We start from the raw sequence: 57,671 nt of genomic DNA on the forward strand, positions 1-57,671 counted from the left end.
AAATAGTCTGGTGGCGATAGCGAGAAGGTCACACCCGTTCCCATACCGAACACGGAAGTTAAGCTTCTCAGCGCCGATGGTAGTTGGGGGTTTCCCCCTGTGAGAGTAGGACGCCGCCGGGCACAAAGATGAACAGCTGAAAAATGCTGTTCTTTTTTGTGTCCTCAAAAATGTATTTATTAGACAAAGATTTCAAGGTATGAGGGAAATGATTCGTTTACCAGCATTAAAATACGAGAATTAACACTTGAAATTGCGGTCTTTAAGGGTGTTATCTAAAAGTGAACTACTAATCCATTAATTAAACAGCAAAAAAACATAACAGAAATCGAAATGACTGTTATGTTTTAATTTTAATCGATTATGAGATTTTCGTAGTTCCTGGGATTAATTTTTTAAGCTGCTTTTCTTAAATGACTGAAACTGGACTTCGAAAGAACGGTTCTTTCCAGTCTCGCAGCCATGATCCCGGCAAAAATGGCAAGGATTACATCTTTAGGAAGAGGAACTACCATCCAAAGCCAAGCCATTTGGTACGTGAAGCCTTCTGGAGCTGCAGCCCAAAATTTATAAGCAAAATACATCCAATTAGTCCCGATTACATAATTGATTACTAGACCGATGAGAGAAGCAATGATAAATGCTGGAAGAGTCCGCTTGTTTTCAACAATTTTTCCAACAGCATATGCTGTAAAAACAAAAGATACAATAAAGCCGAATGTAGGTGAGATCAATGTGGAAAATCCTCCACTGAACTGCGCAAAAACAGGAACTCCTACTAAGCCAACCAGAGCATAGACAACCATTGATATCGCTCCCAGACGGCTTCCTAAGACAGCACCTGCTAGGATAGCAAAAAAGGTTTGAAGCGTAATCGGCACCCCGCCAACAACCATGAATGGTACTAAAGAGGTTATGTTTGATCCAAAAGCCATTAGTGCAACAAACATTGCTGCAAGTGTTAAGTCAAGTGTTCTAAATTTCATGATGACAATCTCCTTTTAATATTTTATATAGAATAGATTAAACTTTCTAACGGATTTATGTCAACTTATTTTTATTAAGGTTAACAATATTCTTTAAATAAGTTATCCAAGATTCGATAGTAAAGACATTAAGTAAATGCTTAAAATATAGAAAAGGTGCCCGGGAAACCCGTGCACCTTCATTTATCTGATTCGGTTGTTTATTACACGTTCAGGCAATGGCCGTTCTAAGTCAATGCTTTTATTATCAAGTATTTCTGGATTGTCTGCATGATTATCTTCATAGTCTTTTAACGCAGGTTCCCCGATATCAAGCTCTCCAGGGCTGAAAGCATTTGTAGGGTATTTGTCAGTCTTTGCTGCCTTTTCAACATTATAGCCAGAAATAGAGCTGTTGAGTGGTTTTTCTTTTTCATCCTTAATTCGTTCAACAGCATCAATTGCTTCTTGCTCATTTTTATAAGTTTTAAGGATATGCTTCTTCTCGATTTCCATTTCGATCAGCCTCCTATTACTAATATATTTATATATACCCACGAAAGAGTCAGTTTTAACTTTTACATGTTTCCATGAAATGGTCTATTTTTTCTTCCTTTCTGGTAAAATAATTAAAAAATAGATAGATAACTAGGGCAAAGGGGATTGTTATTTGAAAAAGAAAGTATTTTGGTTTGCCGTTGGAACAATTTTGTTCATTTTCATTGGTCTATTTGGCGCAGGGAATTATTTTTACAATGTTGCTATCAACAGGAGTCACGATGCTGTGGATCTCCATGGAGGCGGAGAAAGTGTGACCGCCGCAAGCCTGCTTAATGAAGAGGAGGAGCAGGCGAAGTTGGATGAGATTATGGACTGGACCGAAAAGCAGAAGTTTGAGTTTTTAGAAATACAATCAGAAGATGGACTAAAATTGAAGGCTCGATTTTTAAAAAATGTTCAGCCTAACGGCAAAGCGGTGATACTTGCCCATGGCTATAAAGGTAATAGCGAACAAATGCCGGGGATTACGAAATTCTATTATGATCAGGGGTACGATATCCTTAAGCCAGATGCAAGAGGGCATGGTCTAAGTGAGGGTGAGTATGTAGGGTATGGCTGGCACGATCGAAAAGATTATGTTCAATGGGCCCATTATATAGCTGAAGAAGAAGGAGCAGAGAGTATCTTTTTGCATGGGTTCTCGATGGGAGCTGCAACTGTACTTATGGCAAGCGGCGAGAATCTTCCGAAGCAGGTGAAGGGGATCATCGCTGATAGTGGTTATACCACTGTTTTTGAAGAGTTGACCCATCAATTAAAATATTTATACCATCTTCCAGCATTTCCAGTCATGCAGGTTACGAGTGTTATAACCGATATCAGGGCAGGGTATACTTTTCGGGAAGCATCAGCAATCGACAGCGTCATAAAAACGGAACTTCCATTATTCATTATTCATGGAGATCAAGATAAGTTGGTTCCAACAGAGATGGGCCAAAGGATTTTTGACGCAGCGAAGAGTGATAAAGACCTTTGGATTGTGCCTGGCGCCGGTCATACAGAGGCATATACAATTGCTGAAAAAGAGTATCAAGAGCGTTTGAAAGCATTTTGGAAAAAATCACTTGGAAATTAGGTGCTTAATTTATGCAATCCATTTATAATATCGGATCGAGATTTTGGTATATGACACCAGTATCTGAAACAGACCGTCCAATTCTTGGCATGGTAGTGGGTGAAGATAGAATTTTAATGATTGATGCCGGCAACTCGGAATCCCATGCACTGATATTTTTGGAAATGCTGACAGAGAAGGGGATTTCGAATCCTGATTTTGTCTTGCTGACCCATTGGCATTGGGATCATATTTTTGGGCTTTCTGCTTTGGGGGATGCTTTTTCAATTTCTTCAGAGCAAACAAAGGATGAAATCAAAAAGTTACTGCCCCTTTCTTGGTCAGATGAAGCATTAAACCAGAGAGTGGCAGAAGGAACGGAAATCGAATTTTGTTCTAGCGCTATAAAAAAAGAATTTCAAGAACATCGTGATATCAAAATTACTTTGCCGCTGCTGACATTTGAAGATAAGATTGAAATGGATCTGGGGGGTGTCACCTGTATTTTACAGCAAGTAGGTGGCGACCATGCTGCAGATTCTGTCGTAGTCTATGTGAAAGAAGAAAAAATCTTGTTCCTGGCCGACTGTATTTATGCGGATATTTTTTCACCAAAATGGAATTTCACAGTTGATGGCACACGGGGCTTATTAGATAAACTCGAGACGTTTGATGCAGAGACCTACATCCTCTCTCATGGGAAGCCAATTTCAAGAGAGGAATTTAGGAATGAAGCGAATATGCTTAGAACAATTGCCGACCTGACAGAGAAATATGAGGGGAATATGGCAAGAATCAGTAGTGAATATGAAAAACAAGCAGGAAGAGTTTTAACTGAGGATGAGATTGAAACAGTAGAGTATTTTGTGAATGGGTATGAAATGAACTATGGTAATAAAGGATAAGATTTTGCAACACACCAAACTTGGTGTGTTTTTTTCTTGTTGAATGATGCATAGTCTCTCGTTTGTGGGGAAAAAGCACTAAAATGCCGATTAATAATTTACATTTTTCATTAATACTTCGAATTTATCTACAATCACTACTAAATCACTACGAATCTAGCTAGAATTGCCAGAAAATATTTTTAATCACTACGAAATGAGCTTGAATCACTACGAAATCAGCAATAATCACTACGATTTTAGCTAAAATCACTACGAAAATGCCATTAATCACTACGAAAACAACTAGAATCACTACTTTTACCACCAGCTGGAAAAACACCGAATTTTCAGTGGACAAAGTATAAATAGGCTGGCCAATCATATATCTCTAAAAGTAAAGAAAAATGAAGGAGTGGTTTAAATGCCTGAAGGGAAACACGAAATTACGATGGAGGTCCCAATAGAAGAAGTATGGAATTTTGTTAAGGATATGGACAACTGGGCTCCGCTTTTGCCTGGATATATCAGCCATAAAAAAATCAATGAACACCAGTCGAATTGGACGTTCAAGGAGACAATTGGTGTCTTGAAAAAGAAAATCAGTCTACAGGTCTCGATCAAGGAATGGATTGAGCCGACGAGAGTTACTTTTGAATTAAAGGGCATTAATGAGAATATAAATGGAAATGGGTACTTTAAAGCGGAGGCCATTGGGCAAAACACAACAAAAATGACAGGGTATCTTGAGATGACAGCTGAAGGTGCACTGGCTCCAGTGATGAATGCCGTCATGAAAACATCTCTGCCTAAGAGCGGCCAAGAGTTAACGACCGCTATTGCACAAAAGCTTGAGGAAAGAAAAGCATACCGTTAAAAGACAGTTTTAAAGGGAGCTTGCATCTGCAAGCTCCCTAATTTTTCTTCTCAACCTTCACAAGTCCATCTACTCTTTCACTTTTATCGAAATAAAGAATTACAGTGTCATCTATATGAACACCAGAGCCTGATTCCAGTTTTTCTTTTTTAAAGTAAATACTTTTGCCGTTACGGCTTACCCCGTGGTAACCTGAATCATCTATTTGAGTAATGGTGAACTCCTCGGTGAAGAATTCTGCTTTAACCTGGCTGGAAGCATTTCTAGCTTCATCCATTTCAAGCTTCAGGTAAATCATCATGCCAAGAATCAGGGTCAATAAAAATAGGACAAATACTCGCATTGCAAATCCTCCATCGCTTATTCCCCAAACATTATATGAACATCTGCCGATAAAATGACTTTAATCATTTAAAAGTTTGCTATAATAATAGGAATTAAAATTGCAGGAGTAACAGAAGGGTTTGAATTATGACTGTTAAAACGAAACTTTATGAAGTCGATCTTTATGAGCCAATTCGCAAGCATTTTATAAAGCAAGGTTACCGTGTCAATGGAGAGGTGCATGATTGTGATTTGACTGCGGTAAAAGAAGATGATTTGGTGATTGTGGAATTGAAGCTTACATTGAACATCGATTTGCTGCTTCAGGCCACGAGAAGGCAGCGATTGACTGATCTTGTTTATGTTGCAATCCCTAAACCAAAACGGATCTCGAGGACACGATGGAATAATGTGATTCATTTAATCAGAAGGCTCGAGCTGGGCTTGATCACGGTGTCATTTGCAAGTAACCGGAAAAAGCTCGAGTTTGTGGCACATCCCGAGCCATTTGATCGCGGGCCTAGCAAGAACCGAAAGAAGAAAGCTGCCTTAATTGCTGAAATTGAAGGCAGAAGTGCGGACTATAATGTGGGTGGGTCCAACAAAACCAAGATCATGACAGCCTACAAGGAGAATTGCATCCAGATTGCCTGTTACCTGGAAAAATTGGGGCAGATGTCTCCGAAAGCATTAGCCGCACTTGGTACAGGAGCCAAGACACAATCAATGCTTCATAAAAATTACTACAAGTGGTTTGAAAAAGTTGAACGAGGGGTCTATGCAATCAGTGCACAAGGCAGAATAGAACTGGCGGATTATCAGGAGCTTGTTGAGTATTATTTAGAAAAGCTGAACGCGATAAGTAAAGTTGAATAGCTAACAACAAAGTCCCCCTTTATGCAAGGGGGATTTTTCATGCTTTTTCTAGGAGCTTGTCGTCAATTAGTTCTTTTAATTCAGCAAGTTTGTTCTCGCCAATGTTGGCCATCGATAAAATCACACTGTCTATTAAAAATTTCCTTGGAGGTTCCGTTTTAATGATTTCTTCTTCGATAAAATCAAGCTTTTGGAGGAATTCATTGTTGTCGCAGTCTAGTTTTTTCAGTCGAGATATTGCTGAATGAATTTTGGTCCTGAAATCAAGATCTTCTGTCCTTGATGCAGGTAGCCACTGATCCAATATTTCCGGTGGAAGCAAACGTTCACCTGAAATTGAAAGCTCTTTTAGCATGTTCAATATCCGATTCACACTATAGCTGACTACCGGATGAATCTCAGCATTCACTCCGTTGGCTTTTAAGTAAAGCCTGATGTTCTGCTGCAGGATGCCCCTAAGCATTATTGCTGCATCCAGCAGGTAAGGGTGACAGCTTTCATCCGTGATATCTGCCAGCCGTTCATAAGCCCATCGCAATGTCTTCAAATTCCCGATTTCCAGATATTGCTTAAGTTCATGGTCACTCGAATAAAATACCTCTTCAAACAGCGGGATAATATTATTCTCTCTGTTCGTCTTCATTTGAAATTCAATCTGTTTGATGAGGATTTCAGGGTCGGAATGGTCTTGGCCAACGAGCATGGCGTTTCGATTGTTCTCCATTTGCTGGAAAGCCGTCTTGAAGATGGCCATCAGCAGTTCGTTTTTTGATGAAAAATAATTATAGAATGTGCCTTTGGATATTCCAGTGAAATCAAGGATATCCTGTATGGAAGTATTCTGGAATCCTTTATCGATGAATAGCTGATGGGCTTTTTTGATTACATGCTGTTTTCTGTCGTTCATTTAATCACCTTGACCTTCATTTGTACCGCTTGTATAAAAGTTATACTACCTGAAATGTTCGGACAATACAAACCCTTTTGCAATAGGGATTTATAAACGTTGCAAAAAATGGACTGATGGTATATGCTAGTGTTTATGCAAATGCAAAATTTACAGATTTGTGAACAATTTAAACAGGGGGATACAGAATGCAGCAGAACATCAAGCCGCCAGACAAGCCGCCGTACGGTATAATAGCGGTTCTAATTGTTGGAGCATTTATTGCATTTTTAAATAATACATTACTTAATATAGCTTTGCCGTCCATCATGATTGACCTCGAAGTCGAGGCAACAACAGTACAGTGGCTGACAACAGGCTTCATGTTAGTCAGCGGAATCATGATTCCGCTTAGTGCCTATTTAATTCAAAAATACTCAGTCCGCCGGTTATTTTTAACGGCGATGGCACTATTCACTGCCGGTACGATTCTGGCAGGCGCAGCACACATTTTTCCGGTTCTGTTAGCAGGGCGCATGATCCAGGCCTCTGGAACAGCAATCATGATGCCTCTCTTGATGAATGTGATGTTAATAAGCTTTCCGATTGAAAAACGCGGGACAGCAATGGGGGTTTTTGGCCTTGTACTGATGTTCGCGCCGGCAATTGGACCTACACTTTCCGGGTGGCTGATCGAGCATTATGACTGGAGAATGCTGTTCCATTTCGTTACTCCAATCGCGGCAATCGTACTTTTGCTTGGCTTTTTCATGCTAAAAGATAAAAAAGAAAAAGTGAAAATGCGTTTGGATGTTATTTCGTTATCGCTCTCAAGCATTGGTTTTGGCGGGTTACTGTATGGATTCAGTTCTGCTGGCTCAAAGGGCTGGGAGAGTCCTCATGTTTATTTGACGCTTACGATTGGATTGATTTCACTTGTTGTATTTATCCTGCGCCAATTAAGTCAGGACAATCCAATGCTGAATTTCAGGATTTATAAATATCCGATGTTTGCCCTTTCATCTGCAATTACGATGATCGTTACGATGGCAATGTTCTCAGGAATGCTGCTTCTGCCAATCTATGTGCAGACTATACGGGGCATTTCTCCGCTGGATGCAGGACTTTTGCTGCTGCCGGGTGCCATTGTCATGGCGATCATGTCACCAATTACAGGCAGATTATTCGATAAGTTCGGCGGCAGGGCGCTTGCCATCGCAGGTTTAGCCATTACTGTTGTAACAAGCTATTATTTCAGTAAATTATCATTCGAAACATCTTATACTCAATTGATTATTCTTTATACAGTTCGGATGTTTGGGATGTCGATGGTTAATATGCCTGTTTCAACGAACGGCTTGAACCAGCTGCCTACACTCTATTATCCGCACGGTACGGCGATGAATAATACAATGCAGCAGGTTTCAGGAGCAATCGGCACTGCTTTGCTGGTTACAGTTATGTCAATGCGTGCTGAAACGCACGGAAAAGAACTGGCAGAGTCTGCGTTAAAAGAGGCAGCGGCTGCAGGGAAGGCTGTGACTCCGGCTGCAATGGCTGAAATGAAACAGCACATTGCCATGCAGGCAATGCTTGAGGGAATTAATGACGCGTTCTTCGTGACGGTATTCATTTCATTAGTTGCCTTGATCCTCGCCTTCTTTATCAAACGTGCCAAGCAGGAAGAGGACACAATCGGCAGGCAGCCTGCAAAACAGAAACAAACAAACCTTGCTAATAATTAATTGAAAAGCCCTGGGATCCAGGGTTTTTTTCTGCTCATTTCGTAAACGGTTCAACTTTTTCCGACTAGATTCATTTGGATTTTATCGAAACGATAAATTTAGCAACATTCTCAGAACCGTAAAGCAAGCTAATAGAGGTAAGTTCATAACGAGATAAAATAAACATATAAAAAGGATGATTTTTAGATGGTAAATAAAGCAGAAGTTCTTGCACAAAAACAACTAGAGGCTTATAACAATCAGGATTTAGAGGAATTCTTGTCAGTGTACAGTGATAAGGTTTTAATTATGGAGTTTCCATCAAATAAAGTGGTGACGAACGGGATCGATGAAATGAGAGTGCGGTATCGAAAGCTTTTCAATGAATATCCGAACAATCACGCAGAATTATTGGCAAGAATGGTACATGGCAACAAAGTGATTGACCATGAATTGGTTACAGGCAGGGTGAATAATGAGGTGAAAATGGCCGTGGCTATTTATGAAATCCACGAAGAAAAAATCTCAAAGGTATGGTTTTTGTAATGGAAAATACAGTATCTAATATGATTTTTGATACTGGGGAACCTAGTCTTAATAAATTCTAGAACAAAGATCTTTTTATTAGTGAAATTAGCGCCATACAAGCAGGATTTACAGAGCCTGAAATGTAGTGAAAGTTTGTTTCCAATACGTTTTTATTAAAAACTTTTTGAGTAAAAGGGAAGGAGGGAACCCAATGACTAAGGATAAAAGGGATAAGAGTTCTGATCACGAAGTGGCGAAGCTGTTTGGTCTGGATGAAGAAACTAGTCTTCAGTCTGTCAATTTTGCTACTACTGAAAATCCATTGCTGAACGAACACTTCCAGGAAGAAAATTCATAAGCTTGCCTTGGGGAGTAAGATTCTGGCGACCTAGCTTAAATTTAAAAAAGCCGGGCATTGAATGCCCAGCTTAATTTTCCCGTTTTGCCAACACGGCCTCAGGTTTGTATTGAGTTTGGAATTGTTCAAGCATCTGCTGTGATATTGCCGTATAACCTAAAGGATTTGGATGTACGCCATCACTTGAAAGATGCTGCAGATTATCGCTGTTAATGACGTTTGTCGTCTGCACTACAACTGAGGCTGGAGTTTCTTTTGCTACTTCATAAATTTTTAAATTCCATTTTGGCAGCAGCTTGTCTGCAAGTGAATAAAATTGGTGGTCAGCAGGCATTGGATTGTAAAGCTCAAGAAATACAATCGTAGCCGATGGGTTCAATTCACCGATTTTGGAGGTGATTCCTGTCAGATTATTCGTAAAACCTGATTGCAGACTATCGAATGATTTTAACGCACTGTATAAATCGCTCTTTTTTACCGCTTTAAGTACGTCGTTCCCTCCAACATTCACTGTGACAATATCTGCTTCTTTTATTGCTTCATCAAAAAGTCCATCCAGGACCAGCTGATTTAATTTTTCGCTGGTGATCCCTATGATTCCTTCGTTGTTAGAAATTACCTGCTTTCCAGTTTCTTGTTCAAGCTGGACGGAGAATTGGTTGACCAGATTTTCTTCTTCGGCTATTTGATAGCCACGGATAATCGAGTCCCCAAGTGCAAGGTGATTTATCGTTTTATCCGGAGATGTCCGATAGTAATCTAAAAAGGTAAGTTTATTTGATTTTTCAACTAGAGGAATACTTTCTTCCTTCAATTTGTTGATTTGGTATTGAGGATAATAAATCCAGGCAGAGATTGACAAAGCGGCCAGCAAAGAAATAAGCAGAAGAAATTTTATGATTTTCATGATGTTCACTCCTCGATATACTTCTATTGTATCAAGGATAGGAGAGGAAATAATTAGGGGGGTATTTCCATTTTTAAAAGTTGTGTTAATATTTTCAGATACATATTTTCGATTTTTGTTATAATTATATAATTATTATATTCAAGGAGTACAACGATGTACCAGACATTTACGACTAAGGAAAAAATAAAGCAGATTTTTGTCATGTTGATCCCGATATTGATTACGCAGCTTGGTATGTTTTCAATGGTATTCTTCAATACCATTATGTCAGGCAAATATAATTCATCGGACCTTGCCGGAGTGGCTATCGGATCCTCCATTTGGAACCCGATTTTTACTGGATTGAGCGGAATCCTGCTCGCAGTGTCGCCAATTGCCGCACAGCGTTTCGGCGAGAAAAAGGGGAAGGAAGTCGCTTCCATCCTGACTCATGGAATTTACCTGGCGTTAATGATCGCGTCGATCGTTATCCTTCTAGGAATATTTCTGCTAGAGCCGATTTTGACAGCGATGAACCTGCCAGAAAGTGTCCATGAGACGGCACGCGGTTACCTTATCGGATTGAGTTTTGGAATTATCCCGCTATTCATTTTTAACGTATTGCGTTCTTTCATCTATGCACTTGGCAAAACAAGAGTCGTCATGTATATCCTGCTGCTTGCTTTGCCAATCAATTTCTTCTTGAATTACGTGTTGATCTTCGGGTACTGGGGGTTCCCTGAATTAGGTGGTGCCGGCGCTGGCTATGCGACTTCCATCACCTATTTCGTGATCGCCACTATGACTGCGCTGCTGATCATAACGCAGCGGCCATTCTCTGAATTTGTCGGCCTGGACCATTTTAAAGAGTTTTCTGGGGAAAAAGCAAAGGAGATCTTGAAAATTGGTGTTCCAATGGGACTGTCGATTTTTTTCGAAACAAGCATGTTTGCTGTCGTGACAATTTTAATAAGCAAATTCAACATCACAACGATTGCGGCATACCAGTCAGCTTTGAATATCGTAGCGTTCCTGTACATGATCCCGATGAGCATCTCGATGGCACAGACGGTTTTAGTTGGGTTTGAAGTAGGCGCCGGCCGGTATAAGGACGCGAAAGCTTATAGCTGGATGGGAATCTACTTGTCTGTAATCATTGCGGTTGTTGCCGGATTGCTCGTTGTCCTGTTCCGTTTTGATGTAGCAGGGTTTTATTCGAACGAACCAGCAGTAATTGAGTTAACAGGTCAGTTTTTGATCTATGCGTTGTTTTTCATGATATCCGACGCGATTCAAGCGACTGCCCTGGCAGCATTGCGCGGCTATAAAGACGTGAATGTGTCATTTATCATAACGCTAATCGCGTATTGGCTGATCTGTCTGCCAGTCGGCTACTTACTTGCGCATTACACCGCGCTTGGAGCACCTGGCTATTGGATCGGACTGACAGCAGGCTTGCTCGCTGCTGGAATATTCCTGTCTTTGCGCTTGATTTATATTCAAAAACGGCGTTTTAGCGCAAAACTTGCTGAAGCAGTCTAAAAAGTAGTGAGGTTCCTTTGAGGAATCTCACTATTTTTATGGGTGTTTTGGACAGTGAAAAAATTTAATTTACCAAAATCTCAATTTATTTAACTGTAATCGCATTTTAATTAACCTAAACTCAGATTTAATTAACCGAAGTCCTTTTTTAATTAACCTTTTTCCGTTGTTAATTAACTTTTAGCCTTATTTTGGAAAAAAATAAGTAGTATTAAATATTTCAATAACCTTATCTCAGCAGGAATGACGTGTGCAGAAATGGAATATACGTTATTGGAGGTGGACAGATGAACTATTTAAAATTGTCGATTGAAAATTTCCAAGCAATTAAAAACCAAGCTGAAAGAGCGATGGAGCAACTGGATCTAAAGGAGCTTCAGTATTTGCCAAATGAGGAGTCAAACAGCATCGCGATCATCGCAAAGCATATGAGCGGAAATCTTAATTCAAGGTTTCGCGAATTCTTAACTACGGATGGAGAAAAGGCTGACCGTAACAGGGATGGTGAATTTGAGGGGACATTCTCCTCGAAGGAGGACCTGCTAGCTTTTTGGAACTCGGGCTGGGAAGTACTTTTTGCTACACTTTCCAAATTAACAGAAGACGATTTAAATAAAACTGTTTATATAAGAAGTGAGCCTCACAAGGTAATGGAAGCCATCCAGCGGCAGATCGTCCATCAATCGAGCCATTCCGGACAGATTGTCTATCTTGCGAAAATGATCAAAAATGAGGAATGGAAAACATTAAGTATCCCAAGAGGGAAGTCTGAGCAATTTAACGAAAAAATGCAATCCCGATGAACATAAAGCAGAAACCCATTGCCCAAGAAGCAATGGGTTTCTGCTTATGGATTTGCTGCATGATTTTTTGCGCGGAATTTGCTCCATTGATATCGGATGAAACAGCCAATGCAGAAGCCAAGAATTGCCACGAACGCAGCGAGGGCTACCATAATAGTGAAGAAGTGGCCTAACCCCGCAAAGCCAAACAAATATGATACAAGTCCACCGGCTAAACAAATGACAGCGATTTTTTGATTGTATTGCTGCTGCACAAAATCTTCTGGAATATATTCTGCAGGATGTTTTTTTAGAAAAAATCTAGCAGCTTTCATAACAGGATTAAAACTGAACAAGAGACCCGATAAACCAGCTAATAACGGTAAAGTTAATATCCATTCAAAGCCTGTAATCCAGGCACTTACCACACTGATCACTATGAACCACTGGTTTATTCTCACCACTGGCTGAGGAATTGACCGTGTTTCAGTCGTCATTTTAAATCCGACCTTTCTTATTGGTTTATAAGTATTTTATCTTTTTTAAAATTAATTGTGAAGCAATAAGAGTATTTTTACAGAAAATAAACCAATATCGTAAATATGGAAAAGTATTCCTGAATATATTAGAATGCTGGTTTTGAATATATAAAGAAATGATGGGGGAAAAATGGAGAAACGAACAAGAGTGACATTGTTATTATTAGTTGCAGCATTCATTGGATTGGCTGGTTGTTCACAACAAAGTGCGAAGGAAGAGGAACTCAAGAAAAAGGTAGCTGAGCTCGAAGAAAAGATTGAAAAGGAAAAAGCGGAAGAAGAAAAGCAACTGGAAGAGAATGAAAAAGAAGAGAAGGAAAAAGAAGAAGCTAAACCAATTGTGGTCGATGTGATTGATCCAACGACCAACTCGGCAATTAAATCATTTACTCCACTGGAAATGGGCTATGGAACGGACGATGCAAAATACAAGGCGGAACTAGAAAAAATGGCCCGTGAATTGGCAAGAGGCACCGAAACGACACCGGGGTTTGACAAGCGGCTGATTCCGGATAAAATCGATGCCAATGGCCAGATCATCAAAGGAACACCTTTAACCATTCTTGAAGAGGCGGAGCTGGTGGAAAAGGTGATTCAAGCTTCTGCCAAAGGAGGTAATGTTGAATTGCCGCTCTATGTCACTGCAAGCGGATATGAAATGGACGATGTTGCCCATCTTGGTGAAGTGGTGGTAGGAAAATATACAACGTATTTTAACGCAGCGGTTGCGGGAAGAACGAAGAATATTGAGCTTTCAGCAGAAGCGATCAATAATGTCATCCTTGGAGTTGGCGATGTCTTTTCCTTTAATACAACCGTGGGCCCCAGTGATGAAGCGCATGGGTATCAGCCAGCCGAGGAAATCGTCAATAAAAAACTTGTCATGGGTATTGGCGGGGGCATCTGCCAGACATCGTCTACCTTATACAATGCGGTCGATGTACTAGGAGTTGGCTATGTTGAAAAGCATCATCATTCGCTGACAGTCGGATATGTTCCTCGGGGAAGGGATGCGACTGTATCTTACGGAGGCAAGGATTTCCGATTTGAGAATACGACGGGTGTCCCTCTTTTATTGAAGGCGATTATGGGAAATGGCTCCTTAACAATTGAGGTGAGGACTTCAAAAGAGTACGAAGCTATAATGAAAAAGGGTGTGTAGGTCTTAAATCAAATCCGCCAAAAGATGTAGAAGGAATCAATCCTATGGTGAATGTTTCCATTTATTATTTCCCTTATTCTTAAGTTAAGAACAAGGGAGGCGATCATAATGGAAATGAACTATCTGTTACTGGAATATATTTGGAATACGAAAAAAGAAGAAATGAAGCGGGAATCAGACTATCGGGAAACTTATAAGCTGTATCCAGAATTCAGTAAGTTAAAATGGAAATTCAAAAAAGATTAAATAAAGCTCCCCTGTCGAAAACGACAGGGGAGTTTTCATGAGGTCCGCTTATTTTCATTGACGTTGACCAGCAACCCACGCTTGATCCAGTAATCAAAATTATCAACAGGAAAAACGCCTCTATTCTCACTGTTATTCATTTTTACGATGACACTTCTGCCTGATACCTCTAATACTTTTAATCGGTTGGAGTTGTACATGTTCGGCAAAAAGCCGCTTTTGATTTCAAACTCCATGTTATTGTGATATTCCATCATCGGGCCTCCTTACAATCATACTGATTATAATATCTGCCAATGATTGAATTTTTATCCATATAATAGAATCGTAATTAAAACAATTATGGCGAGAACCTTCTCGCCTTTGCACGATCTCTTATATTTTCCTGTCTTTTCATCTGATGACTGTTTATATTTATACCTTCATTAAGGATGGTCCTTGTTTTTAGTCAGGTTTAGTTTATTTAGAATCTTATGGAACGGGCATTCACGCAGAGTCGAATCATCATCCCTCAGGAAGTATTGTTTCCACTCGAAATTATCCTCCTTGCCATAGCTGTTTAGGTCTGGATGGATTGGACAAGAATCATAGTTATCAAGTCTGTTGCGGATTTGCGCTTTTATTTTACGTGCAGCTGCAGGCGAGGAATTAAATTGTGTCAGTACCCATCTAGGGGTAATGGCCAGCATGAAGCAAGGGAAGTACCTGCTTTGTCTGTTGTTATGGGCTGGGGTTGCACAGTACATGAAATATTGTTCTCCATGGAAGCAGAATTCCCAGGCAGGATTAGCGGGATCTAATGGAATATATTTAGGCCACTCTTGAACATCTATTTGCAGAAGCCCATTCAATTGTTTCCAAAATAATTGTTCATAATCCTCTACACTATATGTTTTGACCATCTCGGCCGGTGATTCAAAAAAGATGATCAAAGAGGTGAATTTCCCAAGGTGTCTCGATGTTTCTGTATATTCTTTAAGCAAGTCAGCAAGTTCTCCGAAACTTCCCTCTTTCCGAGGATCGCTCACAAACCCATAACAAAAGTGATCAAGAGAATGCCCGATTGTCGCAGGGATACAGGGGAAAGGCGCTTCCTTATTTTCAAGTTTTTCAGTGAATTTACCTAAAATAGCTTTTTCCCAGGAATTCAAGCCATTTTCGTTTTTTTGTAAAATGCGGATACTTCTCACCTCCATACACTCATACGATATTCAGGGTGTGCATTGGTAGGTGAATGTCCAACTTCAATCTGGGCTCCAGGATAGCGATTACGGAGTTTGTACTAATTATTTAGTAGTATTGCAAAATCCTCATAAATTTTACATATACATTCATTGGCATACCATCAGTTATGGCTATATCCAGGCAATAATGAAAACAGGCGAGAGGAATTGTCCTCTTGCCTGTTCTAATTTGTTATAAATTATCACTCTTCAATACATTAAAATACCTTGCATTTGGATGAGAGAAGACAATCGCAGTTACTGAAGCCTCAGGTTCCATCATGCAGCCATCAGTCAAATGGATTCCGATATCTTCCGGCTTTAACAGTTTAAATAGTTTTTTCTGATCCTCTAGATCTGGACATGCAGGATATCCGAATGAGAATCGCTGTCCCTGATACTTAGCCGCGAAACGGTCTTTCATGGTCATTTCAGTTGTGTCCGGGAATCCCCATCGGTCGCGCATCTGACGGTGGATTAATTCGGCAAATCCCTCAGCAGATTCAAGAGCGAGAGCCTGAAGGGCATGGCTTTCGAGGAATCTTCCTTCGTTTTTCAACTGGTCGGCGGCATGGCGGATTCCTGTACCTGCTGTCACCGCGAACATTCCTACGTAATCCATAGCATCCTCAGTGACCGGACGTACATAATCTGAAAGACATAGACCAGGTGAAACCTCCTGGCGAGGGAAGCTGAACGTCTCTAAGATTCTTTCTTGGTTTTCAGGGTCATAAATGAAAAGCCTATTGCCATCAGATTGGGCAGGGTAGAACTGGTATACTGCGGCTGGCTTTATCCATCCGTTAATTTTAGCTTCAGATAAAAGTGATTGAACGACCTCATGGATCTTAACCGCCTTATCATCTTTTTCCATAAGCAATTTTTCTACTTTCCCTTTCAGTCCCAAATGATGACCTAATAGCATTTGCTGGTTGATATAAGGCTCAATATGGGAAAGCGAATACGACTTAAGCAGATGTCTTTTTGTATCCTGGGGCACAAAGACTGGAGCCTTCACAGTTACTTTTGGGCGGTCGAGAACAGCCGTGGCCGATTTTTTATTCCCGGTAAAGTCAGGTTTGAGCAGGGCTGCTTCCTGCTTTTCCTTTCGTTCGGATAAAAACTTTTCATAACCACCTGGCTCCTGCAGCTGGTTTGCGAGGGAAAGGCCGTTCATGGCATCCTTCGCATACAAGACAAGGCCATCGTATTCATTTGCTATCTTCGTATCGGTAAACTTTCTTGATAGAGCGGCACCGCCAACTAAAATGGGTACAGTGATTCCAGCCTGCTTCATGTCATGTGCTGTCAAAACCATTTGCTGTGCTGACTTGACGAGAAGACCAGAGAGACCGACGATATCAGGTTTTTCCTTTTTGATCGCTTCAATAAGAGTAGGTGGAGTAACCTTTATTCCCAGGTCGACCACCTCAAAACCATTGTTGCTAAGGATGATGTCAACAAGATTCTTTCCGATATCGTGGACATCACCTTTTACTGTTGCGAGAAGCACCTTGCCCTTAGTGGAGCTGGAATCATTCTTCTCCATATGCGGCTCCAGGAAGGATACCGCCGCTTTCATGACTTCTGCGCTCTGAAGGACCTCAGCTACAATCAGCTGGTTATCGTTGAACAGTCTGCCGACTTCCTTCATCCCATCCATAAGCGGTCCGTTTATGATCTCAAGAGGGGCAGGGTAAACGGAGAGCGCCTCATCAAGGTCGGGAAGCAGTCCTTCTTTTGTTCCTTCGACTACATAGTAAGCAAGTCTCTCTTCAAGCGTCATATCCGGGAGTGTGCTTTTTGCTTCCTTCTTTTTCCCTCGGTAAAAGTCAGTGAACTTTGCAAGGGTTTCATCGGTTGTGTTGAATAACAGTTCCTCAGCCATCTTGACTTCTTCAGGGCTGATTGAAGCAAAGCGCTCAAGTTTCTCCGTGTTAACGATTGCGTAGTCCAGTCCAGCCTGGGTGCAGTGATAGAGAAAAACAGAGTTCAATACTTCACGGCCAACAGGAGGGAGGCCGAAGGAAACATTGCTCACTCCAAGGATTGTTTGCGTTCCAGGAAAGGTTTCTTTGATCATTCTGATCCCATCAACTGTGGCTTTTGCTGAGCCAATATATTGCTCATCGCCTGTGCCGACAGGGAAGACCAGAGGGTCAAAAATCAAGTCCTGTGCCGGAACTTTATACTTGTTCACGAGTAAATCATAGGCACGGCGCGCGATACCTAGCTTTCTTTCAGCTGTTACACCCATTCCTTCTTCATCAATTGTTCCGACAACTACTGAAGCGCCGTATTGGTGAATGAGCCGTGCAACGGACTCAAAGCGTTCCTCACCATCTTCTAAGTTAATCGAATTGATAATCGCTTTACCCTGTGAGTAGGTCAAGGCTTTTTCGATGACCTTGTCATCGGTTGAATCGATGACAAGCGGAACCTTTACTTTTTTAACGACTTCCTTGACGAATTGCTCCATATCCTGAAGCTCGTCTCTGTCGGGATCTGCCAGACAGATGTCAATGACATGGGCACCGTTCTTTACCTGTGCCCTGGCAATTTCCGCAGCCTCTTCGATTTTTCCTTCCGAAATCAGCCGTTTGAATTTCCTTGATCCGATGACATTGGTCCGCTCGCCGACCATGATTGGCCTTAAGGTTGGGTCATCGTAAATGAACGGCTCAATGCCAGAGACCATATGGATCCCGTTTTCTATTTTCTGGCGAGGCTCAAGCTCCTGCATTTTCCTTGAAATGGCCATTATATGGGCAGGAGTCGTGCCGCAGCAGCCCCCAACAATATTCAGCCACCCTTCCTTGGCAAAATCGGACAGCTTCTGTGCCAGTGTGTCGGGTGTTTCATGGTAATGTCCTTCTTCGTCAGGCAAACCAGCATTCGGATAACAGCTGACTGCAGACGTAGAAAGCGCAGAAAGGGAACGAAGGTGGTCCTGCATGAATTCAGGTCCGGTTGCACAATTCAATCCAATCGCGATTGGGTTCATATGCTGTACTGATATATAAAAAGCCTCGATGGATTGGCCTGCGAGTGTTGTACCCATTGGTTCGATTGTTGCAGAAATCATCAGGGGAAGTTCTTTGCCTCTCTGTTTAAAAGCACGCTGAATCCCGGTATAAGCTGATTTCACATTAAGCAGGTCTTGGCTTGTTTCAAGCAAAAGTAAATCCACACCGCCGTCAATCAGACCAAGCACCTGTTCTTCATATGCTGCAGACATTTCTTCAAAACTCGATCCGCCGGTAACACTCAGTGTTTTCGTCGTCGGCCCCATTGAACCTGCAACAAAACGCGGCCAGGATGGGGATGAGACAGTGTCAGCTGCTTTCCTGGCGAGTATCGCGGCAGCTTTGTTGATTTCATATGCTTTGTCACCTAAATCATAGTCATCAAGCACAAGGCTGGTAGCACCAAATGTATTGGTCTCCACAATATCGGCTCCAGAATCGAAATATTCACGATGGATTCTCTCGATGACTTCAGGGGCGGTAAGGTTAAGGTTTTCGTTACAGCCATCATATTCCTCGCCGCCAAAGTCTTCAGCGGTGAGATTGGCCTGCTGGAGCATTGTGCCCATTGCGCCGTCCATAATCAGGATTTTTTTCTTCATCTGTTCAGTTAACGTAGTTGACATTCTGATTCCTCCTTGATAGAAGGCTGCTGTATTCATTTGCGTATCGTGATAACTCAACACTCATTTCGTAGTTCATAAAAGGGGTGATCAAATAGATTCCGTTAAAAAGTTCTGCTGCAGCCTCAATCAGACCTTTTGTAATCGCAATGCCTTCCTTTTTGGACTGGAGCGGCTCATTATTGAATTTCCCCATAATGTCCAAAATCTCCTGTGAAATCTTAATTCCCGGAACTTCATTGTGCAGGAATTCTGCATTCCTGCTGCTTGTCAGCGGCATAAGCCCGATATAGACAGGAGTATCTAGATGTTTTGTCGCTTCATGAACTTCCAAAAGCAATTTTTCTGAATAAACGGGCTGAGTGATGAAGTAATCTGCGCCACATTTGATTTTTTTTTCCATTCGCAATACAGCCTTCTCCAATGACCTTACATTTGGGTTAAAAGCCGCACCGACCGAAAACGCTCCTTTTTGGCCTAAATCCTTGCCGGAGTACGAGAGCCCGGAATTAAACTGCTTGATCATCTCAATCAGTTCGAATGACGATAAGTCAAAAACTGATGAAGCACCTGGAAAATCACCAACTCGGGCAGGATCGCCTGTAACGGCAAGGACATCATGTAAACCAAGGGTATGCAATCCCATCAAATGTGACTGGAGTCCTATAATGTTCCGGTCACGGCAGGTTAAATGGACAAGAGGTCGCATACCGATTTTTTCCTTCACCAGGTTACCAATCGCAGCATTTGAAATCCTTGGGGATGCAAGAGAATTGTCTGCCAGCGTCAAGGCATCAATTCCTGTTTCTTTTAAAGCCCTGGCACCTTCAAAAAAACGGGTGGTATCAAGTTTTCGTGGCGAATCGAGTTCGACAATGACAGATGGCCGTTCTTTAACTACTTCATGGAGAGGAGCAACTGTTCTTCTTACATCGCCAGGATTTACTAGAATCTTTACTTTTTTCGGAGTAACCGTTTTTTCCTTGACTGGCTGAAGGCCCTTTAATTCATCGGCAATGGCTTGAATATGTTCAGGTGTTGTTCCGCAGCATCCCCCGATGAGACGTACTCCTTGATTGCGGAAACTGTGGGCTGACTTACGAAAGTATTCAGGATTGCCCTCATAATGGAACCGGCCATCCGTATAGGCTGGCAGACCGGCATTCGGATAAGCCGAAAGGTATGCATTTTTTGGAAGTTCAACCTGCTCCAGACTTGCAATCATATGGTGGGGGCCAAGCCGGCAGTTGAGTCCCACGATATCTGCACCTAAATCCTCCAGTGTATTGAAAACTTCCTGAAGAGGGGTCTGATCCTGCATGATGCCGATTTCCTGGAGAGAAACCTGTGCAATGATCGGCAGGCTGGTCTCCTTGCGGGCAATCGTTAACACGGTTTCAATCTCTTCCGTATCATAGAAGGTTTCAAGGAGGATCCCGTCAACACCTTCGAGAAGCAGGCAGTAAAGCTGCTCCCGGAAGCTCCTTTTGATCTCCTCAATTGGAATTGCGGATGGCCTGATCCCACGATTACCGCCAATAGTACCAAGGACATGAGCTTCTTTCCCAGCAGCCTGGCGGGCCAGTCTGACTGCTGCGCTATTAATCTCCTTGACTTGGTCCTCAAGACCATATCTTTCTAGCTTTATATAATTGGCGGCGTAAGTATTTGTCTGTATGAGGTCTGCCCCTGCATTCATATAGGCCTTATGGATCCGGACGATATCATCCGGCTGGGAAACATTCAGTTCTTCAAAGCATGTTCCTGAACCATAAGAATAGAGGAGGGTACCTATCGCTCCATCTGCTATTAAAATTTCATTCTCCAATCGTTTAAGAAAGCTCATCGGACACCCTCCTTGTATTCGGAATTTTTTACAGCAAATAATGCCTGTTCGAAATCGCTAATCAGGTCATCTGCATTTTCAATTCCTGCAGATAATCGCAGCAGGCCTTCGCTGATTCCGCGCTTTTGACGTTCTGCTGCGGGCATTGCAGCGTGTGACATTTTTGCCGGATAGGAGAGAATAGACTCTACTGCACCCAGGCTGACCGCAAAAACGGGCAGCTCAACATTAGCTATGAATCTCGGCAATATCTCTGTACTTTTTAGCTCAAAAGAAAGCACAGCACCAGGTCCTGACGCCTGTCTGTTCTGGAGAGCATGCTGGGGATGCTCCTTCAGGCCGGGGTAGTACACTTCTTTTATAAGAGGCTGATTCTTCAAGAATAGGGCAATCTTAACCGCATTCTCCTGTGACTGCTTCATTCTTACTGACAAGGTTTTGATTCCTCTCATGACTAACCATGCATCCTGAACTCCTAGGACTGCCCCAAAAGAATTTTGCAGGGAATACAGCCGGTCTGCCAGTTCGGAATTCTTTACTACTGCAAGACCAGCTACTGTATCGCTGTGTCCGGACAAAAACTTTGTCGCGCTATGTAGTACAAGGTCTGCACCGAGATTAAGCGGTTTCTGCAAATATGGAGTCATAAAGGTGTTGTCAACGAACGTATAAGCACCATGTTTTTTTGCTAGATTGCTAATGGCTTGAATATCTGTAACCTTCAGCAACGGATTTGAAGGTGTTTCTACATATAATAGAGCGGTGTTAGGCTTGATCGCTTGTTCCACAGCAACAAGATCGGTCATATCAACAAAAGTGTGATCGATCCCGAATCTGCTCAGTACCTGAGTAACCATCCGGAAGGTACCGCCATAAACATCCTCAGTAATGACTACATGGTCACCCTGGGAAAGGAGCAAAAAGGCCGTCGAAATGGCTGCCATTCCGGAGGAGAAGGCAAACCCTCGGGTACCGCCTTCGAGTTCGGCAATGATCTCTTCAAGGGCTTCTCGTGTAGGATTAAGACTGCGGCTGTAATCATATTTCCCGGAAGTGTCTGCAGACGGCTGGTGGAAAGTTGAGGCATGCTGGATGGGCACGCTGACTCCTCCTGTAACCGGGTCTACTTTATGCTTATTATGGAGCAATTTGGTTTCAAAGCTGTAACAGTCACTCATACTTCAGCCTCCTGTAAAGCTTTTTTAAAAGCATTGTCCAAATCTGCAATTAAATCCTCCGCATCTTCAATCCCTACTGAGAATCGCAGCAATCGATCGCAAACACCGGTTTGCTCTCTTATTTCAGCAGGAATGTCTGCGTGCGTCTGGGTAGCAGGGTAGGTAATAAAGCTTTCCACACCGCCAAGGCTTTCAGCAAAAGTGATGGTCGAAAGACTTTGCAAAAAAGGGTTGACCATGGAAGCTGATTTAATCCTGAACGAAATCATTCCACCTCTGCCAGGGTAGAGCACATCTGTTACTGCATCATGCTCCTTCAGGTAATCAACCAGCAAACTGGCATTTCGTTCATGGCGCTCCATCCTTAATGACAGAGTCTTCATACCGCGAATTAAAAGCCAGGAATCAAACGGACTGAGAACAGCCCCGCCTCCATTATGGTGGAGGAAAAGCGACTCGCTCAATTCCTTACCTTTGGCGACGACCAGCCCTGCAAGGACATCATTATGGCCACCAAGGTACTTTGTGGCACTATGAATGACGATATCTGCTCCCAAGGTTAATGGTTTTTGCAGAAGGGGAGTATAAAACGTATTATCGACGATCAGTAAAAGACCGTTTGCTTTAGCGATTTTTGCAATCGCCGCGATGTCTGCCTGTTCCATCAGGGGATTTGTCGGTGTTTCCACGAAAATAGCCTTCGTTTTAGTTGATATGGCAGCAGCAACTTCCTCCAGATCAGCCATATCTGCATATGTACTAATTAACCCCCATTTTTTAAAGCCTTGCTCAAGGAGACGGTAAGTGCCGCCATATAAATCCTTGGAAACAATCCATTCATCTCCTTGCTGAAATAAGGAAAGAATTGTCCAGATGGCAGCCATTCCCGAACTGCAGGCAAATCCACGGTCGCCATCTTCTAGGTCGGCTATAGCCTTTTCGAGAATTTCGCGTGTGGGATTTCCAGTCCGCACATAATCATAACCGCTTGACTGGCCAATACCTTCATGACGATAAGCTGTAGTCAAGTAAATAGGGGGATTCACTGCACCGGTGGCAGTTTCACTTCTGTTCCCGAGCTGTGCAAGTATAGTATCGATCTTTGCCAATGAACTCACTCCTGATGGTTTAATAGTATTTTAAAAACAAGGCTGTGTCGGAGGTCATTGTTGATTTGATTTTTTAGCACCTGTTGACCGGAGCGGTAATCAACTGCCCAATTTAACAGAGTTTAAAAAAACAAAAAAAGCCTTCTTAAGAAGAAGACTTTTAACATGCGAGCCATTCTCCTCATCTGCCAAGTTTAAAAAAACTTGCTGGAATTAGCACCTTTTCAACTATGAGTTGATGGTTGCTGAAGCTTCATAGGGCCAGGACCCTCTGCTTCTCTGGATAAGAAATGATTAAATTATTAAATTTCTCTAAATATTACGACTTAAAAAGGTGATTGTCAATAGTTTTTTAAAGCGGTAAAGTTCTAAACCGCCGAAAATGTTAAGTTCTTCATCAGTTTATAAAATAGGCTCTGTTAAAGCTGTATGTTGATTTTAAACCCTATTGATTGTAGTGGACGGCGCGTAGACTCCTGCGGGCGCAGCTGGTCAGGTGAGACCCCGCAGGAGCGAAGCGACGAGGAGGCTCAGCGCCAGCCCCGCGGAAAGCGAAGCGCCTGGAACGAAAATCAACGGCCGTGTTTAACAGAGCCATAAATAAAAAAATAAAGGCTGACTCGAATCATTCTTTTCGAGTCAGCCTATTAATCTTATTCTCTATTAATTTACGCCAACTGCATCAAAAGCTTTGTTAACAGCATTTACTTCAGCTGAAGAAGCTCCATAAAGATCAGTTGCCGCTTGTACAAGACCAGCTCTTGCCTGGCTGAAGTTTGTTGAAGAAGTGAAGTACACTGTATTTGCACGATAGAAGATCGCACCCATCTTGTCAGTTCCGACTCCTGGAACTGATACGCCATAATGTGTTCCGCCTTGACTTAGAAGATAAGCGGCTTTGTTGATGATTCCACTGTTCGTGTGAACTCCGCCATTATCAGAAGTTCCTGTATAGCGCTTAGAGTAATGGTCTGGATCTCCGTACTTTGCAGGGTCGCTCATCGAACGAAGGGCATCACCGGCTGTTTTTGGCGTGTAGATGTCTTCGCCGATTTCAAAATCAGGATTGTTGTTGTCATGGAACTCAGCTAGTGTACCAAAGATATCAGAGATCGCTTCGTTTAAAGCACCTGATTCATATTGGTAAACAAGGTCTGAACTGAAGTCAGTCACTGCATGTGTCAGTTCATGCGCAACAACATCAAGTGCACCAGAAAGAGGGATGAATGTTGTGCCATCACCATCGCCGTAAACCATTTGCTGTCCGTTCCAGAATGCATTATTATAGCTTCTGCCATAATGGACAGTAGACTTCAATGCTGCACCCTTATTGTCATAAGAGTTGCGGTTGAAGACACCTTTATAATAATCGTAAGTAAGACCTGCATAATAATGCGCATCAACGGCAGCACCATCATAAGCTGCATTCAAAACATTATCTGCATCTTTCCAAAGAGTACCAGGCGTTCTTTGGCGGTTCTGGGCGTCATATGTGAAAACGCCATTTCCTCGTGTATTATCTTGTAAATAATAAGCTCCGCTTGAAAGAAGGGTATTCAGCGTTTTTGTATCACCAAGTACACCAACACCAGATCCAACTGTATTTGTACCAGCTAAAGATGGGTTTGTTTTACCTGCTGTGTCGATTGCATTGTATTTATTGATGATTTCCCCTGTTTCTGCATTGATGAAATATTGATAATTGCCTGGTTCAGGGCTTAAGAAGTTCAAAGTGACATGGTATGCATATACAGCTTTGTCTGCAGTTGGGTATACGACTAACTCTGCAGAAGGAGTTTGCTCGTATACTGGTTTTAGACCTAAATCAGCTTCAGCTAACGCAACTGCATCTTTTTGAGATTTCTTGTTTGCTGCTTTTACAAGCTTGCTGTTAAGCTCTTTGCTGACAGTTCCGCTGAACACTTGAAGAACGCCTGCTTCATCAACTTTCGCAACCTGGGTAGAACCCCAAACAGGGACACCATTATATACTTGCTGTAAGCGGACAACGTCACCGCCTAGCTCATCTGCTTCCTGGGAATTAACAACGAAAGAATCATTTGCACCTAAATTGTATTTTCCTTTTGAGGCTTTAAGATAATCAAGGACAACATCCTTTGCCGCCTTTGCGGATGGGTTTGTCAGTTTGCCGGCAACAAATTCTTGGGTGCCATGGCTTTTTGTGAAATTTTTAGCTTTTGAATCTGTTGATGGTGCAGCAAAACCTGATGCAGCTACCAATCCGCTGATTGCTAGACTCGCAGTTAATCCTAAAGATACGACTTTCTTTTTCAAATGAACTCCTCCTAAAAATGATTAATTCTAGCTAATAAATATTAGTAGATTATCATATTTATACTTTAATATTCTGAAGATTGCAACAAAGAAGTCTAATATTGTCGAATTTATTAGTTGGGAAACTTTTTGACTTGTTAATTACTAGAAAAACTATTTTTGAGAAGAGAGGAATTTTAAAAAGAAAATGTAGTCAGAATTAATTGACTAATCAGTTAATATATTTTTATTATTAAGTTGTAACACCAGCTCACAAAAAAGGAGGTAATAAGGAAATGAATTCTCTTTGGTTAGCCGTAATTGGAATGATTGTTTTTGCCACTGGCTACCGCTTCTACTCAAAGTGGGTAGCAGAGAAGATTTACCGTCTCGACCCAAATTATGTAACACCAGCGAATCAGTATTCGGATGGAGTGGATTTTGTCCCGACGAAAAAAACGATTTTATGGGGGCATCATTTTACATCTGTTGCGGGGGCAGCACCGATTGTCGGACCGGCAATAGCCGTTTATTGGGGATGGCTTCCCGCTTTTCTATGGGTAATTTTAGGGACTGTATTCGCTGCAGGGGTACACGACTTTGGGACACTAGTCCTGTCAGTCCGCAATAAAGGTCAGTCCGTAGGTACGATTACAAACAAGCTGATCGGCAAGCGTGCCAAAATGATGTTCTTATTCATTATTTTAATTCTTGTGTTAATGGTTAACGCCGTTTTTGCATGGGTCATCGCAAACCTGTTCGTAAAATTCCCGGCGAGCGTGCTTTCTGTTTTCATCCAGATTCCGCTTGCAGTTTGGATTGGATATGCCGTCTATAAACGGAAGAAAGGAATGCTCGTTCCTTCATTGATTGCTCTGGCAGTTATGTATGGTACTGCAGTGCTTTCCAGCCGTATACCTGCTCTGCAAATCGATCTTGTTAAGTATTTTGGCGGGGCGGAGAATACTGTTTTATTTGGGCTCAACGGTGTTTCAATGGCATTCTTTATCTGGATCATTATCCTTATGGCATACTGCTACATTGCATCTACACTTCCTGTTTGGAAGCTTTTGCAGCCACGCGATTACATCAATTCACATCAATTAGTTGTAGGATTGGCAATCTTATATTTAGGGCTAATTTTCCTGCAGCCAAAGGTCACTGCACCCGCAATGAATGCAGCTGCAACAGATGTATCTTGGTTTCCGCTTCTGTTCATCACGATTGCCTGCGGGGCGATCTCAGGTTTCCATGGACTTGTATCATCCGGGACTTCCTCAAAACAGCTTGAAAAAGAAACAGATGCAAGGTTTGTTGGATACCTAGGCGCTGTTGGAGAAGGTATTCTTGCCCTTATTGCGATCATTGCTGTTGTAACGGTGTTTGCTACGAAGGCTGATTTTACTGCTGCGTATGGAAGCTTCGCTGCGGCGAGTGCAGGCGGCCTTGGAAACTTTATCAATGGTGCGGCACAGCTTGCAACAGGAATTTGGATTCCAGCAGATATAGCCAGAACGATTGTTTCGGTTATTGTTGTCAGCTTTGCAGCAACGACATTAGATACTTCAGTAAGGTTGATGCGTTATATCATTGCTGAAATTGGAAGCGAATACAATGTCCCGGCTTTGACGAAAACGCACGTTGCCACAACGGTTGCTGTCGTATCCAGTGCTGCACTGGTTCTTTTGCCAAAAGGTCCTAACGGTTTTGGATCTGGCGGATATTTACTATGGCCGTTATTCGGAACCAGCAATCAGCTTTTAGCTGGGGTGAGTCTGTTGCTGATCTCAATATGGCTCAAGCGTCAGGGCAGGAATTATCTAGTGACCTTCATCCCGATGGTGTTTGTGTTCTTCATGACCCTTTGGGCAATGATTCAACAGGTAGTATTCCAATGGTCGGGGTACGGTGCTGGAGAATTGAATCTGCTGCTCTTCGTTATCGGAGGCTTGATCCTCATCTTCGTATTCTGGATCATCCTTGAAGCTATTACCGCATTCAGCAGGAAAAACACGCCTCCATTAAGCAGGGAAATGTAACAAAGTTAGAGGCCGGGCAACCGGTCTCTATTCTCATTTTTACTAAGGAGAATGCATTATGGGCTTTTTTGAACAATTTAAACGCGCAATCGCAGTTTATGATGAAATCCTCAAACAACCTCACAGGTCCGAGCTGGCCAGAGAACTGAGGGACGAGGAAGATCTGTTTATGCTGTTGTGTTTTTCGGAAATGCTCGGGCTGCCGAATCCAGCTTTCTATTATACGCTGGAGCTTTATCCAGTGATCATTGAACGATTCCACGAGTGGCATCTTCGTGCAGGCATCGAAAAATCGCCGCTTGATGGAATACGCTGCTGTTAGGAGGTGCAGAAATGACATTATTGGACAAGAAGATATATTTTATCGGAGGAAAAGGCGGAGTTGGCAAAAGTACTACCTCTGCTGCAATGGCTCTATTGCTCTCGAAATCTGGAAAGAAAGTTTTGCTAGTGTCGACTGATCCAGCTCATAATACTGGTGATTTGTTTCATGCGGATTTCGGTGGCGGCAAAATTGTTAAAGCAGCCCAAAATCTTGACGTCCTTGAGATAGATTCTGAACGGGAATCGAGAAATTATATTAACGGGGTGAAAGGGAATCTGAAGGGGCTTGTAAAAGCAACGATGATCGAAGAGGTAAATCGCCAGATCGACATGGCAGCATCCTCTCCCGGAGCTGAAGAAGCAGCTTTGTTTGACCGGATTACTTCTTTGATTCTAGAGGAAATCAGGAATTATGATGCAATTGTTTTTGATACAGCTCCTACAGGTCATACTATCAGGCTGTTAACCCTGCCGGAATTGATGGGTGTATGGATGGACGGGCTGCTTGAACGTCGAAAAAAGGTTAATGAGAATTATGCACAGTGGATGAATGACGGGGAGGTTGTTGAGGACCCGTTATATGAAAAGCTGAATGAACGGAAAAATCGCTTCAAGAAGGTTCGTGAAATCTTGCTTGATCATGCTCAAACTGAGTATATATTCGTTCTCAATGCTGAGCGGCTGCCAATCCTAGAAACCGCAAAGGCGATTGAAACGCTGCACAAGCATAGCATCCATGTAAACACTATTGTCGTCAATAAAGTCATTCCGGATGAAGCAGATGGCAACTTCATGGCACAAAGAAAAGCGAATGAAGGTATAAATCTGAACGAGATTAAGAATAAATTCAGAAACCTGAGGCAAGTCTTTCTGCCGCTGCTTGAACAGGATATATCATCTTTAAAGGCTCTTGAACAAGTTTCCCTTATTTGTAGGGAACAAATTGAAAAATTACACATGGGTAATTATTAGAAAGATACGTTTCTTTTAGCTTATTTACGGATAAATAAGAAGATGGATAATTTTTGAAAGATAACGGAAACTAGAATATAGTTAATTGGCTGTTTCTGCATTGATTGTCGTTTTTCTTACAGAACCTCTCTGCCGCATTCAGACGGCTTCGAGGCTATTTTCTTGTTGCTCCTTAACCCACAATGCCACAAGACTTGTTAAAATGCTGTAGACGATTTTTTCCTTTTGTACTAGAAAGAAAAAAGCTTTACGAGAAGAGCCTTATTTTTTGATTATAGCTGGCTGACAACTGCTGCAGCAAAATGGGGGATAGAAATGAGAAGAATATATCCAGGTTCTATTACATCATATAGCCAGTTTGGCCATATTAAAGTTCCGAAAAGCGTTAAGTGCGTGTGTCCTGGCTGCAGGAATAAGGTTGAATTTGTTCTGAAATCTACCTACCAAAGCAGCAAGCATGGATTGATGACCGAAAGTATCTGTCCGTCATGTAAATTCAGCGCACCATTTATTATCATAACGAAAGAAAAGGACATTCATCCTGATGTCTACATATATGATCCAGACACAGCCACACATCCGCTGAATCAAATTGAGCAGCTGCCGAAAATACCGGAAGAATTGGTAAGGGCCTATAAATCGGCTGTCAACGTCCATCATACGAAGGAGAATGCGGCAACTGCTGTGTTGGCGAAACGTGTCATCGAGAATATCCTTAAGCATTTCTTATCGGAAAAAAGTAAAGGGCTGACTCTTGAACAGCAGTTTAAAAGCCTGCCAGAGCATATTAATTTAGTAAAACCTATCACTTCATTAAGTCCATTAATGGCACCGGATGGTTCACTTCATCACATGCTGGAGCTTGAGACTGAACTGGACGATGAAATGGCTGAATTAATAATGGACTTATTAGAGGACATGATTCAATACCTATTTGTTTTACCGGGAAAAATTGAAATCACCCAAGAACGGATTGAAAAGAAGTTAACCTAACAGTTGGCAGCCTAAGCGGGCTGCTTTCTATTCGTTTATCGCATTCTAATAAGGTACATAGTTTGGTATAGTTGGGAGGGTAAAAAGGAGGAGCAGCTATGCAATACATAAAACAAATTAGTTACGTAATTGCCATTTTAATGGCGATGTCATTATTACCTCAACTTGCTTCAGCACATAATGGCAGCCGCGATGATTTGGGAGGGCATTTTCGCGGCTCAGACTGCGTCTATTTCCTGCATGAGCCGACCTCACTGGCAAAGAGCGCAACAAATATGCCGGACCTGATTAGATTAATTAAACAATATAATAGCAATGCGAACTGTGCTAGCGGACTTAGCGAGAGCAAAGTAGAACTTGAAGGGTACATCTTCCCGGCAGAAAGCCGTTCAGCCACGGAAAAAGAGTCGACGCCATCTGCTGCACCAAAGATTTCTCAAGCGAATGATATATTGCAGCTAGGCAAAACATATGAAGCGAAACTAGTAGAGTGCACCGACGGCGATACTGCTGTTTTTACTATTAATGGAAAAAACTATAAAACTCGCTTTATATATATTGATACTCCTGAAAGTACAACGACGAAGGAAGCATTTGGTGCAGAGGCGGCCCAATATACGTGTTCGTTTTTAAAACAGGGAAAGATATCCCTTGAAACGGACGGAACGAGCTTGTTTGATAAATATAATCGCCTTCTGGCCTGGGTGTGGGCAGGAGACAAGCTTCATCAGGAGGAAATTACGAAGGCTGGTTTTGTTGAGGATTTCTACGATTATGGAAACTATAAATATGAAAACCGGATTTGGGCAGCCATGGATTATGCCAAAGAAAACTATAAAGGGATGTATGCTGCCTCAAAGACTGTGGACAAAAAACAGGCCCCTGTAGAAGAAAATAAATCTTCTAAAGAGGAATCAGATAATAAAGAGGATAAACAAGGTGAGGAAAATAATGACCAGCAAAGCGATAAGGATAACGAAGAAGAGCTAAATGAAGAAAATAAGGAAATGAGAGAACAAAAGGCGGATACATCCAATTATGAAGAATTTGTAAGCTGCGGGTTCTTCCGCGGCATCATTTTCACGATTCTTTTATATTTAATTCTGCCAATAACAAATGCGCTTGGAAGACGGCCATTGATTGCTCACCGTTTGTGGAGCAAAAAATGGTGGCTGAATGTTTTGCTGGGCATTTTGTACGCTGCATTATGCATTATACCGCTGATTTTAGTCATAATAGAGTTTTTGTATCTTTTTAAAGGTAAAAAACGCAGAAGATAGACAGAGAAGGTAATAAAGGATGGCCTATGCCATCCTTTATTAAGAGAGAAAGTATGAAATTCCACTCCAAGAAATGTCCAGCTCCAGCGCCTATCCCCTCGAGTCTCTTCGGTCCGCTCACGATGTCAAACAACGAGTGATTTTGTACCGGATTCAGGGAGAAAATAATCATGAATGCAAACAAAAAGAGTACGTATGGAAGCCAATTATTTTTCAAAGCTTGTAGTCTCTGAATCAAGCATTTCTTCAATTTCCTTTTCTGTTGGTGGCACAACAGGGTCTAGTTGATTAGTCAGCTTATCAATTTTCTTATGCAGCCTGACAACATCGATCAGAATAAGAAAAAGCAAAACAATAATCATCCACAACAATTGATCACACCTCCCGCATATTATCGTTTTATTCCAATATATAGAAAAAAACAGGCCTGGATAGCTATGTTTCACTGTAGCGACCATTATAATTGCGATGTGAAATGGATTATATTAGTATCTTATTGAATACATATGGTGGTGTTGCAGTGGAAATTACTAAACATTTATTAATGAATCTCTCGCTTCTTCTTGTTCTGCTGTTTTTTACCCAGCTGATCATCGAAAGGCAAACGAAGGAAAAAAGCCGGACCATGCTGCAAAAATCCTATTTTATCCTATCGATTTTGACATGTTTTATTTTTTCTATAGAAGCACAGGAAGGTATCCGCTTTGATCTTCGCCATGTGCCAATGATCCTTGGAAGCCTTTATACAGGGCACAGCTTCCTATTGGCTGGTGTGACAATCCTCATGCGGGGGTTCATGGGGATAAATGATGGATTCTGGACTTCTGCAGGATTATATATCATCCTTGCGTTTCTATTGATATGGATTCATTCTTGGTTTTCAAGGCTTTCATTGAACCAAAGAGTAGGCGTATCGATTTTGTTGACATTGATGACATCATTTGTCTTGATAGAGCTTATTGGTTTCGTTAATGAGCCAATCAATCACCCAGAGGCCTGGATCAGTTTTTTAATTATTCCTGCATTAACTTCGGGATTAATCAGTTACTCAATAGAAACCATTCGACAGTCACTTTTGATACGCCAAAAGCTTGCCAAGGCAGATAAAATTGAAGCAGTGAGTCATTTGAGCGCCGCTATTTCCCATGAGGTGCGGAATCCATTGACTACCGTAAAAGGATTCCTTCAATTGCTTGGTGAGCAATCCTATCCTGAGGAAAAGAAACAGGAATTTATCCAAATAGCTGTCCAGGAACTTGAGCGGGCTGAAGAGGTCATCAATGATTACTTGACGTTTGCCAGGCCGGCATTGGAAAAAGTAGAAGATATCGACGTTGAAAAAGAAATGAATCAAGTTTTGAACGTCTTGAACCCTTTAGCCAATTTAAACGGCGTTAAGATAAAAAGGAAGTATTCACCGGGCCTTAAAATTTCAGGGGACCGCTCAAAATTTCAGCAGGGGTTCATCAATCTGATCAAAAATGGATTGGAAGCCATGCCAGATGGAGGCGAGCTCACCGTCCAAACCTTCAATACAGGGCATGTAGTCCATATACTGGTTCGGGATACAGGCATCGGCATGACTGAAGAACAAATGGCCCGTCTCGGTGAGCCTTACTATACAACAAAAGGGCAGCAAGGAACTGGACTTGGAATGATGGTAACCTTTAGTATCATCCGAGCCATGAAAGGCAAAGTAGAAATCAAGAGCCAGCCAGGCAAGGGCACAACCTTCCACATTCGTTTTAATATCACTAACGACCGGTATAAAAATGGAAATCCTTCCGAATAAGCGGGAGGATTTTTCAGGTTATAGATGAAGTAAGGATGGTGTGTCTTTTCTTGACAATATAATCCAATATTGCTATATTTATAGTAGCTTATTGCACGTGTTAGGCATTATAAATTTGCTTGTTCTAATGTTTAAAAACGTTTGAATAAGTCATGTGTGAAGAACTAAACGTTGTGATTTGCTAAATTTAAATCATGGCTTGTTCGGCCGATTTAGGAGGATTTTTTCACATGAAAAACGGTAAAGTTAAATGGTTTAATTCAGAAAAAGGTTTCGGATTCATCGAATCTGAAGATGGCAACGACGTTTTCGTTCATTACTCAGCTATTCAAACTGAAGGCTTCAAGACATTAGAAGAAGGCCAGGAAGTATCTTTCGAAGTTGTTGAAGGTGCTCGTGGACCACAAGCCGCAAACGTTACTAAACTATAATTATAATAATAACTGACCTTATAGCTCAGCCATCTGGCTGGGCTTTTTATATTTACGGCTAAGGCGGAATAAAAGAACCGAATGACGGCCACGGTGGCAGCAAATGGTGTCCGGCAGCTGCTCAAGCAGTTGTTCCAGCTGTGAAGGAGGATGTTCATACATGTAAAAAAAAATCTGCTGGGAGAGTCACTCAGCAGGTTTTTAACGTTGGATTATTTTTTTGATAACGTTTTGCAAATTTCCTTCGGTGATGATTCCTGAAAAATCGATTCCTAGCTGTACGGCTGTTTGCGCTACCTCTGGTCTGATGCCGGTAACGATCGATTGCACGCCAATGAGCTTCAAGGCATCCATTAACTTGAAAATTTGGTGCGCGACCATTGTGTCCACCATGACAACCCCTGACAGATCGAGAATCAAGGTGTTAATTTTTGCATCAATGCTTTGTGTTAAAGTAGTTTCCATTAAGCCTCTTGCCCTTGTCGTATCAATTTCACCGATAAGTGGCAACAGACCAACTTCTTTTGTCAACGTGATCACCGGCGCACTAAGCTCCTTAATCAACGAAGCCTGTGATGACAGACGGTTCATTAAGATTTCCATAAAATAGATGATAAAGGACTCAAGTACATAATCAAGAGTATAGTTTAGTTTCTTTTCCCAGGAAAAGACATCTTCAAGTGTAACCTCAAGCTCAGTTTGTCTAACGAATTTCTCGATATATTCCCAATAAACACGGCGGAATTCTCCGGAATTCCAGGCTACTTCAGTCAACTTTGTATTGGATTTAATTCGGTCGGCTGATGTCTGGCTCGTCCAGGCAGAAATTGTTTCTTTCATCTCATCCTCAGTCTGGTAAAGTGACCTGGCCACAAGTCGTACATAATTCGAATTTTGTACTTTCACTCTGTTCATTACTTCGGGCGGAGCATCAGCAGAATAGTCGGAACCTTTGATAACCCTTTGGCGTTTCAGCCAATCTTCTGTAAAATTGGTCGCATTGTCGATTAGGAATTGGTAGAGAGCTTCAGTTTTGTTATCCATTATTATTACCTGCTTTTTAGAGTATTCACTACCTATATTCTTTAAGACTAATGGGGAAAAGTCAAATTTTAATGTTCATTTACTGTAAAAAATAGAAATCATAAAGGAAAAATTAGGTAGATTTTAAAAAGCAGTTCTGATAGAATTAGAACAAACGTTCTTTAGTCTTTCCTTTATTTGATGGCCCAATAAATTTTCGAGTCTGCTATAATAGTAGCATTGCAAAAATGATCATTCATTTAACTTTTATTTAAATAGATTTTCAGATTCAGGGGGGATTAGCATGAAATTTATCCACACAGGAGACTGGCACTTAGGCAAGCTTGTTCATGGCATGTATATGACAGAAGACCAGCGCGAGGTGCTCAATCAGTTTGTTGATCTGGTTGCCGAGGAGCAGCCTGATGCGGTTGTAATTGCGGGAGACCTTTATGATAGATCGGTCCCTCCAACAGATGCTGTCGACCTTCTTGATGAAGTGCTTTTCAAAATCAATGTCCAGCTCAATACTCCAATCGTTGCGATTGCTGGCAACCATGATAGTGCTGAAAGGCTATCGTTCGGAAGCTCATGGTATCGCCACAGCCATTTTTATCTTACAGGAAAGCTCTCAACTGAATTCAAGCCGGTACATATCAACGGAGTGAATTTTTACCTTATCCCTTATGCAGAACCTGGCCAAGTCCGCCATTTGCTTGACGATCCTTCAATTCATAGCCATCAGGATGCGATGAAGGCAGTAATCGGTAAAATAGAGGAAAATATGAATCCGAAAGAGGCCAATGTACTTGTTGGACATGCTTTCGTCCTTGGCGGTGATTCTTGTGATTCGGAACGGACTCTGTCTGTCGGCGGATCAGGCTGTGTCACGCAGGATTTGTTCGATCCCTTTGCTTTTACGGCTCTTGGGCACTTGCATAGCCCAGATGCGATCCGGCATGAGAAAATTAAATATTCAGGTTCACTATTAAAATATTCTTTTTCAGAGGCTAAACAGAAGAAATCGATTTCCATTGTGGAGATGAATGAGAACGGAAGCTTTGAAATGCGCTACCGCAGCCTTAAACCTAAGCAGGACATGCGTGAAATTGAAGGACATTTGGACCAGCTTTTGGATCCTTGTTTTTATGAAAAACAGAACACACATGATTATTTAAAAGTTACCTTGCTTGACGATGGTGCGATGATTGACCCAATGGGGAAGCTCCGCCATGTATTCCCGAATGTTTTGCATCTTGAGCGGAAAATCGAAGCAATCGATCAGAAGCAAAAGCAAAATTTCACTTCCATCAGAGAAGAGAAGAAATCAGAACTGGAACTCTTTGAACAATTTTACAGTGAAATGACAACAAGTGATTTTACTGAACAGAAGCGCGGATTAATGGCAGGCGTGATTGATAAAGTCCTTAAAGAGGAGGGAATGAAATGAAACCTCTAAAGCTTACGATGCAGGCTTTCGGGCCATATGCGGGTACCGAAATCATTGATTTCAGACAACTCGAAAATAGGACGATGTTTGTAATCTCCGGTAAAACGGGAGCCGGGAAGACGACTATTTTTGATGGAATCAGCTATGCAATCTACGGAAAAGCAAGCGGAGAAGACCGGAATGGCCCCGATCTCCGCAGCCAGTTCGCCGACGATGAGTTACTGACGGAGGTAAGTCTCGAATTTTCTCTTCGACAAAAGACCTATCAGATCACGAGGTCGCCACAGCAGGAAAAGAAAAAGAAGAATGGCGAAGGAACAACAAATGTCGGAGCAAAGGCTGAGCTTTATTTAGTTGACGAGAACGGAGAGTTGCAGCTGCTCGCATCCAATGTGAGGGAAGTTGAGGAAAAGATCAAGGAAATCATGATCATCGACAGCAATCAGTTCAGACAGATCCTGATGATTCCCCAAGGTGAATTTCGCAAGCTCCTCACATCTGACAGCAAGGAAAAGGAAATCATCCTTCAAAGATTGTTCCATACTGAAATCTATAAACGTGTGGAAGAAAAGCTTAAAGAAGAGGCGTCCGAGCTGAAAAAATCGGTTGAGGACCAGGTGGAAAAAAGGAACTCAGCGTTACGCAGCATAAAGGCAGTTGAAAATGAAGAGCTGACAGAGTTTGTCGAAGCTGGCAGTGTCAATGATGTATTGATCCTCCCGCTTTTAAAAAATGAAATTGAAGCAATGGGTACCAGACTGGAGAAAATGAGCAGTGAGCGTCACAAGCTTCAACAGGACCGCGATAAAATGCAGCAGCGTTTATTCGAAGCAGAAGCGACCCTAAAGCAAATCCAGTCCCTTGATACCCTTCGCACCAACAAAGAAAAGCTCGATGGCCAGAAGGACATATTTATCGAAAAAGAAAAAGCAGCCGAGCTTGCTAAAAAGGCTGCATTGCTATCAAGCCAGGAACAGCTTTGCCATCGCCTGAAAGCTGACTGCGATCATTTGACAGACCAACTATCACAGATTTCCAAGAAAATAACACAATTAACAGAAAAACTTTCCCATAGTGAACTAGAACACCAAAAACAGGTGAACCTTGAACCAGAACGGAAAACTGCCGCGGAAAATGTTAGCAGGCTTGAACACATGAAGGAAGATGTACAGGCATTTGCCAGCATTGCCGCCAGCGTAGAGGAATTGAAGCGTTCGCTGAAAAGTGCAAAGCAGCGCCGGGAGAAGAATGAAGCTGACCTGAAGTCTGCTGAAGAGCGCCTTAAAATACTGCAGGGTGAAAAAGAACATGCGGAAAAATCTCAGTTATCCTTCCTCGAAAATGATCGGAAGCTAGAGAAGCTGACAGCTGAATTGGATAAGCTAAAAAAGTTAGGTGTACTAAATAATAAGACCGAACAAGCACGAGCCAGCTTCGAATTTAAAAAAGGCTTCTATAATCAGTCTCTTTTGCGTTTAAAAGATGCGAAGGCAGCGGTTGAGGAGCTAGAACAAAAATGGCTTCACTCCCAGGCAGCGGTATTGGCAGCCTCTTTACAGGGTGGAGTTGCATGTCCGGTCTGCGGATCGGATCACCATCCGAATCCTGCAGCTGCAAGTGATGGTTTTATTCCATCAGAGGAAGACTTGAAAGCAGGAAGAGAGCAGGCTTCAGCCCTTGAGGAGGAAAAGAGCCTTGCTGAAAAGGACTTCATTGAAAGTGATGCGACACTAAATTCTTTAAAGGATACCGTCGTTGAATTGGTCGACGAGATTAAAAATGGTCGTCCAGATTTCAACATCGAAGGACTTACTGATGCTGTTCTTCAAACTGAAAGTGACATAGTGAAGCTGCAAAAGATGCAAGACGAGCATTCTTTAAGACTTAAAGCACTTGAAAAGATAAAAACTGAAATGAAGAGATTTGAAGAGGGAAAAGAAAAGCTCCAGCAGCAGGTGAAATCCCTGGACGAAGACTATCAAAGCCAGATGATTCAATATACCGAAAAGAAGACAACCCTTGAACGGATGACAGAAAAAATACCTGAAGAGCTGCGTTCCTTGCCGGTGTTTGAAGCAAAGCTAAAGGAGGCTATCCAGTGGCAGAAGCAGCTGGATCAGCAGCTGGAACAGGCGAGAAAAAATTATCAGGAAGCGAAGGAACAGCTTGGAACAGAAAAGGCTCGCGGCGAAGAGGCCGAAAAGCGACTGAAAGAAACCGATGCCAAGCTGACAGCCGAACGGGAAGAGTTCAAAAATAACATGAATTCCCAAGGGTTTGAGAATTATCAGCTTTACCACCAAGCCAAAAAGCCTGAGCGTGATATTCAGCTTATTGAAACTGAAATCAGGAATTACCGTGAAGAGGTTAGGTCCGTAACTGACCGATTCGCTGAGCTATCTGCAATCCTTCAGGATGTTAAAAAGCCTGATATGGAAGGACTTCAATCTGAATTTGCAGTTGTGAATGACAAGATTAAAATGGCAGATGAAGTTTACCAGGATCTCAATTTGAAAAAACGTGACAATCAGTCCATTTTAGAGCAGGTTGAATCCTTGAATGAACAGATGAAGGTCCTTGAGGAGAGGTACAAGCTCGTCGGCCATTTATATGAAATATCCAAAGGGCAGAACACATACCGGATCACATTTGAGCGCTTTGTATTGGCTGCTTTTCTCGATGATATACTTGCGGAAGCAAATGTAAGGCTTAATAAAATGACAAGCGGACGTTACCGGCTATTAAGGAAAACAGATCGCTCAAAAGGGAATGTACAGAGCGGGTTAGAGCTGCTTGTTCTTGACGCTTATACTGGTCAGGAGCGCCATGTCAAAACTTTGTCAGGCGGTGAAAGCTTCAAGGCAGCACTCTCGCTTGCACTTGGGCTTGCTGATGTTGTCCAGAACTACGCAGGCGGAGTTTCGCTCGAAACAATGTTCATTGATGAAGGTTTCGGAACGCTTGACCCAGAGTCTTTGGACCAGGCGATTGAAGCATTAATCGATATCCAAAGCAGCGGCCGTCTTGTCGGCATCATTTCCCATGTCCCTGAACTTAAGGAACGGATAGATGCAAGGCTTGAAGTCATTGCCACCCAGACAGGCAGCAAAACTGAATTTCTCTTAATGAATTAACGCTAAAATACAGCATCGCAGAAACGATGCTGTATTTTCACGATTATCCAAAATAGCAGCAGGGAGTTTTAACATGGATTTTGAAGTGCAATATCTATCATTTTACGTTGTCCAGGTAGAAGGAAAAGGCGACCAGGCCGACAAAAGGTATAAACATTTCCAAACATTGAACGAGGAAGAATTTGAAAACAGCTCTCTTAAGGACTTCCTTGAAGGCGAGTTCGCTAAGATCGTTAAGCGCAAGGTAGAGCGCCATCCAAAAACAGAGGAAGTACCGACAAAATTAGGTTACTTCATCGTCGAAGAGGGACATGATCTTACATCAAACCCTAACTATAATCTTTTTCACCGTGTCCGCTTTGCGGAATCAAAGGAAGTTTTCCAGCAGGAAAGTGAAAAATTCGCGATTGCCTATGTAGACACCAGCGCTGTCCGCGGCGGTGTATTCATCGTAGCGAGGGCAAAGCTTCGCAAGTATTTCGACGATTCTTTCGTATTCATTTTAAAATGTGATTTCGAGCCAAAGGTCGCATCCATTTCAGATGAATCTACTTTGATCCGCCAGGTCGAAATGGCAATCACAACAAAAAATATGAAATCCATTCAATATCCATACATGCCTGAAGAAGGTATGATCCAAGATAATGAGCTTAAAATCAACCAGGCTTCACATGCCCGTTATTTTGAAGATTTCTTGAAATATGTCGAGTATGGCCAGTCAATGCCGGAGATTGTAAAGACACAAGTAATCGAGATGGTAAGGGGCCATATGGAAGAAGCGTTTGAACCTGAAAGTGAAGAACGAGAGCAGCTTGAAAATGCAATGGAAATCTGGGCAGCCAGCGAAAAACGAGAGCTGCAGGAACGCTTTGAACCGGAACAGGTCATCGAAGCAGCTGCCCAGTTAATTGAGCACACACCAGAGCTTGAATTGAAAATGAAGCTGGATCACGTATCTGTGAAGGGGCTGCTAGCCGACTTTGGCAAAAACATCCATCTCGCGAAAATAAATGGAAAATACGTCGTCATGATAGAAGCAGATTCTATCGTTTTCGAAAAAGGGTTCTCACCTGTAGAGTTTGCAAAACCTGAAGAAGTCGCAACCGTTGTTGAGCGAATTAGGCAAAAGGGATAAAATGCATTTTAGTTGTCCCAATTAAAAATAATGTTGAAAGTATCGGCACAATGCCGGTGCTTTCTTTTTGTATTGTCAGCACGTCTGAATACTGGTTATAATTGGTAAGTGGGATAATACTAGATTCTGGATTCATAGTGAGGGGTTAACCTTTGATCACTACATACGTAAATTGGGGTGAAGCAAGAGTAAAGCTGACATGGAAACAAGGGGATCAGCTTCCGCCAAGAGATTTAATTACAAGTGTCCATGGATTTTGTTTTTTTGATGAAAAATTATTGCTGGTAAAATTAAATCACCGTGGCTGGGACATGACAGGAGGGCATATTGAAGCAGATGAACCTCCTGAAGAATGCTTTAAGCGGGAAACCATGGAAGAGGCTTATGTCACAGGCGAATGCAAGTTCTTAGGGTCGATCATTGTGGACCACAGTGAAAATTCGCTTTGGAATGAGGATAGCAAATATCCGAAAGTGGGATATCAGGTGTTTTACCGGATGGACATTATAGAAATCTATGACTTCGAAGCTGGATATGAATCTTCAGAAAGAATCTTTGTCGATCTTGATCAGGTAAGTGAATATTATCATGATTGGCACGAGCTGTATGATCATATATTAAGCTATGCTGCTAATAAAAAATAAGAGATTAAGAATGTTAGGGTGAAGGAAATGGATGCTATTAAACAAAACAGTCTTGCATGGGACAAGAAGGTTGAAAATGAAGCCGTTTATACTAAGGCAGTTTCAAAGGAGATCATTGAAAAAAGCAAAGCTGGTGATTGGGAAATTACGGTGACAACTGGTAGACCGGTCCCGAGAAGCTGGTTCCCAAAATCTTTGGCAGGATTGAAAATTCTTTGCCTTGCTTCTGGAGGAGGTCAGCAGGGGCCTGTACTGGCTGCAGCGGGAGCTGATGTTACCGTTGTCGACATTTCCAAGAAACAATTGGAGCAGGATGAGCTTGTCGCCAAAAGAGATGGACTTAATTTAATTACATTACAATGCAGCATGACAGATCTTTCGGCGTTCGAGGATGACCAATTTGACTTGATCATACATCCAGTATCGAATTTATTTGTAGAAGACATCTCACAAGTCTGGAAGGAAGCATCAAGAGTATTGAAAGACAAAGGCACACTAATATCAGGCTTTACAAATCCACTCTTATTTATCTTTGATGATGAGGAGGACATGAAAGGGAACCTGGTCGTTAAAAATAAGGTACCAGGGTCGTCTCTTGATTATCTGTCAGATGAAGAAAAGGAAGAGTTTATCAACTCTGATAATACAATAGAATTTGGCCACACATTAGAAGACCAGATCCAGGGTCAAATTGATGCCGGCCTGGTCATTGCAGGATTGTATGAAGACGACTTTGGCGGAAGACGACCATTGGATGAATTTATCAAATGTTTTGTCGCAACAAAAGCAGTTAAAATTAAGCTCTGAATTTGTTACGCCCTAAATATGGTTAGGGCGTTTTATTGTCCAGCTCCAGCGCTTGGTTAGTTTTCAACATTGAGTGGCTTCCTCGAATATCTTGCGAGAAGCGTTAGCTTTGAGCAGCTCGAGTAGCTTGTGGGGCCAATCCAAAACACATGCGCTTTCCTTGTTATATTTAGAATATTTAGACTAATAGTTGAATATTTCAATATAAGCGTTATAATAAAGTTAAAATACATACCGACCGGTTAGTAGAAAGTTACAGGGGGAATAAAATGAGGTTAGAAAACAAGACAGCAATCATTACTGGCGGTGCCAGCGGGATTGGGAGGGCAGCTGCACTTCGCTTTGCTAGTGAAGGAGCCAAGGTTGTAATCGCAGATTTAAACGTCGATGCCGGGAGAGAAACAGCTCAGCTAATTGGACAAAAAGGAGGGAACGCCCTTTTTATCGAGACAAATGTAAGCGATTCCAAGCAGGTCAACGAACTGGTTTCGGTAACAGTTGAAACCTATGGCAAGCTTGATATTCTCTTTAATAATGCAGGGATAGGAAATCCGAATGTGAAGAGTGTGGATCTCGAGGAAGAGGAATGGGACCGGATCATTGATATTAACCTTAAAGGCGTTTTCCTGGGTATTAAGTATGCTGTTCCCGAGCTCAGAAAGGCTGGCGGGGGAGCGATCATCAACACTTCAAGCTTGCTTGGGATTAAGGGTCAAAAATATCTTGCAGCTTATAACGCATCCAAGGCTGGCGTCATCCTATTGACAAAAAATGCTGCTTTAGAATATGGCAAGGATCATATCCGTGTGAATGCAATTGCCCCGGGAGTTATTGATACGCAAATTATCGACGGGTGGAAAAATGATGAGCGAAAATGGCCGATTATTTCGAGGGCCAATGCTTTAGGCAGAATAGGAACACCTGATGAAGTCGCAAATGCGGTCCTGTTCCTTGCCTCCGATGAAGCTTCCTTTATTACTGGTGCGACTTTGTCAGTCGACGGCGGTGGACTGACATTTTAGCCATATACAATTATGTTAACAATTGAATGGGGGAAATTAAATGAGCGAGAAAAATGTCTGGCTTTCCAAGTATCCTGACTCCATTGCATCCACTATCATTATTCCTGAAAAATCTTTGCCGCAAATGCTTCGCGAATCAGCAGAGAAGTTTCCTCACAACAATGCCTTATCCTTCTATGGCAGGAAGGTCACCTATGAACAATTATCCCATACTGTGACACATTTTGCTTCAGCACTTCAAAACAGAGGAGTGGAGGCTGGTGACAGGGTTGCCATCATGCTCCCGAACTGTCCTCAATATGTGATTTCCTATTTTGGTATATTGACCGCAGGAGCAATTGTCACCCAGGTTAATCCAATGTCTGTTGAACGTGAGCTTGAATATATCCTCAATGATTCAGGCGCTGAAACTATTGTCGTGTTCGATGCGCTCTATGCTAAGGTTAAGAGTGTTCAGGCTTCTACCAAACTAAGAAATATTATCGTTGTCAGCCTCCAGCCTACTGAGCATGCTTTTGCACCAGATACCAAGTTTGAAGCGTTCTTATCTGAGAGCAGCGGCAGGACGACCGTGGTTGATGTTGATCCAGCAGAGGATGTCGCTGTGCTGCAATACACTGGCGGGACGACAGGCAGGTCAAAGGGTGCGATGCTGACCCACCGTAATCTGCTAGCCAATGTTTTGCAATCATATGAATTTTTCAAGCATGATATAAAACCAGGGAAAGAGCGGTCGTTGACGGTAATCCCATTGTTCCATGTATTTGGGATGACAGCCTGTATGAATCTATCAATCTATACAGGAGCCGAAGTAATATTGCTTCCGCGATTTGATTTGGAAGAGGTCCTCAATACAATCAAGAATGAACAGCCTACGATGTTCCCTGGTGTCCCGACAATGTATGTCGCCATTACGAACCACCCGAAAGCTGAGGAATATGGCATCGGCAGCATTGAAATATGCAACAGCGGCAGCGCGCCAATGCCAGTAGAGCTGCTGAAAGAATTCGAAAGAAAAACAGGTTCAAAGATTCTGGAAGGCTATGGCCTGTCGGAAGCATCTCCTACCACCCATTGCAATCCAAGTTTTGCGGAGAGAAAGCCTGGCAGTGTGGGCATTGGCATGCCATCAACAGAATATAAGGTTGTTGACCTGGCAACTGGCTCAGAAGAAGTACCGGCAGGAGAGCTGGGCGAGGTAATCATCAAGGGCCCGCAGGTTATGAAGGGCTACTGGAACATGCCAGAGGAAACAGCAAACACTTTAAGGGATGGATGGCTTTATACTGGGGATATCGCCAAGGTAGATGAAGAAGGATACCTATATATCGTTGACAGGAAAAAAGACATGATCATCGCGAGCGGCTACAATATTTATCCACGTGATATCGAGGAAGTATTGTATGAACACCCAGCTGTACAGGAAGCGGTTGTCATTGGAATTCCAGATGAGTACCGGGGTGAGGCAGTCAAAGCAGTCATTGTATTAAAAGCGGGGAAAGAAGCAGGTGAGGCTCTGATCAAGGAATTCTGCCGAGAAAATATGGCCGCATACAAAGTACCGAATGTCATCGAATTCCGTGAACAGCTGCCAAAAACCAGTGTTGGCAAGATTTTGCGCAGAGCCCTCAGGGAAGAAGTGAATAGTAAATAATTATTCCTTCTCAATGGGACAGGGGGTAAAATATGGTATAATTTCTGTGCAGACTAGTAGGATTGCGAGGACATCGAAGTGAAAGAAAAAATTACCGCACACAGCATAAATCTATTCGAGAAAAAAGGCTTCAGTGAGACTTCCATCCAGGATATTGTAGACTCCCTTGGGGTTACAAAAGGTTCATTTTATTATTACTTTTCCAGCAAAGAAGAATTACTGATGGATATACATCTCAGATATATCGATGAGTTATTAGGCCGCCAGGAAGGGATTCTTTCAGGACAGTCAACAAGCAAACAAAAACTATTTGATATCGTTTTTATGCTGATCAGCAGCATAAAATCCAAAGGGTCATCCGCAAAAATATTTTTCAGGGAAATGCGGCACTTAAGTGAAGACAGACTGGCACAAATTGTCGCTAAGCGCGATCAATTCAGGATGGATGTGGAAAGACTGATTCATGAAGGAATAGACAGCGGTGAATTCCGGAAGGATCTAAATCCCGTGATTGTAACGTTTGGCATACTTGGTGCTGCCAACTGGAGCTATCAGTGGTTCAATCCTCAAGGGAAGGTATCAGATAGGGAAGTGGCCGAGATTTTTGTCGAGATGATCTTGAAGGGAATCGAAGTCAACTAAAGAATAATGTAGAGAGAGGCTTATGAATCGGAAGCCTCTTTCTATGAAGCTTACATACCAACCGGTTAGTACGGAAAGGCTTATTTTAACATCCAACCATTACTGAGAAAGAGGAGAGATACTTGCAGGAAATCCAGGTTCAGGCACGGTTTGGAGAGACGGATGCATTAGGACATATTAACAATACTAGTTACTTTGTTTATCTGGAGGAGGCCAGGATTCGTTTTTTTGAGGCATTAGGCTACAACATGGAGTTGAATGACTGGAAATTCATTTTAGCCTCCACCAAATGTGATTTTGTCAGCCAGGGTTATTTTGACCAGCTGTTAACTGTAAAAACGTATGTATCAAGAATTGGTTCAAAAAGCTTCCAGCTTGAGCATGACATTGTTTGCTCGCAAACACAGCAGCTGATCGCAAAGGGAAGCGCAATCATTGTGTATTATGATTTTAAAAATCAAAAGAGTGATGTTTTGCCCGAATTGCTTAAAGAAGGACTAAAAAGCTATTTATTGCCCGTGTAAATAACTGAATATTCCGTTTATATACCTATTAGGAGGTGCCCAAATGAGATTTGAAGAAACGGTGGTTCTAGTAACAGGAGCGGGGAGTGGAATTGGGAAAGCGACTGCTGCCCGGTTTGCCGGCGAAGGAGCAAAAGTAATACTGGTGGGGCGGACGAAATCCAAGCTTGAGAGAGCAGCAGTAGAAATTAATGAATCACTAAAGCTTCCGAGGGCCGATATCTTCCCAGCTGATGTAACTGATGAGGAAGATGTTAGGGAGCTGGCGGAATACATTGAAGAGCAATTTGGCATATTACATGTCCTTGTCAATAATGCTGGCGGGTCAGTCCACTCTAAAATCATGGATACCTCTGCAAGTGACTGGGACTTTGTACAAAATACAAATTTAAAAAGCGTTTTCCTGGTCTCAAAGACTCTTGGAAAGCTAATGGCAAACAGTGCAGAGAAGGAAGGTGATTTTTCGCAAAACCGTTCAATCGTTAATGTTGCCAGTTTATCGGGACACCAGGCTGGGGCACATATCCCCCATTATAGTGCAGCCAAAGCTGGTGTCATTAATTTTACCAAAGCATTGGCATTAGAGTTGTCTCCATACGGGATCAGAGTCAATTCAGTATCACCTGGGTTCGTAGAAACTCCCCTGACTGAGGAGGGGATGAGAAATGAACAATTCGTAAAAGCAATCAGAAAAAACACTGCCCTTAATCGAGCTGGCCGCCCTGATGAAATTGCCAATGTGATTGCTTTTGTCGCTTCACGTGAAGCTTCTTACATGACAGGCTCCGACATACTTGTTGATGGCGGCTGGCTGATTAAATAAGCATATTATTCTATTAAAATCGAGAAAGGATGAACTCTATGACGAATGTTAAGGCGAGTGACCATTTGATAATTAATAAGAATGGAGCAGTTCTTTTACTGACCTTAAACAGACCCGAAAGCCTGAATGCCTTCAGTCCAGATATGATCCTCACACTGACGGACGCATTAAGAGATGCGCAGAACAACCCGGAGGTAAAGGCAATCGTTTTGTCTGGTTCAGGCCGATCGTTCAGTGCTGGCGGCGATGTAAAAACGATGGGCCAGGCAAATGCGGTAGGCGTATATGACCATATCGGCAGGCTGAATGAATGTATCCTCGCGATGAAAGCTACAGAGAAGCCAATTATTGCAGCAGTTCATGGTTTTGCTGCAGGTGCAGGTTTCAACCTGGCCCTTGCATGCGACTTGATTGTTGCCGCGGATGACAGTAAATTTGCGCTAAGCTTTTCGCAGGTAGGCCTTGTCTCTGATGGCGGTGGTTCCTATTTTGTCCCAAGGCTTGTAGGTCCACACCTGGCAAAGCAATTCATGTTCACTGCAGAACCAATTCCGGCAGAGCGTTTATATCAGCTCGGAGTAATAAACTATCTAGTGCCTTTGGAAAAGTTACATGAAGAAACACTGAAGCTTGCCGGTCGGCTGGCAAATGGGCCGACCAGAACATTTGGGATGATAAAAAAGCTGGTCGACCATTCCATGACATCGACCCTTGAAGAAATTCTTGAGCAGGAACGGATTACACAAACGATGATGGTATCCACAGAAGATCATCAGGAAGGCATTGCGGCCTTCAAAGAAAAAAGAAAACCAAACTTTACAGGCAACTAAGGAGGAAAATCATGAAAGCAATTCAATTGAAAGAATATGGCGGTCCGGAAGTTCTTCAACTAATAGAGATGGAACGGCCAGAACCTAAAGGCCATCAGGTATTAATAGAAATTCATGCTATCGGAGTCAATTATGCTGACACTGCAAGAAGAGAAGGACAGTATGTGGTTCCTACTAAACTGCCGTTTATCCCTGGGGCAGAAATTGCGGGAGTAGTGGTTGAGACAGGAGAATCCGTAATAAATGTCCAAAAAGGTGACCGAGTTGTAACACTGATTGAGTCAGGAGGTTACGCTGAGTTTGCACTGGCTGACAGCCGAGGAATAATTCCTTTGCAGGAGCAAATGGATTTTGATCAGGCAGTTGCACTGCCACTTCAGGGCTTGAGTGCTTATCACATCCTGAAGACGATGGGACGGCTGGAAAAAGGTGAAACAGTGCTAGTTCATGCAGCGGCCGGGGGAGTAGGCACTCTCGCTGTCCAACTAGCTAAGCTATCAGGCGCAAGCAAAGTTATAGCGACTGCTAGCACTGATGATAAGCTTGCATTGGCAGCAGATATGGGAGCTGATGTTCTTATTAATTATACTGAGCAAGGATGGGAGGAAAAGGTTCTGGAGGCAACCGGCGGCAAAGGTGTTGATGTCGCCCTGGAAATGGCAGGCGGTGAGATATTCAATAAAACTCTGAAATGTCTTGCCACTTTTGGGCGGCTTGTTATCTATGGGGTTGCCAGCGGAGAACAAAGCCGATTTTATCCTTCATCCTTGATGGCCAGGAACCAGTCAGTCATAGGATTTTTCCTGCCGCAAATCATGAGAAAACCAGCTCTGATCCAATCAAGTATGGCAGAAATGCTTGGGTATTTATCGAAGGGTCAATTAAAACTGACAATTGGAGGTGTTTACTCGCTGGATCAGGCAGCAGAAGTCCACCGGCTTTTGCAATCACGGCAAACGAAGGGAAAGCTAATTCTTAAACCTTAAAAAGGGGTGTGTTGAATGGCAACGATCAATACGGTAACTGGTCCTATTAAAGCAGAGCAATTGGGCAAGACGCTGATTCACGAACATTTTGTCTTTGGATATCCCGGTTTCCAGGGGGATGTGACATTGGGAGCTTTTAATGAAGAAAAATCTTTGGAAGAGGCCATCAACATTGCCAGGTATATGCAGAGCTTTGGCGTGAAGACAGTGGTGGATCCGACGCCAAATGAATGTGGAAGAAACCCGGAATTTCTTAAAAAGATATCTGAGGCGACCGGACTGCAAATTATTTGCGCTACAGGCTATTATTACGAAGGCGAAGGAGCAACTCCATATTTCAAGTTCAGGCAGGCACTGGGCACAGCCGAAGAAGAAATTTATGAGATGTTCAAAAAAGAGCTTACCGAGGGAATCGCAGGTTCCGGAATAAGACCTGGAGTGATCAAGCTCGCTTCCAGCAAAGATGAAATCACAGAGTATGAAAAAATGTTTTTCCGTGCAGGCGCCCGTGTACAGAAGGAGACAGGCGCAGTGATCCTTACACACACCCAGGAAGGAACAATGGGTCCTGAACAAGCCAGGCTGCTGATTGAGAATGGAGCAGATCCTGGAAAGATCATAATCGGCCATATGTGTGGAAATACCGACCCTGAATACCACAAGCAGGTACTGGACCAGGGCGTCAGGATTGGCATGGACCGTTTCGGCATCCAGGGGATGGTGGGAGCTCCGTTTGACCATGAACGTGTGCAGACTCTGCTGGCTTTACTTAACGAAGGGTACGAAGATCAAATTTTACTGGCACACGATACCGTGAATGTCTGGCTAGGCCGTCCTCCGGTTATGCCAGAACAGGCAGCGAAGATTATGGAGAACTGGCAGCCAGGCCATATTTTCACCAATATCCTTCCTCAGCTTCGAGAAAACGGAGTTTCAGAGACGCAAATTGATAAAATGCTCGGCGGGAATGCAAATGGTCTCTTCACCGGCGCACCTGCAAAGGTAGTTTCCTAGATACAATTTTTCTGAGCTGATTTGAGATTCTGATAGAAAGGGGCGATGTCCTATCCAAAAAATCATACCGCTGACGCTGGATTCGCCTTTTTCTGAAGGGATCGTTATCGTGTATGCAGTTCTTGGTGAAACAGCAACACTTATAGATACCGGAAACCCAGGCGAGAAATCCTTTTACCAGCTTAAAACTTTGTTAAAAAACCACAATCTCAGATTCAGAGACTTTGACCATATCATTGTGACCCATATGCATACGGACCATTGTGGAGGAGTCAGCCTGATTCAACAGGAAACCGATCTTCCCGTATATGTACATGAACTTTCCAGGCCTGTGGTTACAGGAGGAGAATCAGAGTTTAATAGAAGCAATCAATTTTTCAATGATTTTATCAGGCAATGTGGTGCTGATCCTTCCGTCCATCAGCATGCGCGAAAGTATAAGGAAGAAATATGGCGAGACGTCCATTATGTCAGCGAGGGAGATGAGGTTTACATAGGGGGGAAACCTTACAATGTACTGCATGTTCCCGGCCATAGCCAGACAGATATCCTTCTGGTCGACGAACAGCAGGGGATTACATTCGTCGGTGACCATATTATCCCGGAGCTGGCAGTCAACGCCTTTATCGAGCCTCCTGTTCCAGGGAAGAAGCATCGTCCGGCTCCTTTGATCCAATACAGGGAATCACTTATCTCCTCAAGAAGCAGACAGCTTGGTAAATGTTTTTCGGGACACGGAAAACCATTCACACAGCACATAGACCTCATTGATAAAAGATTGGCTCAGCAGGATGCACGCTGCCAGCAAATCCGTCAGGTTTTAAAAGAGCGTGACAAAAATGTATTCGAGATTTGCCAGGAAATCTACCCGCACTTGAAGGATGGAATCGTCTTTCTTGGACTCTCACAAATACAGGGCCATCTTGATTTGATGGAATCCCGAAGTGAGGTGATGAAGGAGGAACGGAACTCGATTATTTATTACAAACTGATTTGATCGTTGCTAATTCTTGCTGGTGCCTTTCTTATTACTTTTTTACAGGAGAGGATTAAATGAACCTGAAAGACTTGCTTGAAAATAATATCAGTAAATATGGGGAATATCCATTTATTTTTTATAAAGACAAGCAGTATACAAATATAGAAACAAGGAAATACGCTGATCAGATTGCGAAGGGCCTCCAAAAGCTTGGAGTGGGAAAAGGCGACCGTGTTGTCGTCTGTATGCCAAATAACCCTGAAGTGATTTTTTCCTATCAAGGCATTACTAGGAGCGGTGCTGTCATTGTGCCAATCATGTTCACCTTGCATCCAAAAGAAATTCAGTACATCATTGAAAATTGCGAAGCCAAAGTTGTCATTTCCTCTTCCTATACAGCAGAAAATATTAAAAAGGCGATTGATGGCCTAGAAGTCAAACCAGTCCTAGTAGCTGCTGATCTTCCAGGCAATGACGATGTGTTAAACCTTTATGATTTAATGTCTGCGGAATCCGCTGACACCAAAGTTGATTCTAATGAAAATGAAATCGCCGTGATTTTATACACCTCAGGAACGACCGGAAATCCGAAAGGCGTTCTGTTGACCCACAAAAATCTCTACACCAATGCCGCTAACTCCGCAGCCCATAATGAAACCGAAAGAGGCGTTACGATTGGCGTCCTTCCGTTAGCACATGTATATGGGCTCACGATTTCGAATACGTGCTATATAACGGGGAGTTCAGTTGTTGTTTTCTCCAGGTTTGACCCAGAAGAAATTTTCAGAGCAATCGAGACATATAAGGTGAAAGCTTTCTCTGCAGTTCCTGCGATGATCCACGCGATGGTTGGCAGCCCTCATGCTGACCGTTATGATACATCCTCTCTAGAGTGGATTGGCTCAGGGTCTGCTCCATTGCCAATTGCGCTCCTGAACGGATTCCGCAAAAAGTTCGGCGCAAAAGTTTTTGAGGGTTATGGTTTATCAGAAGCAGCCCCTATCGTCACCGCACATAATAAAAAAATTGAAATAAAACCAGGGTCAGTCGGAATCCCGATCCCTGGAATCAAAATAAAAATCGTTGATCAACAGGGCAGAGAAGTCCTTACAGGAGAAGTTGGGGAACTCATTGTTTCCGGTGAAAATGTTACTCCCGGTTATTATCAGAACAAAGAAGAAACGAACCGCACCCTCAAAGATGGCTGGCTATTTACTGGGGATATGGCCAGAGTTGACAACGAAGGCTATCTCTATATTGTCGACAGGAAAAAGGATTTGGTGATCAGGGGTGGATTCAATGTCTATCCCCGTGATATTGAAGAGCTGCTGAACGCTCATGAATCTGTCTCGGAAGCAGCGGTCGTTGGGGTGCCTGATGAAAGGATGGGTGAGGAAATCGTTGCATGTGTCGTGAAGAAAGCGGGGACGACTCCAACTGAAGAGGAACTGATCCATTACTGCCAGGACAATCTAGCCAAAAGCAAAACACCTAAGCGCATTATTTTTATGGAAGCTTTGCCCCGCAACGGTGTGGGCAAAATCCTGAAAACACGTTTAAGAGAAACTATCATCACAAAATAAAGCCATCTACCAAGGAGGAGTGCAAATGGAACAAAGAACAATTTTAACAACTAGCAAGCGGGGACTGCAGACAGATTCATTCCCGTTCCGTCTTTATCAAAAAGCAAAGAAATTTGGCATATGGAATCCGGCAGATATTGATTTTACCCAGGACCAAAGTGACTGGAAGCAGCTCAATACTGAGCAGCAAAATGATATATTGCGCTTGATTTCACAGTTTCAGGCCGGGGAGGAGGCTGTCACTCTCGATTTGCTGCCACTGATGATGGCCATCGCCAAGGAAGGCAGGCTAGAGGAGGAAATGTTCTTAACCACCTTCTTGTTCGAAGAAGCCAAGCATACTGAATTCTTTCGTCTTGTTCTGAATGCACTGGGTGAAACAGGTGACCTATCTGGACACCATACCGAAACGTATAAAACGATTTTCTATGAAATTCTGCCAACTACGATGGACCGTCTGCTGACAGACCAATCGCCTGAGGCCATAGCCGAAGCAGCAACTGTCTACAATATGTTCGTTGAGGGTGTCCTGGCCGAAACAGGCTATTACTCCTTCTATCAGAATCTCGAGACACTCGGCCTGATGCCAGGCTTGCTAAAGGGTATTGGCAACTTGAAAAGGGATGAATCACGTCATATCGGCTATGGTACCTTCCTGCTTCAAAGACTGATTTGTGAGCACCCTCATTTGTACGAGTTCGTGGAAGGAAGAATGCAGGAATTAACCCCGCTTGCAATCCGCCTGAACCAGGAGGGCTTCAAGGGCAAGGATGTAAGCACTTTTGGGAACCAGATCGAAGATACGATGAATTTTACAATGAAACAGCTTTCGGTCAGGATGGAGATCCTTTCAAGAGCAAGGGGAAAACGTATTGAAGAGATATATAGAGTCACAGAGACTGAGATGGGTGTACTTTAAGGAAACAAGTAATCTAGTAGTAATAGAGGAGGACGCAAAATGACAGTAAATGTTGATGTAAAAACGTTCCCGTTATTTATTAATGGTAATTGGGAGGCAGCAAGCAGCAAGGAAACCTTTGATGTCTTTAATCCGGCGACTGGAGAACTGGTGGCCCGCGTGGCTAAGGGGAATTCGGACGATGTGGACAGGGCTGTTGATGCAGCAAGGAAGGCATTCGATGATACCGATTGGAAGGATATGAAGCCAAAAGACAGATCGAAGGTGCTGTATGCTATTTCCTATCAAATCGCTTTGCATGCTGAAGAACTGGCTTATCTTGAATCAATCAGTTCCGGCGGGACAGTAAGAAGAATTGGCGCCAACGATATACTGCAAATGGTAGATTTGTTCCAGACATTGGCCAAGTTCGTCGAGGAATATGAATTCTCTGAAACGCTGCCAAGTCTGCCATTCCCGGGACCGGCTCATAATTTTATCTGGCGTGAACCAATCGGTGTTTGCGCAGCGATTACTCCCTGGAACCTGCCGATGGTGATTGCGACATGGAAAATCGCACCTGCACTGGCGATGGGAAATACGGTTGTCGTCAAGCCGGCAAGCTATACTCCGTTATCGACTTTGAAGCTGGCTGAAATCATTTCACAGGTCGTCCCTCCTGGAGTCATCAATGTCGTGACCGGACCAGGTGCTGAGGTAGGCGAGACACTAGCCAGCCATCCGAAAGTAGATAAGATTGCTTTTACAGGGTCGACAGAAGTCGGCAGAAAAGTAATGCAGCTCGCGTCAGGAACAGTTAAAAATACGACATTGGAGCTTGGAGGTAAGTCACCTAATATCATTCTCGAGGATGCCGACTTAAATCTTGCCCTGCCAGGAAGCTTATTCGGAGTGTTCCTGCATTCAGGTCAGCTTTGTGAATCAGGGACGAGACTGTTTGTTCCGGATCATTTGCACGATGTGATTGTAGAGAATCTTGTGAAGCTTGCCGGGAAAATCAAGCTTGGAAACCCGCTTGACCCTGCTACTGACGTTGGTCCGATCATTTCCAAGAGGCAAAAAGAATCGATTTTATCCTATATCGAAGCAGGAAAAGCAGAAGGCGCAACCCTAGTTTGCGGTGGAAATGAAGTGAAGGTCGCTGGCTGTGAAAATGGCCATTTTATTGAACCAACAATTTTCACAAATGTAACGAATGACATGAAAATCGCCCGTGAAGAGATTTTTGGTCCGGTATTATCTGTGATCCGATATAAAGATGTAGACGAAGCAATCAGGATGGCGAATGACTCTATCTATGGTCTTGCGGCCGGCGTATGGACAAGAGACGTGAACAAAGCATATGAAGTAGCGCGCAAGCTCCAGGCCGGGGTTGTCTGGATTAATGATTGGCATATGCTCCGTAATGATGCCCCATTTGGAGGATACAAACAGAGCGGCATCGGACGCGAGATGGGCAAGCATTCACTGGATGCCTACACTCAAGTCAAGCATGTGCATACATCAATGGTTCCTGAAGCACATAAACGAATATGGTATGGCCTGCTTCTTTCCGATACAGCTGAATAAGTCATTTTTAAAAAAATATATATGAGGTGAAAAAGAAGATGCAAACGACAACATTATCACAATTCTCTCTTCGATCAGCAATCTACAGCGGATCAAATTCTCGTGCCATGATACCTGATTTGTTCAAAGGTCTGGGTGCTAAAAGAGTGGTCCTTTTTAGCGACAGGGGGCTGGAAAAAGCTGGCGTAGTAGAAAAGGTCGCCCAGATTTTCGAATTAACAAGTAAAGGAACTGGCCCTGAACTTGCAGGGATATATGTCGATATTGCCCAGGATGCCGAAAGCGCTTCGGTGAATGAAGCTCTCCGGTATGCAAGAGAAGTAGGCGCTGACGGATTGCTTGCTGTCGGAGGCGGCAGTGTGCTTGACACGGTTAAGGGAGTCAAATTTGCAATGCATAAAGGGTTAACCGACATCAAGGAAGCGATTCCTGGCGGCTTTTTATTCGAGCAGTTCCCAAAAGCTACCCATATCCCTATACCGCATATCGCCATTCCGACAACAGCGGGAACAGGATCAGAGGTGTCACCGATTGCGGTCATCTATAATGAGGATATCAAGATGAAAGGCAATATCATCAACCCTTTTATAAGTGCTGATATCGCGGTGCTGGATCCTGATTTGACAGTGGGACTGCCGCCGGCAATCACTGCTTTTACCGGCTTTGATGCATTGACCCATGCAATCGAGGCATTTGCATCTCCTAATGCTACTGCACTGACGGATGCTCATGCTTTGCATGCAATCAGGCTGATCGAAAAAAATCTTCCGGTTGCTGTAGCAGAGGGTTCCAATCTTGAAGCTAGAATGGAAATGCTGCAGGCGAGCCTTATGGGAATCACCGCATTCAGTTTTGCTCTGAACGCCATTCCGGTCCATAACTTCGCCCATGCATATGGCGCATTGTTCCGGATTCCTCATGGACTGGCAAATGCCGTTTTCCTGCCTGTGGTAATGGAATTTGTGCCAAGTTTATATCTTCCTAAGGTAAAAGAGCTAGCCTCGGCATTGCGTGTTGACTTCAATGCTGAAGAAGAGAATGAAGCCGTTCTGGCAAAAGTCATTGAAAAAATAAGATTGCTTCAGCATAAAACCGGTTTGCCATCAGACTTTACTGAATACAACTTGACTGAGGAAGACCTGGAGAGAGTTGCCGTTGCCGTTGCCAAGGACCCTGCCGCGGTATCCTTCCCGATGCCAAAAGAACTGATTCAGGCTGTCGGCCAGCAGGTCGTGCCGATTGGCGTAAAATAAAATGAATTAAGAGGGGAATCCGGACGCGGTTCACCCTCTTTTTACAGTCCTAACAGCTCAAGTTTATAAAGGAGTGGTCAAAGATGATGAATTTTGATTTTACCGAAGAACAGGAACTTTTGAGAAAAACAGTCAGGAGCTTTGTTGATAAAGAAATCTTGCCTTATATAAAAGATTGGGATGAGAAACAGCATTTTGAAACCAGTATTTTAACAAGGCTTGCAAATCTGGGACTAATGGGTGTCTGTATACCGGAAGAATATGGCGGCAGCGGAATGGACTATAATTCACTTGCGATTGTATGTGAGGAGCTTGAGCGAGGCGACACCGCCTTCAGGACCGCGGTCTCTGTGCACACGGGGCTGAACAGCATGACATTGCTCCAGTGGGGAAATGAGCAGCAAAAGCAGAAGTACCTGGTTCCTCAGTCAAAAGGGGAGAAGGTTGGAGCATTTGGGCTGACAGAGCCTAATGCAGGTTCAGATGTTGCGGCAATGCAGACAATGGCCAGAGACGCAGGAGATCACTATATACTTAATGGATCAAAAACATGGATCTCATTATGTGATGTTGCCGACCATTTCCTTGTCTTTGCTTATACTGATAAAAATAAAAAACACCACGGCATATCTGCCTTTATTGTGGAGCGAACATGGGACGGCTTTTCATCCAAAGCGATTAAAGGAAAACTCGGGATCAGGGCGGGAAATACCGGGGAAATCTACTTTGATAATGTAAAAGTTCCTAAGGAAAATTTGTTAGGCCGGGAGGGAGATGGTTTTAAAATCGCAATGTCCGCATTGGATAACGGCCGCTTTACAGTAGCTGCGGGCGCATGCGGAACAATCATGGCAAGCCTTGAAGCAAGTGTGAAGTATTGTCATGAACGAAGCACCTTTGGCAAAGAAATCGGCAGGCACCAGCTTGTCCAGCAAATGATCGCCAGGATGGAAGCAGGCCTGGTACAGTCCCGTTTACTTGTTTACCGTGCCGGCTGTCTTAAAAACCAGGGTAAGAGGAATACCCGGGAAACCTCCCTGGCCAAGTGGCAGGCATGTGACTATGCCTATGAAGCGGCGAACGACGCCGTCCAAATTTATGGTGCGTACGGATTTTCTAACGAATATCCAGTTGAACGATATTTAAGGAATGCCAAAGCACCCGTCATTTATGAAGGAACACGAGAAATACACACAGTCATGCAGGGAGAGTATGTTTTAGGATATCGGGTCGATAAACCATTATCCAATATGCTTCCAGCGTGGCCATTTGAAACCGTTACGGAAGAAGCAGTGAAATAAGAAAAAGGGGATGATTCGTAAATACTCCCCTGTGCATTGCCCGAAAATCAATGGCGAAGTCATTTTGGGTAAAAGCAACACCTCTGCATTACCCGTAAATCGTTGGCAAAGTCATTTTAGGTAAAAGCAACGGCTCTGCATTGCCCTAAAATCATTGGCAAATTCATTTTGGGTAAAAGCAACACCTCTGCATTACCCGAAAATCGCTGGCGAAGTCATTTTGGGTAAAAGCAGACACTCTGCATTGCCCGTAATTCGGTGGCGAAGTCATTTTGGGTAAAAGCAGACACTCTGCATTGCCCGAAAGTCGGTGGCGAAGTCATTTTGGGTAAAAGCAGACACTCTGCATTGCCCGAAAATCGTTGGCAAATTCATTGTGGGTAAAAGCAACACCTCTGCATTCCCCGGAAATCGCTGTCGAAGTCATTTTGGGTAAAAGCAGACACTCTGCATTGCCCGTAATTCGGTGGCGGAGACATTTTAGGTAAAAGCAGCGCTTCTGCATTACCCGTAATTCGGTGGCGGAGACATTTTAGGTAAAAGCAGACACTCTGCATTGCCCGAAAATCAGTGGCGGAGACATTTTAGGTAAAAGCAACACCTCTGCATTACCCGAAAATCGGCGGCAAAGTCATTTTGGGTAAAAGCAGACACTCTGCATTGCCCGTAAAACGGTGGCGGAGACATTTTAGGTAAAAGCAGCGCTTCTGCATTGCCCGAAAATCGGCGGCGAAGTCATTTTGGGTAAAAGCAGACACTCTGCATTGCCCGAAAATCAGTGGCGGAGACATTTTAGGTAAAAGCAGACACTCTGCATTGCCCGTAATTCGGTGGCGGAGACATTTTAGGTAAAAGCAGCGCTTCTGCATTACCCGTAATTCGGTGGCGGAGACATTTTAGGTAAAAGCAACGCTTCTGCATTGCCCGAAAATCGGCGGCGAAGTCATTTTGGGTAAAAGCAGACACTCTGCATTGCCCGAAAATCAGTGGCGGAGATATTTTAGGTAAAAGCAACACCTCTGCATTACCCGAAAATCGGCGGCAAAAGTCATTTTGGGTAAAAGCAACGCTT

General features: G+C 42.9%; 54 protein-coding genes, 1 rRNA gene and 1 riboswitch. Of the genes, 38 read left to right on the forward strand and 17 right to left on the reverse strand.

Translation table 11 applies throughout. The features are described 5' to 3' along the window. The first annotated feature begins 6 nt into the window (after window positions 1-6). Window positions 7-122 (forward strand): 5S ribosomal RNA (gene rrf / locus M3204_RS09805). Between the two features lie 273 nt (window positions 123-395). Here rrf and M3204_RS09810 read toward each other — a convergent pair. Beyond that, a complete protein-coding gene (locus M3204_RS09810; RefSeq protein ID WP_251481049.1) occupies window positions 396-986 on the reverse strand; it encodes a biotin transporter BioY in 591 nt (196 codons plus the stop codon). 183 nt (window positions 987-1,169) lie between these two features. Further along, window positions 1,170-1,481, reverse strand: coding sequence for a hypothetical protein (locus M3204_RS09815; RefSeq protein ID WP_251481050.1), 312 nt, complete (start codon window positions 1,479-1,481; stop codon window positions 1,170-1,172). A 154-nt stretch (window positions 1,482-1,635) separates the two neighbouring features. On the opposite strand from M3204_RS09815, the gene M3204_RS09820 reads away from it, so the two are divergent. Next, window positions 1,636-2,601 carry an alpha/beta hydrolase gene (locus M3204_RS09820; RefSeq protein ID WP_251481051.1) on the forward strand — a complete coding sequence of 322 codons (966 nt, stop codon included), beginning with the start codon at window positions 1,636-1,638 and terminating at the stop codon, window positions 2,599-2,601. 11 nt (window positions 2,602-2,612) lie between these two features. After that, a complete protein-coding gene (locus M3204_RS09825) occupies window positions 2,613-3,485 on the forward strand; it encodes an MBL fold metallo-hydrolase (RefSeq protein ID WP_251481052.1) in 873 nt (290 codons plus the stop codon). 160 nt (window positions 3,486-3,645) lie between these two features. Here M3204_RS09825 and M3204_RS23665 read toward each other — a convergent pair whose 3' ends face one another. After that, complete coding sequence (locus M3204_RS23665) at window positions 3,646-3,780, reverse strand: hypothetical protein (RefSeq protein WP_285856791.1); 135 nt, start codon at window positions 3,778-3,780, stop codon at window positions 3,646-3,648. Between the two features lie 108 nt (window positions 3,781-3,888). On the opposite strand from M3204_RS23665, the gene M3204_RS09830 reads away from it, so the two are divergent. Further along, on the forward strand, window positions 3,889-4,341 hold the full coding sequence (locus M3204_RS09830) for a CoxG family protein (protein WP_251481053.1): 453 nt from the start codon (window positions 3,889-3,891) through the stop codon (window positions 4,339-4,341). A gap of 37 nt (window positions 4,342-4,378) precedes the next feature. Here M3204_RS09830 and M3204_RS09835 read toward each other — a convergent pair whose 3' ends face one another. Further along, a complete protein-coding gene (locus M3204_RS09835; RefSeq protein ID WP_251481054.1) occupies window positions 4,379-4,684 on the reverse strand; it encodes a hypothetical protein in 306 nt (101 codons plus the stop codon). A gap of 128 nt (window positions 4,685-4,812) precedes the next feature. Here M3204_RS09835 and M3204_RS09840 point away from each other — a divergent pair, with 128 nt between their 5' ends. Continuing rightward, window positions 4,813-5,541, forward strand: coding sequence for a DUF2161 domain-containing phosphodiesterase (locus M3204_RS09840; protein ID WP_251481055.1), 729 nt, complete (start codon window positions 4,813-4,815; stop codon window positions 5,539-5,541). A 37-nt stretch (window positions 5,542-5,578) separates the two neighbouring features. Here M3204_RS09840 and M3204_RS09845 read toward each other — a convergent pair whose 3' ends face one another. After that, window positions 5,579-6,448, reverse strand: a complete 870-nt coding sequence (locus M3204_RS09845; RefSeq protein ID WP_251481056.1) for a TetR/AcrR family transcriptional regulator — start codon at window positions 6,446-6,448, stop codon at window positions 5,579-5,581. 188 nt (window positions 6,449-6,636) lie between these two features. On the opposite strand from M3204_RS09845, the gene M3204_RS09850 reads away from it, so the two are divergent. The 3 genes from M3204_RS09850 (at window position 6,637) to M3204_RS09860 (ending at window position 9,037) form a co-directional block, all read left to right on the forward strand. Further along, a complete protein-coding gene (locus M3204_RS09850; RefSeq protein ID WP_251481057.1) occupies window positions 6,637-8,172 on the forward strand; it encodes a DHA2 family efflux MFS transporter permease subunit in 1,536 nt (511 codons plus the stop codon). Between the two features lie 186 nt (window positions 8,173-8,358). Continuing rightward, entirely contained in the window at window positions 8,359-8,697 is a 339-nt protein-coding gene (locus M3204_RS09855; protein ID WP_251481058.1) for a nuclear transport factor 2 family protein, read from the forward strand. A gap of 193 nt (window positions 8,698-8,890) precedes the next feature. Next, window positions 8,891-9,037 carry a hypothetical protein gene (locus tag M3204_RS09860; RefSeq protein WP_251481059.1) on the forward strand — a complete coding sequence of 49 codons (147 nt, stop codon included), beginning with the start codon at window positions 8,891-8,893 and terminating at the stop codon, window positions 9,035-9,037. 70 nt (window positions 9,038-9,107) lie between these two features. On the opposite strand, the gene M3204_RS09865 is transcribed toward M3204_RS09860, so the two are convergent. After that, on the reverse strand, window positions 9,108-9,944 hold the full coding sequence (locus M3204_RS09865) for a GDSL-type esterase/lipase family protein (protein ID WP_251481060.1): 837 nt from the start codon (window positions 9,942-9,944) through the stop codon (window positions 9,108-9,110). A 156-nt stretch (window positions 9,945-10,100) separates the two neighbouring features. Between M3204_RS09865 and M3204_RS09870 the strand changes: the two genes are divergently transcribed. Both M3204_RS09870 and M3204_RS09875 read left to right on the forward strand, forming a co-directional pair. Then, the gene (locus M3204_RS09870; protein WP_251481061.1) at window positions 10,101-11,468 is read left to right on the forward strand and encodes an MATE family efflux transporter; all 1,368 of its coding nucleotides are present in this window, start codon (window positions 10,101-10,103) and stop codon (window positions 11,466-11,468) included. Between the two features lie 287 nt (window positions 11,469-11,755). Continuing rightward, a complete protein-coding gene (locus M3204_RS09875) occupies window positions 11,756-12,271 on the forward strand; it encodes a DUF1572 family protein (RefSeq protein ID WP_251481062.1) in 516 nt (171 codons plus the stop codon). Between the two features lie 44 nt (window positions 12,272-12,315). Here M3204_RS09875 and M3204_RS09880 read toward each other — a convergent pair whose 3' ends face one another. Continuing rightward, on the reverse strand, window positions 12,316-12,747 hold the full coding sequence (locus tag M3204_RS09880; protein WP_251481063.1) for a DUF4395 domain-containing protein: 432 nt from the start codon (window positions 12,745-12,747) through the stop codon (window positions 12,316-12,318). A 172-nt stretch (window positions 12,748-12,919) separates the two neighbouring features. Here M3204_RS09880 and M3204_RS09885 point away from each other — a divergent pair, with 172 nt between their 5' ends. Together M3204_RS09885 and M3204_RS09890 are read left to right on the forward strand one after the other, a co-directional pair. Beyond that, window positions 12,920-13,951, forward strand: a complete 1,032-nt coding sequence (locus tag M3204_RS09885; RefSeq protein WP_251481064.1) for a VanW family protein — start codon at window positions 12,920-12,922, stop codon at window positions 13,949-13,951. 108 nt (window positions 13,952-14,059) lie between these two features. Continuing rightward, window positions 14,060-14,197, forward strand: coding sequence for a hypothetical protein (locus tag M3204_RS09890; RefSeq protein WP_251481065.1), 138 nt, complete (start codon window positions 14,060-14,062; stop codon window positions 14,195-14,197). Window positions 14,198-14,232: 35 nt separating this feature from the next. On the opposite strand, the gene M3204_RS09895 is transcribed toward M3204_RS09890, so the two are convergent. The 7 genes from M3204_RS09895 to M3204_RS09925 form a co-directional block, all read right to left on the reverse strand. Then, complete coding sequence (locus M3204_RS09895; RefSeq protein ID WP_251481066.1) at window positions 14,233-14,454, reverse strand: hypothetical protein; 222 nt, start codon at window positions 14,452-14,454, stop codon at window positions 14,233-14,235. Window positions 14,455-14,622: 168 nt separating this feature from the next. Continuing rightward, window positions 14,623-15,387 (reverse strand): YqcI/YcgG family protein, encoded by a 765-nt coding sequence (locus M3204_RS09900; protein ID WP_251481067.1) that lies wholly within the window; start codon window positions 15,385-15,387, stop codon window positions 14,623-14,625. Between the two features lie 226 nt (window positions 15,388-15,613). Beyond that, entirely contained in the window at window positions 15,614-19,072 is a 3,459-nt protein-coding gene (gene metH / locus M3204_RS09905) for a methionine synthase (RefSeq protein ID WP_251481068.1), read from the reverse strand. Next, a complete protein-coding gene (locus M3204_RS09910) occupies window positions 19,053-20,915 on the reverse strand; it encodes a bifunctional homocysteine S-methyltransferase/methylenetetrahydrofolate reductase (RefSeq protein ID WP_251481069.1) in 1,863 nt (620 codons plus the stop codon). Before M3204_RS09910 ends, metH begins: the two co-directional genes overlap by 20 nt. Then, window positions 20,912-22,093, reverse strand: coding sequence for a cystathionine beta-lyase (metC, locus tag M3204_RS09915; protein ID WP_251481070.1), 1,182 nt, complete (start codon window positions 22,091-22,093; stop codon window positions 20,912-20,914). The genes M3204_RS09910 and metC overlap by 4 nt, the downstream gene beginning before the upstream one ends. Beyond that, window positions 22,090-23,202, reverse strand: a complete 1,113-nt coding sequence (locus tag M3204_RS09920; protein WP_251481071.1) for a methionine biosynthesis PLP-dependent protein — start codon at window positions 23,200-23,202, stop codon at window positions 22,090-22,092. Before M3204_RS09920 ends, metC begins: the two co-directional genes overlap by 4 nt. A gap of 178 nt (window positions 23,203-23,380) precedes the next feature. Then, window positions 23,381-23,492: riboswitch (SAM riboswitch) on the reverse strand. Window positions 23,493-23,865: 373 nt separating this feature from the next. Next, window positions 23,866-25,452 carry a M4 family metallopeptidase gene (locus M3204_RS09925; RefSeq protein ID WP_435367706.1) on the reverse strand — a complete coding sequence of 529 codons (1,587 nt, stop codon included), beginning with the start codon at window positions 25,450-25,452 and terminating at the stop codon, window positions 23,866-23,868. A 320-nt stretch (window positions 25,453-25,772) separates the two neighbouring features. Between M3204_RS09925 and M3204_RS09930 the strand changes: the two genes are divergently transcribed. From M3204_RS09930 to M3204_RS09950, 5 genes are all read left to right on the forward strand, one after another. Continuing rightward, the gene (locus tag M3204_RS09930; protein WP_251481073.1) at window positions 25,773-27,515 is read left to right on the forward strand and encodes a carbon starvation CstA family protein; all 1,743 of its coding nucleotides are present in this window, start codon (window positions 25,773-25,775) and stop codon (window positions 27,513-27,515) included. A gap of 58 nt (window positions 27,516-27,573) precedes the next feature. Further along, on the forward strand, window positions 27,574-27,837 hold the full coding sequence (locus tag M3204_RS09935) for a cory-CC-star protein (protein WP_251481074.1): 264 nt from the start codon (window positions 27,574-27,576) through the stop codon (window positions 27,835-27,837). An 11-nt stretch (window positions 27,838-27,848) separates the two neighbouring features. Continuing rightward, a complete protein-coding gene (locus M3204_RS09940; protein ID WP_251481075.1) occupies window positions 27,849-28,811 on the forward strand; it encodes an ArsA family ATPase in 963 nt (320 codons plus the stop codon). Between the two features lie 315 nt (window positions 28,812-29,126). After that, window positions 29,127-29,804 (forward strand): hypothetical protein, encoded by a 678-nt coding sequence (locus M3204_RS09945; RefSeq protein WP_251481076.1) that lies wholly within the window; start codon window positions 29,127-29,129, stop codon window positions 29,802-29,804. Between the two features lie 98 nt (window positions 29,805-29,902). Next, a complete protein-coding gene (locus tag M3204_RS09950) occupies window positions 29,903-31,084 on the forward strand; it encodes a thermonuclease family protein (protein WP_251481077.1) in 1,182 nt (393 codons plus the stop codon). A gap of 206 nt (window positions 31,085-31,290) precedes the next feature. Here M3204_RS09950 and M3204_RS09955 read toward each other — a convergent pair whose 3' ends face one another. Then, a complete protein-coding gene (locus tag M3204_RS09955; RefSeq protein ID WP_251481078.1) occupies window positions 31,291-31,455 on the reverse strand; it encodes a hypothetical protein in 165 nt (54 codons plus the stop codon). 149 nt (window positions 31,456-31,604) lie between these two features. Here M3204_RS09955 and M3204_RS09960 point away from each other — a divergent pair, with 149 nt between their 5' ends. Continuing rightward, window positions 31,605-32,876, forward strand: coding sequence for an ATP-binding protein (locus tag M3204_RS09960; RefSeq protein WP_251481079.1), 1,272 nt, complete (start codon window positions 31,605-31,607; stop codon window positions 32,874-32,876). A 230-nt stretch (window positions 32,877-33,106) separates the two neighbouring features. Next, entirely contained in the window at window positions 33,107-33,307 is a 201-nt protein-coding gene (locus M3204_RS09965; protein ID WP_251481080.1) for a cold-shock protein, read from the forward strand. Between the two features lie 18 nt (window positions 33,308-33,325). Here M3204_RS09965 and M3204_RS09970 read toward each other — a convergent pair whose 3' ends face one another. Beyond that, a complete protein-coding gene (locus tag M3204_RS09970) occupies window positions 33,326-33,469 on the reverse strand; it encodes a hypothetical protein (RefSeq protein WP_251481081.1) in 144 nt (47 codons plus the stop codon). 39 nt (window positions 33,470-33,508) lie between these two features. Then, a complete protein-coding gene (locus M3204_RS23670) occupies window positions 33,509-34,351 on the reverse strand; it encodes an STAS domain-containing protein (RefSeq protein ID WP_285856792.1) in 843 nt (280 codons plus the stop codon). A gap of 283 nt (window positions 34,352-34,634) precedes the next feature. Here M3204_RS23670 and M3204_RS09980 point away from each other — a divergent pair, with 283 nt between their 5' ends. The 19 genes from M3204_RS09980 (at window position 34,635) to M3204_RS10070 (ending at window position 56,599) form a co-directional block, all read left to right on the forward strand. After that, a complete protein-coding gene (locus M3204_RS09980; protein WP_251481082.1) occupies window positions 34,635-35,780 on the forward strand; it encodes an exonuclease SbcCD subunit D in 1,146 nt (381 codons plus the stop codon). After that, window positions 35,777-38,914, forward strand: coding sequence for an AAA family ATPase (locus tag M3204_RS09985; RefSeq protein ID WP_251481083.1), 3,138 nt, complete (start codon window positions 35,777-35,779; stop codon window positions 38,912-38,914). Before M3204_RS09980 ends, M3204_RS09985 begins: the two co-directional genes overlap by 4 nt. Before the next feature lie 73 nt (window positions 38,915-38,987). Then, a complete protein-coding gene (locus M3204_RS09990) occupies window positions 38,988-40,049 on the forward strand; it encodes a DUF3900 domain-containing protein (protein ID WP_251481084.1) in 1,062 nt (353 codons plus the stop codon). Window positions 40,050-40,201: 152 nt separating this feature from the next. After that, a complete protein-coding gene (locus M3204_RS09995) occupies window positions 40,202-40,693 on the forward strand; it encodes an NUDIX hydrolase (RefSeq protein ID WP_251481085.1) in 492 nt (163 codons plus the stop codon). 27 nt (window positions 40,694-40,720) lie between these two features. Beyond that, entirely contained in the window at window positions 40,721-41,500 is a 780-nt protein-coding gene (locus M3204_RS10000) for a class I SAM-dependent methyltransferase (protein WP_251481086.1), read from the forward strand. Window positions 41,501-41,769: 269 nt separating this feature from the next. Next, window positions 41,770-42,522: an SDR family NAD(P)-dependent oxidoreductase gene (locus M3204_RS10005; protein WP_251481087.1), complete on the forward strand. Its 753-nt coding sequence runs from the start codon at window positions 41,770-41,772 to the stop codon at window positions 42,520-42,522. A gap of 40 nt (window positions 42,523-42,562) precedes the next feature. Continuing rightward, a complete protein-coding gene (locus M3204_RS10010; protein WP_251481088.1) occupies window positions 42,563-44,176 on the forward strand; it encodes a long-chain-fatty-acid--CoA ligase in 1,614 nt (537 codons plus the stop codon). A 78-nt stretch (window positions 44,177-44,254) separates the two neighbouring features. Continuing rightward, entirely contained in the window at window positions 44,255-44,818 is a 564-nt protein-coding gene (locus M3204_RS10015) for a TetR family transcriptional regulator (protein ID WP_251481089.1), read from the forward strand. 122 nt (window positions 44,819-44,940) lie between these two features. Beyond that, entirely contained in the window at window positions 44,941-45,342 is a 402-nt protein-coding gene (locus M3204_RS10020; RefSeq protein ID WP_251481090.1) for an acyl-CoA thioesterase, read from the forward strand. 43 nt (window positions 45,343-45,385) lie between these two features. Further along, window positions 45,386-46,165 carry an SDR family NAD(P)-dependent oxidoreductase gene (locus tag M3204_RS10025; RefSeq protein ID WP_251481091.1) on the forward strand — a complete coding sequence of 260 codons (780 nt, stop codon included), beginning with the start codon at window positions 45,386-45,388 and terminating at the stop codon, window positions 46,163-46,165. A 38-nt stretch (window positions 46,166-46,203) separates the two neighbouring features. Further along, window positions 46,204-46,995 carry an enoyl-CoA hydratase/isomerase family protein gene (locus tag M3204_RS10030; RefSeq protein WP_251481092.1) on the forward strand — a complete coding sequence of 264 codons (792 nt, stop codon included), beginning with the start codon at window positions 46,204-46,206 and terminating at the stop codon, window positions 46,993-46,995. An 11-nt stretch (window positions 46,996-47,006) separates the two neighbouring features. After that, on the forward strand, window positions 47,007-47,981 hold the full coding sequence (locus tag M3204_RS10035) for a quinone oxidoreductase family protein (RefSeq protein ID WP_251481093.1): 975 nt from the start codon (window positions 47,007-47,009) through the stop codon (window positions 47,979-47,981). Window positions 47,982-47,996: 15 nt separating this feature from the next. Further along, window positions 47,997-48,995, forward strand: coding sequence for a phosphotriesterase family protein (locus M3204_RS10040; protein WP_251481094.1), 999 nt, complete (start codon window positions 47,997-47,999; stop codon window positions 48,993-48,995). 109 nt (window positions 48,996-49,104) lie between these two features. After that, window positions 49,105-49,992: an MBL fold metallo-hydrolase gene (locus M3204_RS10045; RefSeq protein ID WP_251481095.1), complete on the forward strand. Its 888-nt coding sequence runs from the start codon at window positions 49,105-49,107 to the stop codon at window positions 49,990-49,992. Between the two features lie 56 nt (window positions 49,993-50,048). Further along, window positions 50,049-51,557: a class I adenylate-forming enzyme family protein gene (locus M3204_RS10050; RefSeq protein ID WP_251481096.1), complete on the forward strand. Its 1,509-nt coding sequence runs from the start codon at window positions 50,049-50,051 to the stop codon at window positions 51,555-51,557. A gap of 25 nt (window positions 51,558-51,582) precedes the next feature. Beyond that, window positions 51,583-52,476, forward strand: coding sequence for a R2-like ligand-binding oxidase (locus M3204_RS10055; RefSeq protein WP_251481097.1), 894 nt, complete (start codon window positions 51,583-51,585; stop codon window positions 52,474-52,476). 39 nt (window positions 52,477-52,515) lie between these two features. Beyond that, window positions 52,516-54,045, forward strand: coding sequence for an aldehyde dehydrogenase family protein (locus M3204_RS10060; RefSeq protein ID WP_251481098.1), 1,530 nt, complete (start codon window positions 52,516-52,518; stop codon window positions 54,043-54,045). A 38-nt stretch (window positions 54,046-54,083) separates the two neighbouring features. Next, the gene (locus tag M3204_RS10065; protein WP_251481099.1) at window positions 54,084-55,298 is read left to right on the forward strand and encodes an iron-containing alcohol dehydrogenase; all 1,215 of its coding nucleotides are present in this window, start codon (window positions 54,084-54,086) and stop codon (window positions 55,296-55,298) included. 86 nt (window positions 55,299-55,384) lie between these two features. Then, the gene (locus M3204_RS10070; protein WP_251481569.1) at window positions 55,385-56,599 is read left to right on the forward strand and encodes an acyl-CoA dehydrogenase family protein; all 1,215 of its coding nucleotides are present in this window, start codon (window positions 55,385-55,387) and stop codon (window positions 56,597-56,599) included. Window positions 56,600-57,671: the final 1,072 nt, after the last annotated feature.

Origin of the sequence: Mesobacillus subterraneus, from assembly GCF_023715485.1 — a bacterium.
GTDB lineage: Bacteria > Bacillota > Bacilli > Bacillales > Cytobacillaceae > Mesobacillus > Mesobacillus subterraneus_B.

Bases quoted from the DNA above. Each gene is read 5' to 3' on its own strand.
- M3204_RS09895 (WP_251481066.1), bottom strand. From the start codon at position 14,454: ATGATGGAATATCACAATAACATGGAGTTTGAAATCAAAAGCGGCTTT.
- M3204_RS10000 (WP_251481086.1), top strand. From the start codon at position 40,721: ATGGATGCTATTAAACAAAACAGTCTTGCATGGGACAAGAAGGTTGAA.
- M3204_RS09970 (WP_251481081.1), bottom strand. From the start codon at position 33,469: ATGTATGAACATCCTCCTTCACAGCTGGAACAACTGCTTGAGCAGCTG.
- M3204_RS09845 (WP_251481056.1), bottom strand. From the start codon at position 6,448: ATGAACGACAGAAAACAGCATGTAATCAAAAAAGCCCATCAGCTATTC.
- M3204_RS09875 (WP_251481062.1), top strand. From the start codon at position 11,756: ATGAACTATTTAAAATTGTCGATTGAAAATTTCCAAGCAATTAAAAAC.
- M3204_RS09865 (WP_251481060.1), bottom strand. From the start codon at position 9,944: ATGAAAATCATAAAATTTCTTCTGCTTATTTCTTTGCTGGCCGCTTTG.
- M3204_RS10070 (WP_251481569.1), top strand. From the start codon at position 55,385: ATGAATTTTGATTTTACCGAAGAACAGGAACTTTTGAGAAAAACAGTC.
- M3204_RS09830 (WP_251481053.1), top strand. From the start codon at position 3,889: ATGCCTGAAGGGAAACACGAAATTACGATGGAGGTCCCAATAGAAGAA.
- M3204_RS09950 (WP_251481077.1), top strand. From the start codon at position 29,903: ATGCAATACATAAAACAAATTAGTTACGTAATTGCCATTTTAATGGCG.
- M3204_RS09885 (WP_251481064.1), top strand. From the start codon at position 12,920: ATGGAGAAACGAACAAGAGTGACATTGTTATTATTAGTTGCAGCATTC.
- M3204_RS09990 (WP_251481084.1), top strand. From the start codon at position 38,988: ATGGATTTTGAAGTGCAATATCTATCATTTTACGTTGTCCAGGTAGAA.
- M3204_RS10055 (WP_251481097.1), top strand. From the start codon at position 51,583: ATGGAACAAAGAACAATTTTAACAACTAGCAAGCGGGGACTGCAGACA.
- M3204_RS09980 (WP_251481082.1), top strand. From the start codon at position 34,635: ATGAAATTTATCCACACAGGAGACTGGCACTTAGGCAAGCTTGTTCAT.
- metH (WP_251481068.1), bottom strand. From the start codon at position 19,072: ATGTCAACTACGTTAACTGAACAGATGAAGAAAAAAATCCTGATTATG.
- M3204_RS09880 (WP_251481063.1), bottom strand. From the start codon at position 12,747: ATGACGACTGAAACACGGTCAATTCCTCAGCCAGTGGTGAGAATAAAC.
- M3204_RS10060 (WP_251481098.1), top strand. From the start codon at position 52,516: ATGACAGTAAATGTTGATGTAAAAACGTTCCCGTTATTTATTAATGGT.
- M3204_RS23670 (WP_285856792.1), bottom strand. From the start codon at position 34,351: ATGGATAACAAAACTGAAGCTCTCTACCAATTCCTAATCGACAATGCG.
- M3204_RS09945 (WP_251481076.1), top strand. From the start codon at position 29,127: ATGAGAAGAATATATCCAGGTTCTATTACATCATATAGCCAGTTTGGC.
- M3204_RS09840 (WP_251481055.1), top strand. From the start codon at position 4,813: ATGACTGTTAAAACGAAACTTTATGAAGTCGATCTTTATGAGCCAATT.
- M3204_RS09910 (WP_251481069.1), bottom strand. From the start codon at position 20,915: ATGAGCTTTCTTAAACGATTGGAGAATGAAATTTTAATAGCAGATGGA.
- M3204_RS09935 (WP_251481074.1), top strand. From the start codon at position 27,574: ATGGGCTTTTTTGAACAATTTAAACGCGCAATCGCAGTTTATGATGAA.
- M3204_RS10065 (WP_251481099.1), top strand. From the start codon at position 54,084: ATGCAAACGACAACATTATCACAATTCTCTCTTCGATCAGCAATCTAC.
- M3204_RS10010 (WP_251481088.1), top strand. From the start codon at position 42,563: ATGAGCGAGAAAAATGTCTGGCTTTCCAAGTATCCTGACTCCATTGCA.
- M3204_RS10040 (WP_251481094.1), top strand. From the start codon at position 47,997: ATGGCAACGATCAATACGGTAACTGGTCCTATTAAAGCAGAGCAATTG.
- M3204_RS09825 (WP_251481052.1), top strand. From the start codon at position 2,613: ATGCAATCCATTTATAATATCGGATCGAGATTTTGGTATATGACACCA.
- M3204_RS10030 (WP_251481092.1), top strand. From the start codon at position 46,204: ATGACGAATGTTAAGGCGAGTGACCATTTGATAATTAATAAGAATGGA.
- M3204_RS09890 (WP_251481065.1), top strand. From the start codon at position 14,060: ATGGAAATGAACTATCTGTTACTGGAATATATTTGGAATACGAAAAAA.
- M3204_RS09850 (WP_251481057.1), top strand. From the start codon at position 6,637: ATGCAGCAGAACATCAAGCCGCCAGACAAGCCGCCGTACGGTATAATA.
- M3204_RS10050 (WP_251481096.1), top strand. From the start codon at position 50,049: ATGAACCTGAAAGACTTGCTTGAAAATAATATCAGTAAATATGGGGAA.
- M3204_RS09985 (WP_251481083.1), top strand. From the start codon at position 35,777: ATGAAACCTCTAAAGCTTACGATGCAGGCTTTCGGGCCATATGCGGGT.
- M3204_RS09810 (WP_251481049.1), bottom strand. From the start codon at position 986: ATGAAATTTAGAACACTTGACTTAACACTTGCAGCAATGTTTGTTGCA.
- M3204_RS10025 (WP_251481091.1), top strand. From the start codon at position 45,386: ATGAGATTTGAAGAAACGGTGGTTCTAGTAACAGGAGCGGGGAGTGGA.
- M3204_RS10005 (WP_251481087.1), top strand. From the start codon at position 41,770: ATGAGGTTAGAAAACAAGACAGCAATCATTACTGGCGGTGCCAGCGGG.
- M3204_RS09930 (WP_251481073.1), top strand. From the start codon at position 25,773: ATGAATTCTCTTTGGTTAGCCGTAATTGGAATGATTGTTTTTGCCACT.
- M3204_RS09835 (WP_251481054.1), bottom strand. From the start codon at position 4,684: ATGCGAGTATTTGTCCTATTTTTATTGACCCTGATTCTTGGCATGATG.
- metC (WP_251481070.1), bottom strand. From the start codon at position 22,093: ATGAGTGACTGTTACAGCTTTGAAACCAAATTGCTCCATAATAAGCAT.
- M3204_RS09870 (WP_251481061.1), top strand. From the start codon at position 10,101: ATGTACCAGACATTTACGACTAAGGAAAAAATAAAGCAGATTTTTGTC.
- M3204_RS09815 (WP_251481050.1), bottom strand. From the start codon at position 1,481: ATGGAAATCGAGAAGAAGCATATCCTTAAAACTTATAAAAATGAGCAA.
- M3204_RS09860 (WP_251481059.1), top strand. From the start codon at position 8,891: ATGACTAAGGATAAAAGGGATAAGAGTTCTGATCACGAAGTGGCGAAG.
- M3204_RS09965 (WP_251481080.1), top strand. From the start codon at position 33,107: ATGAAAAACGGTAAAGTTAAATGGTTTAATTCAGAAAAAGGTTTCGGA.
- M3204_RS10035 (WP_251481093.1), top strand. From the start codon at position 47,007: ATGAAAGCAATTCAATTGAAAGAATATGGCGGTCCGGAAGTTCTTCAA.
- M3204_RS09855 (WP_251481058.1), top strand. From the start codon at position 8,359: ATGGTAAATAAAGCAGAAGTTCTTGCACAAAAACAACTAGAGGCTTAT.
- M3204_RS09940 (WP_251481075.1), top strand. From the start codon at position 27,849: ATGACATTATTGGACAAGAAGATATATTTTATCGGAGGAAAAGGCGGA.